A 52924-nucleotide genomic window follows, 5' to 3' on the forward strand; every position below is an offset into this window, starting at 1 on the left:
GGTCACCAAGATCCTCAAGTGATCTGACCCGCAGGACTCGCTGAGCCGCTCCCCGGAGCGACCAGCACGAGGGGCTCGGCGCCCGTCCGGTGCCGAGCCCCTCACCATGCCGGCCGCAGCCGATTGCCATTTGGCTGTGCGCGTGGCAGACTACTGAGGTTGCCTGTTACGGGCGCGTTCATTCATGTGACGAACAGTGTGTTGATCCGCGAGCACTCGCGAGGCAGCTCTCTGTGCGTGACAGATCGAGCGCCTCGCGGAGCCCCGCTCCTCGCAGGCGAGCAGACGTTGTGATCGGACACACGGCGGGCCCCACGGGCTCGCGAGCGGTCCCTCACATATCCAACGGCCCAGCACCGTCATGGTGCATGCGCCGGAGCAGGTCGCACATTGCGACACGCCCGAGCGCGGGGGTCGGACAATTAGCGGTTCGAGAGAGAGAGTCAGACGACGCCATGGCGGGACAGAAGATCCGCATCCGGCTCAAGTCCTACGACCACGAGGTCATCGACAGTTCGGCGCGCCAGATCGTCGACAAGGTGACGAGCGCTGGTGCGACGGTCGTGGGCCCGGTGCCGCTGCCGACGGAGAAGAACGTCTTCGTCGTCATCAGGTCGCCTCACAAGTACAAGGACAGCCGCGAGCACTTCGAGATGCGCACGCACAAGCGCCTCATCGACATCATCGATCCCACGCCGAAGGCCGTCGACGCGCTCATGCGCCTCGACCTGCCTGCGGACGTGAACATCGAGATCAAGCTCTGAGCGGGGAGGAGAACACAGAATGTCTACCCCGAACCAGAACGACAGGCCCGTGACTGCGGCGCTCGGCACCAAGCTGGGCATGACGCAGGTCTGGGACGAGTCCGGTCGTGTCGTGCCGGTGACCGTGGTCGCCGTCGGCACCAACGTGATCACCCAGGTCCGCACGACTGACGTCGACGGCTACACGGCGGTCCAGCTGGCCTACGGCCAGATCGACCCCCGCAAGGTCACGCTGCCGCTCAAGGGCCACTTCGAGAAGGCCGGCGTCACGCCGCGTCGTCACGTCGCCGAGGTCCGCACGTCGAACGCCGCCGACTTCACGCTCGGCCAGGAGATCACCGCTGCGGTGTTCGAGGCCGGCGCGATGGTCGACGTCTCCGGGACGACCAAGGGCAAGGGCACCGCTGGTGTCATGAAGCGCCACGGTTTCCACGGCGTCGGCGCCTCGCACGGTGCGCACCGCAACCACCGCAAGCCCGGCTCGATCGGTGGGGCCTCGACCCCGTCGCGCGTGTTCAAGGGCATGAAGATGGCCGGCCGCATGGGTCACGACCGCAAGACCGTCCAGAACCTGACCGTTCACGCGGTCGACGCCGAGAAGGGCCTGCTGCTCGTCAAGGGCGCGGTTCCCGGTCCCAAGGGCGGCGTCGTCCTCGTGCGTAGCGCCGTGAAGGAGGCGTGAGCCAACCATGGCCGAGACGCTGACTGTTGACGTCATCGACACCACGGGGAAGAAGGCCGGCACTGCCGAGCTTCCCGCCGAGGTGTTCGACGTCCAGACGAACATTCCACTCATCCACCAGGTCGTCGTCGCGCAGCTCGCTGCCGCCCGCCAGGGCACCCACGACACCAAGAGCCGCGGCGAGGTCCGCGGTGGTGGACGCAAGCCCTGGAAGCAGAAGGGCACCGGTCGTGCCCGTCAGGGCTCCACGCGCGCTCCCCACTTCGCTGGTGGTGGCGTGGTGCACGGCCCGACCCCGCGCGACTACTCGCAGCGCACCCCCAAGAAGATGAAGGCGGCCGCCCTGCGCGGAGCCCTCTCCGACCGGGCGCGCGCTGGCCGCGTGCACGTGGTGACCGGCTTCGGTGTCGACGGCAAGCCGTCGACGAAGCAGGCCCTCACGTCGCTCGCGAACCTCGCACCGCGTCGCAAGGTCCTCGTCGTGCTCGAGCGTGGTGACGAGGTCACCGCCACGTCGCTGCGCAACGCCGCCGAGGTCCACCTGCTGGTCGCCGACCAGCTGAACACCTACGACGTGCTGATCTCCGACGACGTGGTCTTCACCCAGGGCGCCCTCGAGGCGTTCCTCGCCGGTCCCGCCAAGGGCGCGTCGGCGAAGGCTGTCGCCTCGTCCGCCGAGGTCACTGAGGAGGACGCGAAGTGAGCCAGCTGCAGAAGAACCCGCGCGACATCATCTTCGCGCCGGTCGTCTCCGAGAAGAGCTACGGCCTGCTCGACCAGGGAAAGTACACCTTCCTCGTCGACCCCCGGGCCAACAAGACCGAGATCAAGCTCGCGATCGAGAAGATCTTCGACGTGAAGGTCGACTCGGTCAACACGCTCAACCGCCCGGGCAAGTCCCGGCGCACGAAGTTCGGGATTGGTAAGCGCAAGGACACCAAGCGTGCGATCGTCTCCCTCCGCGAGGGTTCGATCGACGTCTTCGGCGGCCCGGTCGGCTGACGCCGGCGTTAAGCAGATTGAGGACAGATCCCCATGGGAATCCGTAAGTACAAGCCGACGACACCGGGTCGCCGCGGCGCCAGCGTCGCCGACTTCGTCGAGATCACGCGCTCGGTGCCGGAGAAGTCGCTGGTCCGCCCGCTGACGAAGACCGGCGGTCGTAACAACACCGGGCGCATCACCACCCGTCACAAGGGTGGTGGCCACAAGCGTGCCTACCGCGTCATCGACTTCCGTCGCCACGACAAGGACGGCGTGCCCGCCAAGGTCGCGCACATCGAGTACGACCCCAACCGCACGGCGCGCATCGCGCTCCTGCACTACGCGGACGGCGAGAAGCGCTACATCATCGCGCCGAACAAGCTGAAGCAGGGCGACCGCATCGAGGCAGGCGCCGGGGCTGACATCAAGCCCGGCAACAACCTGCCGCTGCGCAACATCCCCACCGGTACCGTCATCCACGCGATCGAGCTCCGCCCCGGCGGCGGCGCGAAGATCGCGCGCTCGGCCGGTGTGTCGGTGCAGCTCGTCGCCAAGGACGGTCCCTACGCCCAGCTGCGTATGCCGTCCGGCGAGATCCGCAACGTGGACGCCCGCTGCCGTGCCACGGTCGGCGAGGTCGGCAACGCCGAGCAGTCCAACATCAACTGGGGCAAGGCCGGCCGCATGCGCTGGAAGGGCAAGCGCCCGACCGTCCGTGGTGTGGTCATGAACCCGATCGACCACCCGCACGGTGGTGGTGAGGGCAAGACCTCCGGTGGACGTCACCCGGTGAGCCCGTGGGGCAAGCCCGAGGGCCGCACCCGCCGTCCCAACAAGCCGAGCGACCAGCTGATCGTCCGGCGCCGTCGTACTGGCAAGAAGCGCTGATAAGGAGCCTGACAGATGCCACGCAGCCTGAAGAAGGGCCCCTTCGTCGACGGACACCTCCAGAAGAAGGTGGACGTCCAGAACGAGAAGGGGACCAAGAACGTCATCAAGACCTGGTCCCGTCGGTCGGTCATCACCCCCGACTTCCTCGGTCACACTTTCGCCGTGCACGACGGCCGCAAGCACACTCCGGTGTTCGTCACCGAGTCGATGGTCGGCCACAAGCTCGGAGAATTTGCTCCTACGCGGACTTTCCGCGGGCACGTGAAGGACGACAAGAAGGGTAGAAGGCGATGAGCGAGACTGCTCAGAAGCGGCCGAACCCGCGGCGGGCTCACCTCCTCGGTGACGCCCCCGGAGACCTGGCCGTCGCGCGCTTCGTGCGCGCCACGCCGCAGAAGGTCCGCCGAGTGGTGGACCTGGTCCGTGGCAAGAGCGTCGACGAGGCTCTGCTGATCCTGAAGTTCGCCCCGCAGGCGGCCTCCGAGATCGTCTACAAGCTCATCGACTCTGCTGCCGCGAACGCGGTCACGAACGGGAACCTCGTCCGCGAGAAGCTCGTCGTGACCCAGCTGTTCGTCGACGAGGGTCCGACGCTCAAGCGGTTCCGCCCTCGTGCGCAGGGCCGGGCCAGCCAGATCCTCAAGCGGACGAGCCACATCACCGTCGTGGTCGAGCCGCGCGAAGACACGAAGGGAAGGGCCCGATAGTGGGACAGAAGGTTCACCCGCTTGGGTACCGCCTCGGCATCACCACCGACCACCGGTCGCGTTGGTTCGCCGACAGCACCAAGCCTGGTCAGCGCTACCGCGACTACGTGGGCGAGGACGTCAAGATCCGCAAGCTGATGTCGACGGGCCTCGAGCGCGCCGGCATCTCCAAGGTCGAGATCGAGCGCACCCGTGACCGCGTCCGCGTGGACATCCACACGGCGCGCCCGGGCATCGTCATCGGTCGCCGCGGCGCCGAGGCCGACCGCATCCGCGGCGAGCTCGAGAAGCTCACGGGCAAGCAGGTGCAGCTCAACATCCTCGAGGTCAAGAACGCTGAGATCGACGCTCAGCTCGTGGCCCAGGGGATCGCCGAGCAGCTCGCGAGCCGTGTCTCGTTCCGCCGCGCCATGCGCAAGGGCATGCAGTCCGCGCAGCGCGCCGGCGCCAAGGGCATCCGTGTCCAGTGCTCCGGTCGTCTGGGCGGTGCCGAGATGAGCCGTAGCGAGTTCTACCGCGAGGGTCGTGTGCCGCTGCACACGCTGCGCGCGAACATCGACTACGGGTTCTTCGAGGCCCGCACGACGTTCGGTCGCATCGGTGTCAAGGTCTGGATCTACAAGGGCGACATGACGGAGAAGGAGTTTGCTCGCGAGCAGGCCACCCAGGCTCCGCGTCGTGGCCCGCGCTCCGACCGCTCGGACCGTCCCGCCCGTGGCGGCGCCGGCGCTGGACGTCGTAACGACCGTCCGACCGAGTCGCCCGCCACGCCGGAGCAGTCCGCTCCTGCAGCGCCGGCCGCTCCCGCGGTCGCCGAGCCCGGAACGGAGGCCTGAGCAATGTTGATCCCGCGCAGGCTCAAGCACCGCAAGCAGCACCACCCCGGGCGCTCCGGCGCCGCCACGGGTGGCACCTCGATCGCGTTCGGTGAGTACGGCATCCAGGCTCTCGAGCCCGCCTACGTCACCAACCGTCAGATCGAGTCCGCGCGTATCGCGATGACGCGTCACATCAAGCGTGGTGGAAAGGTGTGGATCAACATCTACCCCGACCGCCCGCTGACCAAGAAGCCCGCCGAGACCCGCATGGGTTCCGGTAAGGGTTCCCCCGAGTGGTGGATCGCCAACGTCAAGCCCGGCCGGATCGTCTTCGAGCTGGCCGGTGTCGACGAGGCCCTGGCCCGTGAGGCCATGCGTCGTGCGATGCACAAGCTCCCGATGAAGTGCCGTTTCGTGGTGCGCGAGGGTGGTGCGAACTGATGGCTATCGGAACCAAGGACCTTGCCGTCACCGAGCTGGACGGTTACGACAACGACCGCCTGGCTGCTGAGCTGGACAAGGCCAAGCAGGAGCTCTTCAACCTGCGTTTCCAGGCGGCGACCGGCCAGCTCGAGAGCCACGGCCGTCTCAAGGCCGTGCGCCGCGACATCGCTCGGATCTACACGATCCTGCGTGAGCGCGAGCTCGGTATCCGTACTGCCCCGAGCGCGAGTGAGTGAGGCTTCCAATGAGCGAGAACGTGAGCGCGCAGGCAGCTGCCGCAGAGGCTGGGGACGTGCGTAACAACCGCAAGGTTCGTCGCGGATACGTCGTCAGTGACAAGATGGACAAGACCGTCGTGGTCGAGGTCGAGGACCGCGTCAAGCACCCGCTGTACGGCAAGGTCATCCGCCGCACCAGCAAGGTCAAGGCCCATGACGAGCAGAACAGCGCCGGCATCGGCGACCTGGTCGTCATCATGGAGACCCGCCCGCTGTCCGCTACCAAGCGGTGGCGTCTGGTGGAGATCGTGGAGAAGGCCAAGTAGTACCTCTTCGTAGGGGAGCGGGTCCGTCGGCCTCGCCCACGGGCCCGCAACCCCCCGAAGTTCCGTAGCTATCCGTTCGGCAAGGCTCGCGCGTGCGAGAACCGGCTCGACGACAGGAGTTCAGTAAATGATCCAGCAGGAGTCGCGACTTCGCGTCGCCGACAACACGGGCGCCAAGGAAATCTTGTGCATCCGCGTTCTCGGTGGCTCGGGCCGTCGCTACGCCGGAATCGGCGACACCATCGTCGCTACCGTCAAGGATGCGATCCCTGGCGGGAACGTCAAGAAGGGCGACGTCGTCAAGGCTGTCATCGTCCGTACCGTCAAGGAGCGGCGACGCCCGGACGGTTCCTACATCAAGTTCGACGAGAACGCGGCCGTGATCCTCAAGAACGACGGCGAGCCCCGTGGCACGCGCATCTTCGGCCCGGTGGGCCGAGAGCTGCGTGACAAGCGCTTCATGAAGATCATCTCGCTGGCTCCGGAGGTGATCTGACATGGCGAAGATCAAGAAGGGTGACCTGGTCATCCGTATCTCGGGTCCGCGCGACGAGCGCGGCAAGACGGGCCGCGTGCTCGAGGTCCTCAAGGACTCGAACCGCGTCATCGTCGAGGGCCTGAACCGGGTCACCAAGCACACCAAGGCCGGTCAGTCGGCTCGTGGCACGCGCACCGGTGGGGTCGAGGTCGTCGAGGCCCCGATCCACATCAGCAACGTGCAGCTGTACGACAAGGACGCGAAGCGCGGCAAGCGCATCGGCGCCCGCGTCGAGCAGGTCGAGCGTGACGGCCGCACCCGCAACGTGCGCGTGCGCGTGACGCGTGGCCACGGCGAGCCCGAGAAGGACATCTGATGAGCACCGAGACCGCTACCCAGCCCCGGCTCAAGAGCCGTTTCGCCGCCGAGATCCTCCCGGGCATGCTCGAGGAGTTCGGCTACGCGAACGTCAACGAGGCCCCGCGTCTGACCAAGATCGTGGTCAACATGGGTGTCGGCGACGCCGCGAAGGACTCGAAGCTGATCGAGGGCGCCATCCGCGACCTCACGGCGATCACCGGCCAGAAGCCGCAGGTCACCAAGGCCCGCAAGTCCATTGCGCAGTTCAAGCTGCGTGAGGGCATGCCGATCGGCGCTCACGTGACGCTGCGCGGCGACCGCATGTGGGAGTTCGCGGACCGTCTGCTGTCGGTCGCGCTGCCCCGCATCCGTGACTTCCGCGGCCTCTCGGCCAAGCAGTTCGACGGTCACGGCAACTACACCTTCGGTCTCAACGAGCAGTCGATGTTCTACGAGATCGACCCGGACAAGATCGACCGGGTGCGCGGTATGGACATCACCGTCGTGACGACCGCGAAGACCGACGACGAGGGCCGTTCGCTGCTGCGTCGCCTCGGCTTCCCCTTCAAGGAGAACTGACATGGCTAAGAAGGCCCTGATCAACAAGGCGGCCGCCAAGCCCAAGTTCGCGGTGCGCGCCTACACCCGGTGCCAGAAGTGCGGTCGCCCGCACTCGGTCTACCGCAAGTTCGGCCTCTGCCGCATCTGCGTCCGTGAGATGGCCCACCGTGGTGAGCTTCCCGGCGTCACCAAGAGCAGCTGGTAACAACTACGTCGCAGGTCCGTTCGTCCCCGCGACGGACGGATACCCCGGCGAGGAAGGGCTGAAGCCCAGATGACCATGACCGACCCCATTGCAGACATGCTTACGCGTCTGCGCAACGCGAACTCAGCGCACCACGACACGGTCTCCATGCCGTTCTCGAAGCTGAAGTCGCACATCGCTGAGATCCTGCAGGCCGAGGGCTACATCACCGGCTGGTCTGTCGAGGACGCGACGGTGGGCCAGACGCTCACCATCGAGCTCAAGTACGGCCAGAACCGCGAGCGTGCCCTTGCTGGCATCAAGCGCGTGTCGAAGCCCGGACTGCGCGTGTACGCGAAGTCCACCAACCTGCCCAAGGTCCTGGGCGGACTCGGCGTGGCGATCCTGTCCACGTCGTCGGGCCTCCTGACGTCTCAGGCGGCTGCAAAGAAGGGCGTGGGTGGGGAAGTCCTCGCCTACGTCTGGTAATCGGAAACGGAGAGGAGAACACAATGTCGCGTATTGGCAAGCTTCCCGTCCCGGTTCCCGCAGGCGTGGACGTCACCATCAGCGGTGCACTCGTGACCGTCAAGGGGCCCAAGGGCTCCCTCGAGCACACGGTGCCCGCCCCCATCCAGGTCGCTCGTGACGAGGACGGGGCCCTCGCGGTCACGCGCCCCGACGACGAGCGCGCCTCCCGTGCGCTGCACGGACTCACCCGCACGCTCCTCGCGAACATCGTCACCGGTGTGACCGAGGGCTACGAGAAGAAGCTCGAGATCGTCGGCACCGGTTACCGCGTCGCCGCGAAGGGCTCCGACCTGGAGTTCGCGCTCGGCTTCAGCCACCCCGTGGTCGTCACGCCGCCCGCCGGCATCTCGTTCGCCGTCGAGTCGCCCACCAAGTTCTCGGTGAGCGGCATCGACAAGCAGCAGGTCGGCGAGGTCGCCGCGAACATCCGCAAGATTCGCAAGCCCGAGCCGTACAAGGGCAAGGGCGTGCGCTACGCGGGCGAGAACGTCCGCCGCAAGGCCGGAAAGGCTGGTAAGTGACCATGGCTGTCAAGATTCTGGGCAAGGGCAAGGCAGTTGCCCGCCAGCGCCGTCACCTGCGTCTGCGCAAGAAGGTCACCGGCACCGCCGTGCGTCCCCGCCTCGTCGTGACCCGCTCCGCGCGGCACATGACGGCGCAGGTCGTGGACGACACCGTCGGCCGCACGCTGGTCTCGGCGTCGACCCTCGAGGCCGACCTCCGCGCGATGGACGGCGACAAGAGCACGAAGGCCCGCAAGGTCGGCGAGCTCGTCGCCGAGCGCGCCAAGGCTGCCGGCGTCGACACCGTCGTGTTCGACCGCGGCGGCAACAAGTACCACGGCCGGGTGGCAGCAGTCGCCGACGGGGCCCGCGAAGGCGGGTTGACCCTGTGACGATGCGAGCTACCTCCGCACGGAAGCAAAGGACGAACTGATGGCTGCAGGGCAGCGCAGCAGCACCGGCGCCCCCACGGGCGGCGCCACGAACGAGCAGAACGACCGTCAGGGCGGACGTCAGGGCGGCCGCGACGGTCGTCGCGACAACCGCCGGGACGCAGCCGAGAAGAGCGCGTTCCTGGAGCGCGTCGTCACGATCAACCGTGTGTCGAAGGTCGTCAAGGGCGGTCGGCGCTTCAGCTTCACCGCGCTCGTCGTCGTCGGCGACGGTGACGGCACGGTGGGCGTCGGCTACGGCAAGGCCAAGGAAGTTCCCGCGGCCATCGCCAAGGGTGTCGAGGAGGCCAAGAAGAACTTCTTCAAGGTTCCGCGCATCCAGGGCACCGTCCCGCACCCCATCCAGGGTGAGGCAGCAGCCGGCGTGGTCTTCCTGCGTCCCGCGGTTCCCGGTACCGGTGTCATCGCCGGTGGTCCGGTCCGCGCGGTCCTCGAGTGCGCCGGCATCCACGACGTCCTCTCGAAGTCGCTTGGGTCCTCCAACGCGATCAACATCGTGCACGCGACCGTGGCCGCGCTGCGCGGGCTGGAGCAGCCTGAGGCTGTCGCCGCCCGTCGTGGCCTGCCGCTCGAGCACGTCGCCCCGGCGGCGCTGCTGCGTGCACAGGCCGCCGGTAAGGCGCAGGCAGCTGAGGTAGGTGCGTGATGGCTCGTCTCAAGGTGACCCAGACCAAGTCCGCCATCGGCGGCAAGCAGAATCAGCGCGACACGCTGCGGACCCTGGGCCTCAAGCGGATCGGTGACACCGCCGTGAAGGAGGACCGTCCCGAGATCCGCGGCATGGTCGCAACGGTGGCGCACCTCGTCGCCGTCGAGGAGGTCGAGTGATCATGGCTGAGAAGAAGAACGTCGACGAGACCGTCGACGCACCCGCGAAGAAGGCGCCGGCCAAGAAGGCCGCCGCGAGCAAGGCGACCAGCACGGCCGCCGAGGCCAAGGCTCCGAAGAAGGCCGCTCCCAAGAAGAGCGCCGCCAAGGAGACCGCGACCGAGGCGTCCGCTACGAAGCCTGCCGCCAAGGCGACGACGTCGTCGGGCACGTCCCGCACGCCGTCGAGCAAGCCCGCGCAGCAGACCGAGGGTGCCGGCGGCATCCTCAAGGTGCACCACCTGCGTCCGGCTCCCGGCGCCAAGACCGCCAAGACCCGCGTGGGTCGTGGTGAGGCGTCGAAGGGCAAGACGGCAGGCCGCGGTACCAAGGGCACCAAGGCTCGCAACCAGGTCTCGGCCGGGTTCGAGGGTGGCCAGATGCCGCTGCACATGCGTCTGCCGAAGCTTCGCGGCTTCAAGAACCCGTTCCGCACCGAGTACCAGGTCGTCAACCTGGACAAGCTCTCGGCGCTCTACCCCGACGGTGGCACGGTCACGATCGACGACCTCGTCACCAAGGGCGCGGTCCGCAAGGGCCAGCTCGTCAAGGTCCTCGGGACCGGCGAGCTGAACGTCAAGCTCGACGTCACCGTCGACGCGATCTCCGGCTCGGCCAAGGACAAGATCCAGGCCGCTGGCGGGACCGTCTCCGACAGCTGACGCACACAGACGAGGCCGGGTGCATCACGCCCCGGCCTCGTCTGCGTATACCCACCCGCTGGGTCGCCCGACGACCGGACGCCAGCAGCCAGACAAAATCGCGCTAGAGTGCGCAGGGCGATCGCCTTGATCGCTCGCCGTACGGTCGCGCAGACGCGACGACGACACACCCGCCTCCGCGCGGGCAGGAGGAACAGGTGCTTGGCGCATTCGGACGGGCATTCCGCACACCTGACCTGCGGAAGAAGTTGCTCTTCACCATCGCCATCATGGTCATCTTCCGGATCGGGTCGTTCATCCCGGCTCCCGGGGTCGACTACCGGGCGATCCAGGACTACACGCTTCCCGACAACGACATCCTCGGGCTGATCAACCTCTTCAGCGGTGGAGCACTGCTCCAGCTGTCGATCTTCGCGCTCGGCATCATGCCGTACATCACGGCGAGCATCATCGTGCAGCTGCTGCGCGTGGTCATCCCGCGCTTCGAGGCCCTCCACAAGGAGGGCCAGTCCGGCACCGCGAAACTGACCCAGTACACCCGGTACCTGACCATCGGCCTGGGCCTGCTGCAGGCGACGACGATCGTGACGCTCGCGCGCACCGGACAGCTCCTGCCCGGGCTCGACCCGATCGTGAACGACTCGCCGTGGACCGCCTTCCTCATCATCCTCACGATGACCGCGGGTACCTCCGTGATCATGTGGCTGGGCGAGATGATCACCGAGCGCGGCGTCGGCAACGGCATGTCGCTCCTGATCTTCACCTCGATCGCGGCGTCGTTCCCGACCGCCCTCGGGTCGATCCTCGGCTCGAACGACGGGCTGCAGAAGTTCATCATCGTGATGCTGATGATCGTGGTCGTGATCGGGCTGATCGTGTTCGTCGAGCAGTCGCAGCGTCGGATCCCGGTCCAGTACGCCAAGCGGATGGTCGGTCGGAAGATGTACGGCGGCACGAGCACCTACATCCCGATCAAGATCAACATCGCGGGCGTGATCCCGGTGATCTTCGCGTCGTCGATCCTCGCGATCCCGACGATGGCCGCCGGCTTCGGCGAGGCCACCGACGGCTGGGTGCAGTGGGTCCAGCGGAACCTCGCCGACCCGGGCGCACCGCTGTACATCGTGTTCTTCCTCGTGATGATCATCTTCTTCGCGTTCTTCTACACCGCCATCACGTTCAACCCGGACGAGGTCGCGGACAACATGAAGAAGTACGGCGGGTTCGTGCCCGGCATCCGCGCGGGCCGGCCGACAGCCGAGTACCTCGACTACGTGATCACCCGCATCACGTCGGCGGGTGCGATCTACCTCGCCCTCGTGGCGCTGATCCCGACGCTGCTGTTCGTCGTGCTCGGGATCTCGACCAACATCCCGTTCGGCGGGACGTCGATCATCATCATCGTGGGCGTCGGCCTCGAGACCGTGAAGCAGATCGACTCCCAGCTCCAGCAGCGGCACTACGAAGGATTCCTCAAGTGAGCGCACGTCTCGTCCTCCTCGGTCCTCCCGGAGCAGGGAAGGGCACCCAGGCCGCTCGGCTCTCCGAAGCGCTCGGGGTGCCGGCGATCTCCACCGGTGACCTCTTCCGCGCGAACATCAAGGGCCGCACCGAGCTCGGTGTGCTCGTGCAGGAGTACACCGCCAAGGGCGAGCTCGTCCCCGACTCGGTGACGAACGCGATGGTGCGGGACCGGCTGGCGCAGGACGACGTCCGCGACGGCTTCCTGCTCGACGGCTACCCGCGGAACGTCGCGCAGGTGCTCGAGCTCGACACGATCCTCGCCGACCTCGGTCTCTCGCTCGACGGCGCCGTCGAGATCACGGCGGACTCCGAGGTCGTCGTCGAACGGCTCCTCGGCCGTGCTGCGCTCGAAGGGCGCGAGGACGACACCGAGGACGTCATCCGGCACCGCCTGGATGTCTACGCCGCCCAGACCGCGCCGGTGAGCGGCGTCTACGCCGAGCGCGGCGCGCTCGTGCAGGTGGACGGCATCGGTGAGGTCGACGCGGTGACCGAGCGCCTGACCGCGGCCATCGCCACGCTGCGGCGCTGAGCCGGGCAGACCGATGTTCCGCAGGGACAGGATCGAGCTCAAGTCGATCGAGGAGATGCTCCTCATGCGACGGGCGGGTCTCGTCGTCGCCGACGCGCTCGACGCGGTCCGCGCCGCGATGGTCCCCGGCATCTCGACCGTCGCGCTCGACGGGATCGCGGCCGAGGTGATCGCCCGCGCGGGCGCAGCGCCGTCGTTCCTCGGCTACCAGGGATATCCCGCGTCGATCTGCGTGAGCGTCAACGACGAGGTCGTGCACGGCATCCCCGGGGCCCGGACGGTCGCGGCCGGTGACGTCGTGTCGGTGGACTGCGGTGCGATCGTCGACGGCTGGCACGCGGACGCTGCGATGACGGTGGTGCTCCCCGACGCCGACCCCGCCGACGTCGCCCTCTGCGAGATCACCGAGTCGGCGATGTGGGACGGCATCGCGGCGCTCCAGAGCGCCGAGCGGCTCCACGCGGTCGGCGCAGCGATCGAGGCCAGCGTCGCGGAGTCCGGGACGCACCCCGAGGCCGAGCGCCCGTACGGGATCGTCCGCGAGTACGTGGGGCACGGCATCGGCTCGGCCATGCACCAGGCGCCGGACGTCCCGAACTACCGACCCCGCGACCGCGGCCCCCGGGTGCGCCCGGGCATGTGCGTCGCCATCGAGCCCATGATCACCCGCGGCGAGCCCTACACGCAGGTCTGCGAGGACGACTGGACGGTCGTCACGGACGACGGCGCCCGTGCGGCTCACTGGGAGCACACGGTCGCGATACACGAGGGTGGGCTCTGGGTGCTGACGGCACGTGACGGCGGTCACGATCGGCTCGCTGAGCGGGGCGTCAGCGTCGCGCCGCTCGCCGTCGACTAGTGCAGTCGGGTCCGGCACGGCACGCTGAACGGGGCGCTCCGACGCTCGCGCGACGACCCCATCGTCGTCCACAAGGGGAGATGGGGGTTTTCACCCCTTTCTCAGAAGCGTAGTGTGAAGAACAGACCATCGGGCTGCTCAGCGGGGGCACGGAGCCGACCCGATGGACATACGAACGTCTCGGGGGAGCGTTGCTAGATGAGTACACCACCGACGCCGCACGGCGGCCGTCAGACGGGCCGAGCCCGTGCGCGACATCCACGCGGCATGCCGCGATCCGCTGGCGATCGCCTGGGCGATTCGCGGCTGCTGCAGCGGTTGGCCCGGCCCCGGCCGCTGACCATCCTGCGCGCGCCGTCGGGGTTCGGTAAGTCCTCGATCGCCGCGCAGTGGCTGCGTGCGACGGTCGCGGACACCGCGGACGTCGTGTGGCTCGGGGCCGACGTCGGCGGGTGGGGTGCCGACGACCCGGCCGAGGTCTTCTGGGGCGCTCTCGCCTCGCGCCTCGACGAGCTCGAGCCGTCCGAGGGCGACGGCGGCTGGGGGAGCGCGCGGGAGGCGGTCGCGGACCTGCTCTCTCGTCGCACGAGCCCCGTGTTCGTGGTGCTCGACCGCTACTCGCAGATGGTCCCGGGGCGCTCCGAGGTCGACCGCGCCCTGACGGAGCTCCTGCACACGTGCGAGCACTTCTACCTCGTGGTGTGCACCCGGGAGGTGTCCTCCCTCGAGGTGGTCGGTGCGGCGATCGTCGACTCCCTCGTGCTGCGGCCGGCCGACCTCGCCCTGACGCCGGACGACGTCGTCGCCCTCGCCGCGCGGCACGACCTCGCGCTGACGGCCACCGAGGCACAGGCGATCTGTGCCCACACCGGGGGGTGGCCCGCGCTCGTGCGGGTCATCCTCGTCAGCTCGGCCGCGGAGCGCCAGGAGGGCGACCGCGCCACGATTCGCTTCGACGCGGGCACGTGGTTCCTGCGCACCGCCTGGCAGGAGTTCGAGATCGCCGGCCTGCAGGAGTTCGTCCTGGACACGTCGGTGTTCCCGTCGCTGACCGAGGCGCTCCTGGACGAGCTCATGCCCGACCGCGACTGCGCCGCGTACCTCGACGCGCTGCTCGCCGCCGGTCTCATGCAGATCGAGCACTCGGGCGGCGAGCAGGTCTACCGGCACCTGCCCGCGGTGCGCCTCGAAGCGGCCACGAGGCTGCGCGAGCAGGACCCTGACCGCTACCAGGAGCTCTGCCTCCTCGCCGCGCGGCGCCACGAGGCTGTCGGAGACCACGGCGGCGCGCTCGCGCAGCTCGTGACCGCCGGTCTGTGGCCCGAGGTGCTGGAGATCGTCGAGCGACGGTGGACCGCGCTCGTGACGCACGAGGCGCACACGCTCGAGCGCGTCCTGCCCGCGGTGCCCGACGTCGTCGTCGCGCAGAGCGCGTACCTCGTCGCTGCGCGCGACTACGTGCTCGACGCCGCGCAGGAGCCGGCGCGGCCCTGGCACCACGAGCATCCTCTCGGCGGGGTCCTGGGCCCGATGCTCGGCCTCATCACCGCGGGGACGGACGTCTCCGAGATCCAGGGGCGCCCGCGCGGCTACGACGCGTTCACCGAGACCGTGCGCCGCGCGCTGCCCGGGGTGCTGTGCGAGTGGGGGGTGTCCCGTGTCCTCGCGGTCGACCTCCCCGGCGCGCTGCGTTCCTTCCGGGACGCCCACCAGGTCGCCGAGCTCGCGCAGATGCCGGCGATGTCGCGGCGGGCCGCCCTCGGTGCGGCGATGGTCCTGTGCCTCGTGGGTGACGTGCGCGACGCCCACGCCTGGTTCGAGCGCTACGAGTCCGCGGCTGCCCGAGACCACGAGGTGGTGCCGCCCCTGCTCGTGGGGGTCGCCGATGCCGTCCGTGAGGTGCTGGGGCTCTCGCGGCTCGAGCCGTTCCAGGCGAACGTGATACTCGACCTGCCGCTCGACCGGTCGCTCGGTGGCCTCTGGGCGGTCGGCCTCCTGGCGAAGACGCAGGTCGCGCTCGTGACGGGTCGGGTGGCCGGGCTGCTGGACGAGCTCGACGCGGCAGCGCGCCACCTGGCGCACGACTCCGACAGCCAGCTTCTCGGCACGCTCGTGGCGTGCGCGCGAGTGGACCTCATGCTCTCGCTGGGGCAGCACCTGCGCGCACGCGCCGTCGTGGAGCGCCTGTCGCCCACGCTGCAGTCGGTCGAGGTTGCTCGCGCGCGCTCGGCATGGGCGACGGGCAACCACGCGGCCGCGATCGAGGTCTGCCAGCGGCTGCTGCGCGGCGACGTGCCGACCGCACGCGTGCGGATCTCGCTGCTGGCCGTCCAGGCTGCCTCCGAGCACGCCCGGGGCCGGCGCGCCGAGGCGGCGCGCGCCATGCAGATGATGATCCACGAGGTGGACGCCGCGGAGATGTACGCGAGCCTGCTCTATGTGCCGCGTGCCGTGCTGCTCGACCTCGAGGGAGACGTACCCGGGCTCGGTCCCGCGATCGCGCGGATCGCGCGGCTCAACCTCGAGCACGACATGTTCCCCGCGCCGTCGGCGCAGACGGAACTGAGCGAGCGCGAGCGGGAGGTGCTCGCGGCGCTCGCGCGGACGGGGTCCGTGAACGGGGTCGCCACGGCGCTCTTCGTGACGACGAACACGGTCAAGACGCACCTGCGGAGCATCTACCGCAAGCTCGGCACCCACTCCGCGCGGGAGACCGTGCAGCGTGCGGTCGAGTTCGGCCTGATCGACGAGGTCGTCTCGGCGCGCCTGTCGATGTGACCGGGGTCGCCGCACTGGCGTTTACGTGGGGAGCGTGCATGGCGTACAGTGGTGCGTTGGTATGTGTCAGCGCATGCCACTCTCGCCTCCAGGGACTCTTCTCCATCGCGCTCCGCAGCGGCTCCGGCCGATCGGCACGTCGTGGGCGTCCCCGGTGCGCGGTGCACGGTAGTCAACCAGGAGTTAGCGGAGGATATGGCGAAGAAGGACGGCGTCATCGAGATCGAGGGCAGTGTTGTCGAAGCGCTGCCCAACGCGATGTTTCGAGTCGAGCTGGCGAACGGGCACAAGGTGCTCGCTCACATCTCGGGGAAGATGCGTCAGCACTACATCCGGATCCTCCCTGAGGACCGGGTGGTCGTCGAGCTCAGCCCGTACGACCTGACGCGCGGCCGTATCGTCTACCGCTACAAGTAACCGACCCAACCAACTGCCGTCGTCACCTGTCCCGCGCCGCGGGACGGGTTCCGCACGGCGGCGAAGGAACCACGATGAAGGTCAAGCCGAGCGTCAAGAAGATCTGCGACAAGTGCAAGGTGATCCGCCGGCACGGACGTGTCCAGGTCATCTGCGAGAACCTGCGTCACAAGCAGCGCCAGGGCTGAGCCCCGACGCCTGCATGTAGGTCAGCAGATCCGGTCCGCCAGGGCCACCCAGCGCACCATCGCCCACGAGCCGAGGCTCGAGGGACACCCCCGGTTCGGAGGCCGGGGCTCGCACACCGCGAGACGATGATGCGGAAGACCTCCGAAGCATCACAGGAGCCACCAGACACATGGCACGTCTAGTCGGCGTCGACCTCCCCCGCGAAAAGCGGGTCGAGATCGCGCTCACCTACATCTTCGGCGTCGGTCGTACCCGCGCCAAGCAGGCTGTCGCCGCCACCGGCGTCAACCCCGACACCCGCGTGAAGGACCTCGGCGAGACCGAGCTCGTCGCGCTCCGTGACTTCCTCGAGGGCAACTTCAAGATCGAGGGTGACCTCCGCCGTGAGGTGGCCGCCGACATCCGTCGGAAGGTCGAGATCGGCGCTTATGAGGGCCTGCGTCACCGCCGCGGCCTCCCCGTGCGCGGTCAGCGCACGAAGACCAACGCGCGTACCCGCAAGGGCCCCAAGCGCACTGTGGCCGGCAAGAAGAAGGCCCGCTAACAAGCAGCAGTCCGTGCCGGTCCCCGACCGCTCGCACGGTCCGATCACCTCAGACCAGGAGAGACCACAGCTATGCCTCCCAAGACTCGCGCCGCCGCGCGCAAGCCTCGCCGCAAAGAGAAGAAGAACATTGCGGTGGGCCAGGCTCACATCAAGAGCACCTTCAACAACACCATCGTGTCGATCACGGACCCGACCGGCGCCGTGATCTCCTCGGCCTCCTCGGGCCAGGTCGGCTTCAAGGGCTCGCGCAAGTCGACGCCGTTCGCCGCGCAGCTCGCTGCCGAGGCCGCGGCCCGCCGCGCCCAGGAGCACGGCATGAAGAAGGTCGACGTCTTCGTCAAGGGTCCCGGCTCCGGCCGTGAGACCGCGATCCGCTCGCTCCAGGCCGCTGGCCTCGAGGTCGGCTCGATCCAGGACGTGACGCCTCAGGCTCACAACGGCTGCCGCCCCCCGAAGCGCCGCCGCGTCTGACCAGCACACCCGGCGGGCCAGCGATGGCCCGCCGGGTCCTGCTCGTCTCCGGACGAGACAGACCCTTTCATCATCGGACGCCGAGCGGAGATGCCAGATCCGCAGGCCCGCTTTTCACTGTGATGCGTCATATGGCGGACGCGCACCGAAAGGACACCACCAGTGCTGATCGCACAGCGCCCCACCCTGACCGAAGAGGTCATCTCGGAGAACCGTTCGCGGTTCACCATCGAGCCGCTCGAGCCCGGCTTCGGCTACACGCTCGGCAACTCGCTCCGCCGCACCCTGCTGTCCTCGATCCCGGGCGCAGCCGTCACGTCGATCCGGATCGACGGCGTCCTGCACGAGTTCACCACCGTGCCGGGTGTCAAGGAAGACGTCACCGAGATCATCCTGAACATCAAGAACCTCGTCGTCTCCTCGGAGAACGACGAGCCCGTCGTGATGTACCTGCGCAAGCAGGGCTCGGGTGTCGTGACGGCCGCGGACATCGTGCCGCCGGCTGGCGTCGAGGTGCACAACGCGGACCTCCACATCGCGACGCTGACGGAGAAGGGCAAGCTCGAGATCGAGCTCACCGTCGAGCGCGGTCGTGGCTACGTCTCGGCCAACCAGAACAAGTCGTACGACGCCGAGATCGGCCGCATCCCCGTCGACTCGATCTACTCGCCGGTCCTGAAGGTCACGTACAAGGTCGAGGCCACGCGTGTCGAGCAGCGCACCGACTTCGACAAGCTGATCGTCGACGTCGAGGCGAAGCCGGCGATCACGCCGCGCGACGCTCTCGCCTCGGCCGGCAAGACCCTCGTCGAGCTGTTCGGCCTGGCGCGCGAGCTCAACGTCGAGGCCGAGGGCATCGAGATCGGCCCGTCGCCGACCGACGCTGCGCTCGCCGCCGACCTCGCGCTCCCTATCGAGGACCTGCAGCTGACGATCCGGTCGTACAACTGCCTCAAGCGCGAGGGCATCCACTCGGTCGGCGAGCTCGTCGGCCGCAGCGAGGCCGACCTCCTGGACATCCGTAACTTCGGTTCGAAGTCCATCACCGAGGTGAAGGAGAAGCTGGTCGGTCTGGGCCTCTCGCTCAAGGACTCCCCGCTCGACTTCGACCCGAGCACGGTGGACTACACCGACGGTGACGACGCCGACTTCGTCGACTACGAGAACTGACTCTCGGGGGCGCCAGCCCCACCCCATCTTCTGAGGAGCAACAAGACATGCCTACCCCCACCAAGGGTCCCCGGCTCGGCGGCAGCCCGGCGCACGAGCGCCTGATCCTGGCCAACCTGGCTGCCAGCCTGTTCGAGCACGGGCGTATCACGACGACGGAGACCCGCGCCAAGCGCCTGCGTCCCTTCGCCGAGCGTCTGATCACCTTCGCGAAGCGTGGCGACCTCGCCGCGCGTCGTCGGGTCCTGCGCACGATCACCGACAAGGGCGTCGTGCACGTCCTGTTCACGGAGATCGCGCCGACCATGGCGGAGCGCAACGGTGGCTACACGCGGATCATCAAGGTCGCGAACCGCAAGGGCGACAACGCCCCCATGGCCGTGATCGAGCTCGTGACGGAGCCGGTCAGCCCCAAGCAGGCCGTCGTCCGCGAGGCTGAGAAGGCCGCCAAGAAGTCGGCTCCGGCGAAGGTCGAGTCGGCCGAGTCCGCCGAGTCGGCTGAGTCCGCCCCGTCGGCTGAGTCAGCCCCGTCCGCCGACTCCGCTCCGTCCGCGAAGTCCGCTCCGTCGGCGCCGTCGGCCGAGGAGACCGCTGAGGACACCAAGGCCTGAGCTTCGCTCTCGCCTGTCGAAGGCCCGCACACCCAGCGTGTGCGGGCCTTCTGCGCGCCCGGCGAGCCGATGGCCGGGCACGCGGCCGGGCCGGCACCGGGCCGGCGCTCACGCCAGCAGATGCCAGGCGCGCGCGCCACCGACCAGGGCTGCGGAGTTGGGTACGACGACCACCTCCTGCCCGAGGCGCTCGACGACCGGAGCCGTGAGGCGGCGTGCGTTTCCCCCGCCGAGGTAGAGCCGGTCCCAGCAGAACACGGGCGCGAGGCCTTCGACGGCGCGCAGCACCCGGCGGGACCACAAGCCGTCGCCGAGCCGCCGGCGCTCAGGCTCGCCCAGGTACTGGTCGTAGGTCGTGCCGCGCCGCACCGGGGCGTGCGACAGCTCGAGGTGAGGCGCCAACCGTCCCCCGTCGAAGTGGGCGGAGCCGAGACCGGTCCCGAGCGTCAGCACCAGCTCCAGGCCGGTGCCAGCGATCACGCCGGCGCCATGAAGCTCCGCGTCGTTGACGACCAGCACGGGCATGTCGAGCGCCCGCTGCAGCGCTGCGCGCAGGTCGAAGCCCGCCCAAGCCTGGGCGAGCGCGGGGTCCACGCGGGAGCGCGGGCCGCTCCGGGTGACGTAGTGGGGCGTGCGCACGACGACGCCGTGGCGCACCATCCCAGGCAGGCCGACACTCGCGCGCGTGGTCGCAGGGAGGTCGCGGGCGAGCTCGGTGATCGCCTCGATCAGCCGCTCGGGTGGGAGCGGGTACGGCGTGGGGACGCGCACCGGCGGCGCGTGCGAGGTACCCGCGGCGTCGAGCACCCCGGCCTTGATGCCGGTGCCGCCGCAGTCCACGCTCAAGGTGAGGTCGGTGCCCATCCCGCCACGGTAGTGCGCGATGATGGTGCGCGTGATCCGTGTGCGCCTCGACCTGTCCTACCGCGGGACCGAGTTCGCGGGCTGGGCGCGCCAGCCCGCGCTCCGCACCGTGCAGGGTGTGGTGGAGGATGCGATCGAGCGCGTGACCCGCGCGGGTCGGCTTCCCGTCACGGTCGCCGGGCGTACGGACGCCGGGGTCCACGCGCGCGGGCAGGTGGTGCACGTGGACCTGCCGCCCGAGGCCTGGCAGGCGCTGCCGGGCCGGTCGGCGCGTGCTCCCGAGGAGGCGCTCGTGTGGCGCCTGGCGGGCACCCTCCCGACCGACGTCGTCGTGCACCGGGCGCGGCTGGCGCCGCCCGGCTTCGATGCGCGGTTCAGCGCGCTGCGCCGCCGGTACACGTACCGGGTGGCTGACCATCCCGCGGCCCGCGACCCGCTCCGACGTGACGCGGTGCTGTGGACGCGCACGCGCCTCGACGTCGCCGCCATGAGCGCGGCCGTGGCACCGCTGCTCGGGTTGCGGGACTTCGCCGCGTTCTGCCGTCCCCGGGAGGGGGCGACGACCATCCGGGAGCTGCAGGAGCTCTCCTGGACGCGCCCGGACAGCGGGGCAGACGCAGGACTCGTCGTCGCGTCGGTGCAGGCCGACGCGTTCTGCCACAACATGGTGCGGGCACTAGTCGGGGCGTCGCTGGCCGTGGGGGAGGGGCGCCAGGACGTCCGGTGGCCCGAGCGGCTGCTCCTGGCACGGGTGCGCCAGCCGGGTGTCCACGTCGTCGCGGCGCACGGCCTCGTGCTGGAGGAGGTCGTCTACCCCGCGGACGACGAGCTCGCGGCCCGGGCCGAGGCTGTCCGGGCGCGTCGGATGGACGAGGAGGCTCACTGACCCGCTTGCGCGCTCGGCCCGCCTCCGTGGTCCCCGGACCGCGACAGGTCAGCGGTCGTCGTCGTCCTCGATCAGGTCCGCCTGCTGCTCGTCGGCGTCGCGGTCGGTGAGGCCCGGGACGTCGTCCTCGTCGACGATGTGCACCGCGGCCTCCTCGGCCGAGGCAGCGCCGCCGTCGATCCCCACGTCTCGGACGAAGATGTCGTTCTCACGCCCCTGCTCCGCACCGGCATCGCCCGTGAGCCGCCCCGCGCGGTCCAGCTCGCGGGCACCCTTCTCGGGAGCCTCCCAGATCTCGGGCTCCTCCTGGGCGAGGCGACGGTCGAAGGGCTCGCCGGCGCTCTGCTCCCAGTCCGTCTCGCCGTAGTGGTTGGGGCGGTCCCGCTCGGGCGGGGTGTATCCCTCGTCGAGGGTGTCGTCCACCCCGCGGTCGTCGAGGGTCTCCTGCGCCTCGAGCTGGTTGGAGTCGCCCTCGGCGAACGTCCCGGGGCCGGTCGGGTGCGGTGGGGTGATCTCGCTGCTCATGTCCCCACACTGGCACGAGCCTGCGGGCTCCGCCACGGGACGCTGCGCTCGTAGGATGGCACCATGGCGACGTACAAGATCGTGCTGTTCTACGGCCTGGCGCCGCTGCCCGACCCGGTCGCCGTCCAGCTCTGGCAGCGCAGCCTCGCGCAGCAGCACCAGCTCACCGGGCGCGTGATCGTCTCGCCCCAGGGCATCAACGCGACCCTCGGCGGGACGGTCGAGGCGCTCAAGCAGTACGTCAAGGTCACGCGCCAGCACCCAGCCTTCGCGGACATCGACGTGAAGTGGTCCCAGGGGACCGGGGCTGATTTCCCGCGGCTGAGCGTGAAGGTCCGCCCCGAGCTGGTCAGCTTCGGTGTGCCGGACGAGGTCGAGGTGACCGCCGAGGGCGTCGTGGGCGGGGGGCGTCGCCTGTCGCCGACGGACCTGCACGCCCTGGTCGCCGAGCGTGGAGACGACGTCGTTATGTTCGACGGGCGCAACGCGTTCGAGGCGGAGATCGGTCGGTTCCGCGGCGCGGTGGTCCCCGACGTGCGCACCACGCGCGAGTTCGTCGCGGAGCTGGACTCGGGGCGGTACGACCATCTGCGGGGGCGGCCCGTCGTCACCTACTGCACCGGCGGGATCCGCTGCGAGTTCCTGTCGGCGCTGATGACCCGCCGCGGCTTCGGGGAGGTCTACCAGCTCGACGGCGGGATCGTCCGCTACGGCGAGGAGTTCGGGTCCGCGGGTCTGTGGGAGGGCTCGCTCTACGTGTTCGACCAGCGCATGCACGTCGAGTTCGACGGCACCGCGACGTCCCTCGGCACGTGCGAGGAGTGCCGCCAGGCGACTGCCGAGTACCGCAACTGCGCCGACGCCGCGTGCACGACGCTGCGGCTGGTGTGCGGCGGCTGCGCCCCCACGGTCGCGGAGCAGCGCTGCTCCGCGTGCGTCGCGGCGCGTCCGGGAGCGTCCGATCGTCGCCGTCCCGTCGCGGTCCCAGCCGCCGACGCCGACCACGACAGCGGGGCCGTCCGGGCGGCCGGGCACTGATGTGACGTACGGCCTTTTGACCTCAGGGTGCCCGGGCGGCTATCGTTGGCAGTCGTTGTGCTTCCCCTCGTGACCGGTGCGCCCACTCGCTAGGTCTTAGTGAAGCCCTCACCGACCTCACCGGACGCGGACTCCCGTGTGCCGGAGATGACACACGAAACGAAACGAAGGCTACGACCGTGCGTACGTACACCCCGAAGCCCGGTGACCTCCAGCACACCTGGTACGTCATCGACGCGACTGACGTCGTCCTGGGCCGTCTGGCCACCCACGTGGCTACCCTGCTGCGTGGCAAGCACAAGGCGACCTTTGCGCCGCACGTTGACGGCGGCGACTTCGTCATCGTCATCAACGCCGAGAAGGTTGCGCTGACCGGGAACAAGCGCGAGCAGAAGATCGCCTACAACCACTCGGGCTTCCCGGGTGGTCTGCGCGCCGTCTCCTACTCCGACCTCCTGGAGAAGAACCCCGAGCGCGCCGTCGAGAAGGCCGTGCGGGGCATGCTCCCCAAGACGACCCTCGGCCGCAACCAGCTGGCCAAGCTGAAGATCTACCGTGGCGCGGAGCACCCGCACGCCGCCCAGCAGCCCCAGCCGTTCGAGATCACCCAGGTTGCGCAGTAGGCCCCGCCTGCTGACGCTCACATCGCCTTAACACAGGACGCGAGGACACCACCAGTGGCCGAGACCACCGTCGACACCGACACGCTGGACGAAGAGACCCCCAGCACCTACACCTCTGAGTCTGCTGCCCCCACGGGCCGCGGCCAGTCGATCACCGCCCCGGCTCAGGCCCTCGGGCGCCGCAAGGAGGCGATCGCCCGCGTGCGGCTCGTCCCCGGCACCGGACAGTGGAAGATCAACGGGCGCACGCTCGAGGAGTACTTCCCGAACAAGGTCCACCAGCAGGTCGCCAACTCCCCGCTGAAGCTCGTGGACGTCGAGGGTCGCTTCGACGTCGTCGCGCGCATCAACGGCGGCGGGATCTCCGGGCAGGCCGGCGCGCTGCGCCTCGGCATCGCTCGCGCCCTCAACGAGATCGACGCCGAGCACAACCGCCCGGCGCTCAAGAAGGCCGGCTTCCTGACCCGCGACGCCCGCGTCGTGGAACGCAAGAAGGCCGGGCTCAAGAAGGCCCGCAAGGCGCCCCAGTACTCCAAGCGCTGATCCAGCGCTGCACCGAAGGGCCCGACGGTTCGCCGTCGGGCCCTTCTGCGTTCCGGCCCGCGACGTGCGGGCGCACCGGCGAAGCGGCAGGGCGCGCAGTACGATGCTCCGGGCGCCGCCGCGGCGCCCCAGGAAGGAACACATGGGACGCCTCTTCGGCACCGACGGCGTGCGAGGGCTCGCCAACCGCGACGTCACGGCAGAGCTCGCGCTCGACCTCGGGGTCGCCGCCGCCCACGTGCTGGGATCCTCCGGCGAGTTCGAAGGACACCGCCCACGCGCCGTCGTCGGACGCGACCCGCGCGCCTCGGGTGAGTTCCTGTCCGCCGCCGTCGCCGCAGGCCTCGCCAGCGCCGGCGTGGACGTGGTGAACGTGGGCGTGCTGCCGACGCCCGGTATCGCCTACCTCACGGGGACGACCGGGGTCGACCTCGGCGTGGTCCTCTCCGCGTCCCACAACGCCATGCCAGACAACGGGATCAAGTTCTTCGCGCGCGGCGGCGTCAAGCTCGACGACCACGTCGAGGACGCCATCGAGGCCCGCCTCCGTGAGGACTGGGAACGTCCGGTCGGCGCCGCTGTCGGCCGCATCTCCACCGACAGCGGGCGCGCGGGTGAGCAGTACGTCGAGCACCTGGTCGCGAGCGTCGGCGGCACCGGCGACGCGACACCGCTCGCCGGCCTGCGGATCGCGGTGGACTGTGCCAACGGGGCGGCGAGCGAGGTCGGGCCCGCGGCGCTGCGCGCGGCGGGGGCCGACGTGGTGGTGATCAACGCGTCCCCCGACGGCCGGAACATCAACGAGAAGTGCGGCTCGACGCACCCCGAGCAGCTCCAGGCCGTCGTCGTCGCCTCGGAGTCCGACTTCGGCGTCGCGTTCGACGGAGACGCCGACCGCTGCCTGGCCGTCGACCACACGGGCACCCTCGTCGACGGCGACGCGATTATGGGCATCCTCGCCCTGACGCTGCGCGACCAGGGCCGCCTCGCGAGCGACACGCTCGTCGTCACGGTGATGAGCAACCTGGGTCTGATCCTCGCGATGCGCGAGTCCGGGATCGCGACCGTCCAGACGGGCGTCGGGGACCGCTACGTCCTCGAGGCGATGCGCGCCGAGGGGTACAGCCTCGGTGGCGAGCAGTCCGGCCACATCATCCTCTCGGAGTACGCGACCACGGGGGACGGCGTGCTCACGGCGCTCAAGCTGGCCGCGCGGGTCGCAGAGACGGGTCGACGTCTGGCAGACCTCGGCTCCGTGATCACGAGGCTGCCGCAGACGCTGCTGAACGTGCCGGGCGTCGACAAGGCGCGTGCCTCGACCGATCCCACGCTGCTCGAGGCGGTCGCGACCGCCGAGGCCGAGCTGGGGGAGACCGGGCGGGTGCTCCTGCGGTCGTCGGGCACGGAGCCGCTCGTGCGCGTGATGGTCGAGGCGGCGACGCAGGACCAGGCTGACCGCACCGCTGCGCGGCTCGCCGACGTCGTGCGGACCTCGCTCGCGCTGTGAGGCCGGACGCCTGGCACGGCCCCGTCGACGCTGACGCACGCGCGGCAGTCGCTCGGCTGCTCGCCGGCGCACAGCACGGCGTCGTCGCCATCGTCGAGGCCGGTCACCCGGTGCTCCGGCGCCCGGCTGAGCCCTACACGGGTCAGGTGGGCGACCTCCTCCCGGCGCTCCTGGACGTGATGCGGGCGACCATGCGCGCGGCTCCGGGCGTCGGTCTGGCTGCGCCCCAGATCGGCCTGCCGCTCGCGATCGCGGTGCTCGAGGACCCCGGCTTGCCCGCCGGGATGGAGGCCGCAGCGGACGAGCGCGAGCGGACGGTACTGCCGCCACGCGTGCTCGTGAACCCGTCGTACGAGCGGGTCGGGCACGAGGACCGGGCGTTCTACGAGGGCTGCCTCAGCGTGCCCGGCTACCAGGGAGTCGTGCGCCGGCCCCGCGCCGTCCGGCTCCGCGGCCAGGACGAGCAGGGGCGCGAGCTCGACGAGGTGCTGACCGGTTGGCCGGCGCGCATCGTGCAGCACGAGACCGACCACCTCGCTGGCGTCCTGTACGTCGACTCGGTCGAGACGCGGTCGCTCAGCACCAACGAGATGTACGCGCGAGCCTGGGCGGGCGAGGCCACGCCACGGGCAGCCGCCGGAGCGCTCGGCTTCCGGCTCGACAGCTGAACCGAGGTCGGCCAGGACTGTCCAGCCTCCGGCCCGGCCCGTAGGCTGGTGCAGGCGTGCCGCAGGGCCGGCGCGTCGATCCCGAGCAGACGAGGTGCCGTGGGCGAGCTCATCACTGACGTGAGCCAGAACATCGAGACGTGGATCCTGGCGCTGGCGGCGTCACCGTGGATCTACGTCGCCCTGCTGTGCCTGGCGACGATCGACGGCTTCTTCCCGCCGGTGCCCAGCGAGTCCGTCGTGATCACGCTCGCCGTCGCTGCCTCGACCACGGGCTCGCCGCACATGGCCGGCGTCTTCGTCGTGGCTGCGGTGGGCGCGTGGACGGGGGACCAGATCGCCTACGCCATCGGACGAGCGGTCGGCACCGACCGGGTACCGTTCCTGCGCGGACCGCGCGGCCAGCGAGCGGTGGCGTGGGCGCGGCAGGCGCTCTCGGCCCGGGGTGCGTCGTTCATCCTCGCGGCGCGGTACGTGCCGATCGGGCGGGTCGCGGTGAACTTCAGCGCGGGCGCGCTGGGCTACCGCCGTCATAGCTTCATGGCCATCAGTGGGGTCGCAGGTCTCACCTGGGCCGCGTACTCGGTGGCGATCGGTCTCGCGGCGGCGAGCTGGCTCGGCCACCGCCCGCTGCTGGCGATGGCCATCGGGATCGTGATCGGCATCGCCTCAGGCTTCGTCCTCGACCAGGTGCTGGGGCGGCTCGCGCTGCGGCGCGGCGGGCCGACCCGCACCGGCGAGCAGCCGGAGGTCGAGGGGATCCTCACGGACGACGCCGGGAGCGATCGCGAGCGCGTCGCCTAGAGCTTGCGCAGCCGCACGCGCTCGATCGCGTGGTTGGCGCCCTTGGCGAGAACGAGCGTGGCGCGCGAGCGCGTCGGGATGATGTTCTGGTCCAGGTTCGGGGCGTTGATCGAGTCCCAGATCTGCTCCGCCTTCGCGACGGCCTCCGCGTCGGTCAGCGTGGCGTACCGGCTGAAGTACGACGCCGGGCGCGAGAACGACGTCTCCCGCAGCGACAGGAACCGGTCGATGTACCACTGCTTGACGTCACGGGTGCGCGCGTCGACGTAGATGGAGAAGTCGAAGAAGTCGCTCACCGCCAGGCTCGAGTTGTCCATCGTGGGGCGGGCGGGCTGCAGGACGTTCAGGCCCTCGACGATCAGCACGTCGGGCTGGCGCACCACGACCTCCTGCCCGGGGACGATGTCGTAGGTGACGTGGGAGTAGACGGGCGCGCGAACCTCCGGACGACCGGCCTTGACCTTGGTGAGGAAGCGCACCAGGGCGCGCCGGTCGAACGACTCCGGAAAGCCTTTGCGGTCCATCAGACCGCGGCGCTCGAGCTCAGCGTTGGGGTACAGGAACCCGTCCGTCGTGACGAGGTCGACCTTGGGGGTCTCGGGCCAGCGGGCCATGAGCTCGCGCAGCACGCGCGCGGTCGTGGACTTGCCCACGGCGACGGACCCCGCCACGCCGATGACGTACGGCGTGCTGCCGGTGTCCTCGTGCAGGAACGTGGACGTCGCGGCGTGCAGACCGCGTGTCGCGCGGACGTAGAGGTTCAGCAGGCGCGAGATCGGATGGTAGATCGCCTCGACCTCGGCAAGGTCGATCGGGTCGCCCAGCCCGCGCAGGCGCTCGAGGTCGGTCGCGGTGAGGGGGAGCGGCGTCGACTCCGACAGCGCGCTCCAGGAGGTGCGGCCCATCTCGACATAGACCGAGGGCGGCACCGGCGCTGGGTGGCGGTTCACGAGGGTGATTGTCCACGACGCACGGCCCTGCGCGGAAACCACGGCCTTCCGGGCCGTGGGTAGACTCGCCCTCATGTGCGGAATCGTCGGTCATGTCACCTCAGCTGCTGCGTCCTCCCGAACCCTCGACGTGCTCATGGAGGGACTCGGCCGGCTCGAGTACCGCGGGTACGACTCGGCGGGCGTCGCGCTCGTCACACCGGGTGCGGCCACGGTCGCTGCGGCGAAGCGCGCCGGCAAGCTGACGAACCTGCGGCAGGCTCTCGTGGAGCATCCGATGCACGACGCAGTCGCCGGCATCGGCCACACGCGGTGGGCGACCCACGGCGCGCCCAACGACACCAACGCCCACCCCCACCTGGCAGCAGGCGGCCAGCTCGCGCTGATCCACAACGGGATCGTCGAGAACTTCGCGCCGCTCAAGGCGGAGCTCGTCGCGGCCGGCGTCACGTTCCTCTCGGAGACCGACACCGAGGTCGCCGCCCACCTCGTCGCGCGGGCCTACGCGACCTCCGGCGACCTCGCCGAGGCCATGCGCATGGTGTCGCGGCGGCTGCACGGCACCTTCACGCTGCTCGCGGTGCACGCGGACCAGCCCGACGTCGTCGTCGGTGCTCGCCACGACTCCCCGCTCGTCGTCGGCCTGGGTGAGGGCGAGAACTTCCTCGGCTCCGACGTCGCGGCTTTCATCGCGTTCACCAAGGAGGCGCTCGAGCTCGGGCAGGACCAGGTCGTGACGATCACGCCGGACTCGGTGACGGTGACGGACTTCGACGGCAACCCTGCCGAGGGGCGCCGGTACACGGTCGACTGGGACGCGGCAGCCGCGGAGAAGGGCGGCTTCGCGTCGTTCATGGACAAGGAGATCCACGACCAGCCGCAGGCGGTCGGGGACACGCTGCTGGCCCGCACCGACGAGCGCGGCCAGATCGTCCTGGACGACCTGCGCATCGACGAGTCCGTGCTGCGCAGCGTGGACAAGATCATCGTCGTCGCGTGCGGCACCGCCGCCTACGCGGGCCACGTCGCCAAGTACGCGATCGAGCACTGGTGCCGCATCCCCGTCGAGGTGGAGCTCGCGCACGAGTTCCGCTACCGCGACCCGATCATCGACGCCCAGACCCTCGTGGTCGCGATCTCGCAGTCGGGCGAGACGATGGACACGCTCATGGCGGTGCGGCACGCCCGGGAGCAGGGTGCGAAGGTCATCGCGATCGTGAACACCCATGGCTCGACCATCCCGCGCGAGTCCGACGCCGTGCTCTACACGCACGCCGGACCCGAGGTCGCCGTCGCCTCCACCAAGGCGTTCCTGTCCCAGATCACCGCCGCGTACATCCTCGGTCTCTACCTCGCCCAGCTCCGGGGCAACAAGTACCCGGACGAGGTCGCCGAGGTCTTCGACGAGTTGCGCCTGATGCCCGCGCGCATCCAGGAGATCCTCGACGGCGCCGAGCACGTGCGCGAGGTCGCACGCTCGATGTCCGAGGCCTCGTCGGTCCTGTTCCTGGGTCGGCACGTCGGCTTCCCGGTCGCGCTCGAGGGCGCGCTCAAGCTCAAGGAGCTCGCGTACATCCACGCGGAGGGGTTCGCCGCGGGTGAGCTCAAGCACGGCCCGATCGCGCTGATCGACGAGGGCCAGCCGGTCATCGTCATCGTGCCGTCGCCGCGCGGGCGTGACTCGCTGCACTCGAAGGTGGTCTCGAACATCCAGGAGATCCGGGCACGTGGGGCGCGCACGATCGTGGTGGCCGAGGCCGGGGACGACGACGTGCTGCCGTACGCGGACGAGGTCTTCTGGGTCCCGCAGTCGCCCGTGCTCCTCGCGCCGCTGCTGACGACCGTCCCGCTGCAGATCTTCGCCTGCGAGCTCGCGACCTCCAAGGGTCTCGACGTCGACCAGCCGCGCAACCTGGCCAAGTCCGTCACGGTCGAGTGACCCGGCCGGCGTGAGCATCGTCGGCATCGGGGTCGACGTCGTCGACGTCGCGCGCCTGGGACAGCGCCTGGCCCGCGTGCCGCGCCTGGCCGAGAAGCTCTTCACGCCGGCCGAGCGGCTCCTGCCGCTGCGCTCGCTCGCGGGCCGCTTCGCGGCGAAGGAGGCGGTGGGCAAGGCCCTCGGCAACCCGGGTGACCTGTCGTGGCACGACGTCGAGGTGACCCGCCGCGACGGTGCGGCACCGGTCCTGGTGGTCCGTGGCGCGGCCGCCGAGCGCGGCGCGGAGCTCGGCGTCCGCGCCTGGCACCTCAGCCTCTCCCACGACGCCGGTATCGCGACGGCGTTCGTGGTCCTCGAGACGAGCTGATCGCCCCCGCGCACGCCTCCCACGACCGAGCGCCCCGAAGCTGCCGGGCTCGGCCACTGAGATCGGAGAAGTCAGGGCGCTCGACCGCAGAGTCGGGGCACTCGACGAGGCGGGGTGGGGAGTGGGTCAGGCCGTAAGGTTCGGGACCACCTCGCGCTCGAACAGCTCGAGGGGCGAGCGGTCCCACGCGACGCCGGGGAAGTACGTGATGGCGTAGGTCATGCCCAGCCGCTCGAGCTCGGTGAGCTTCTCGACAATCTGCTCGGGCGTCCCGACCAGGGGCTGGTCCCGCAGGTCCGCCGCCATGGCGTCGGCGCGCTCGGGGAGCGCCGCCCGGTAGCGGTCGGCGAGCCAGGCGAGCTGGTCCTCGACGCCCTGCTCGGTCTCGGCGATCACGACGTTGTAGTTGGCCGAGCGCGTGATCTCGTCCATGTCGCGGCCGAGGTCGCGGCAGTGCTCCGCGAGGACCGCGGACTTGTGCGCGAAGCCCTCGGGCGAGCCGTCGAAGTTCGTGTAGTCGGCGTAGCGGGCAGCGATCCGGAGCGTCTTCTTCTCACCGCCGCCGGCGATCCACAGCGGGATGCCGCCGTCCTGCACGGGCTGCGGGTAGCAGAGCGCGCCGTCGACCTGGTAATGCTTGCCGTCGAGCGTCGCCGAGCCCTCTGACCACATCTGGCGCATGATCTGCACACCCTCGTCCAGCATCTCGATCCGCTCGCCCGCCCGCGGGAAGCCGTAGCCGTACGCGCGCCACTCGTGCTCGTACCAGCCGGCGCCGATGCCCATGAGGGCGCGGCCGCCGCTGATCACGTCGACCGTCGCGGCGACCTTCGCGAGGTACGCGGGGTTGCGGTAGGCCATGCACGTGCACATCTGCCCGAGGGCGACCCGTGACGTCGACGCCGCGAACGCGGCCATCAGCGCCCACGCCTCGTGCGTGGCCTCGGTCGTGGGCTCCGGCACGGTGTGGAAGTGGTCGTACACCCAGATCGACGAGAAGGTCGATCCGGCGTCGGCGTGCGTGGCGAGCGAGGACATGACGTCCCACTGCTCGGTGACCGGGATGCCGACGAGGTCGTGGCGCCAGCCCTGAGGGATGAAGAGTCCGAGTTCCATCTGACCAGCGTAGGACCTCGGGGGTGCTGGTGCCCCTGCCCGCGGACGGTGAGTGAGGCATCATGGCGTGCATGATCGAAGCCGTCGGTGTGCACCGCGTCCGGGCAGCCGAGGAGCCGCTGCTCGCGGCCGGCGTGCCCCTCATGGAACGCGCGGCGGCGGCGATCGCCGCCCGCGCCGCGCAGGTCCTGCGCGGCCGGCAGGGTGCCGTGCGCGGTGCTGTCGTCGTCGTCCTGGTGGGCCCCGGCAACAACGGTGGTGACGGTCTGCACGCCGCGGCGCGCCTCGCCCGCCGCGGCGCCCGCGTGACGGTCGTGCAGCTGGGGGACCGGGTGCACGAGGGTGGCTTGGCCGCGGCGGACGCGGCCGGTGTCGCGGTGCGGCGGGCCGGTGCCGGCCCGGAAGCGCTCGGCCTTCCCGGTGCGGCGCGCCTCGCGCTCGACGCCGACCTGCTCGTGGACGCGCTCCTCGGCATCGGTGCGACGGGCGCGCTGCGGGGCGACGCCGCGCGGCTCGTCCGCCAGCTGCTCGCCGCGGACCACCGGCCGTTCGTCCTCGCCGTCGACGTCCCGAGCGGGATCGGGGTCGGGGACGGGACCGTGCCCGGGCCGGTGCTCCCGGCCGACCTCACGCTGGCCTGCGGTGCGCTCGCGCCCGGGCTGCTGCTGCCGCCGGCCGCAGGGCACGCGCCGCACGTGGAGCTCGTCGACCTGGACCTCGACGTGCCTGCCGCGCAGCCGGGCGACGTGGGCGGGCCGGCGGAGGGTCTCGACGCCGTCCACCGGCTCCAGGACGCCGACGTGCCGGGTGCGTGGCCGGTCCCACGCCCGTCGGACGACAAGTACCGGCGGGGAGTCGTCGGCGTGGTCGCGGGGACGGCGACATACCCGGGGGCGGCCGTGCTGACCGTCGGGGCGGCGGTGCGCTCGGGGGCGGGGATGGTCCGGTACGTCGGGCCGGCCGAGCCTGCCGCGGCGGTGCTCGCCGCGCACCCGGAGGTCGTGCCCGGGAGCGGACGGGTACAGGCGTGGGTCCTGGGACCGGGCGTCGACCCCGAGGACGGCGAGCAGGCCCGTCACGTCCAGGAGGCCCTCGGGGAAGCAGGTCTGGGGTCGCGCGGCTACTTCGCGCCCACCGGAGTGTGGGGGCCGACGGCGGACGCCGGGATCCGCCCCGTGGTGGTGGATGCCGGCGCCCTCGCCGCGCTCCCGGAGCGCTGTGCGCCGTGGGTGGTGCTCACGCCGCACGCGGGCGAGCTGGCCCGGTTGCTCGGCGAGCGCGGCGAGACCCTCGTGCGCGAGGACATCGAGGCCGAGCCGTACCGCTGGGCACGGCGGGCCTGCGACCTGACGGGAGCGACGGTGCTGCTCAAGGGCGCGACGACGGTCGTCGTCGGCCCGGGCGGCACCTTCAGCCAGGCCGAGGCCCCAGCGTGGCTGGCGACCGCCGGCGCAGGCGACGTCCTCGCCGGGCTGCTGGGCACCCTGCTCGCCGCGCGCGCGGAGGAGGCCGTGCAGCACCCGGGGCTCGTCGTGCGGCTCGCGGCGCTCGCGGCGCTCGTGCACGGCCGGGCGGCCACGACGGCGAACCCCGGCGGGCCCGTGAGCGCCTCGATGCTCGTCGAGGCTCTGCCGCGTACGATCGCGAGACTGATCACGAGGGAGGAACGATGAGTGAGGTGCTCGTCGCGTGCTCGCACGGGACCGACGACGCGCGAGGGCGCTCCGCGGTGGCCACGATCGTGGCGGACGTGGCCCGGCTCGCGCCGGAGATCGACGTCCGCGAGGCGTTCGTCGACGTCCAGTCCCCGTCGCTGGTCGAGGTCGCCGCCGCGACGACGCCCGCCGAGGACGTGGTGATCGTCCCGCTGCTGCTGTCCGCCGGCTTCCACACCTACGTCGACATCGCCGAGGCCGCCGAGTCCTCCGGGGCCGCGGCCGCCGGCACGCTCGGCCCTGATCCGCGCCTCGTGGACATCGTCGTGGAGCGTCTGCACGAGGCCGGCGCGCGCCCCGACGACGTCATCGTGCTCGCGGCCGCGGGATCGAGCGACGCGCGCGCGATCACGGCTGTCGAGTCGATGCTCACGGCGGTGCGCGAGCGGTGGGGGACAGACGTGACGGTCGCCTACGGCGGGGTCGAGCCCCGGGTGCCCGACGTCGTCGCCCAGCTGCGTGCGGGAGCGCCGGACGGGGCGCGTGTCGTCCTCGCCTCCTACCTCCTGGCCCCGGGATTCTTCCTGGACCGGCTGCACGAGGCCGGAGCGGACGTCGTCACCGCACCGCTCGCGCCCGACCCGCGGCTCGCCGAGATCGTCCTCGACCGCTACCGGGCGGCCCGGGACGCCGCGGGTGCCCGCACGTCATGACCGCGCCGGGTGAGACAATCACCGGCGTGACGGATCCGTACTACCCGGCCCAGGCGGTCGTCGACCTCGCGGCGATCCGTAGCAACATCGCCCGGCTCGTCGACACGGCAGCCGGCGCGGCGGTGATGGCGGTCGTGAAGGCGGACGGCTACGGCCACGGCCTCGTCCCGAGCGCGCGAGCAGCGCTCGCGGGCGGAGCGACGTGGCTCGGGGTCGCCCAGCCGGCGGAGGCCCTCGCGCTGCGCGCCGCCGGCGTCGACGCGCGGCTCCTGACGTGGCTCACCGCGCCCGACGCCCCGCTGGCAGACCTGGTCGCGGCCGGGGTCGACGTGTCGGTCGCGTCCTTGCCGGTGCTCGACGCGGTCGTCCGGGCTGCTGGAGAGCGCGGACGCCCGGCGCGCGTGCACCTCGAGGTCGAGACCGGCCTCGGTCGCAACGGCATGTCCTACGACGAGCTCCCTTGGGCGCTCGCGCGGATCGCCGCGCAGGTGCGCGAGGGCGCGCTGGAGCTCGAAGGGCTGTGGTCGCACCTGGCCTGCGCGGACGACCCCGCCCATCCGTCGGTCCGCGCGCAGCGGGACGCGTTCGACGAGGCCGTCCGGCTCGCGGAGCGCGCGGGCTGCCCGCCGCGGCTGCGGCACCTGGCCAACTCTGCCGCCACGCTCACCGAGCCCCGACTGCACTACGACCTGGTGCGCCCTGGCCTGGCCGTGTTCGGGCTGTCGCCGGTCCCCGCGATCGCCTCGGCGGCGGAGCTCGGCCTGCGCCCGGCGATGCGGCTCGAGGCACGCCTCGCCACGGTCAAGACGCTGCCCGCGGGGCACGGCGTCTCCTACGGCCACGCGTACGCGACGGCGCAGCGCACGAAGGTCGGGATCGTCCCGCTCGGATACGCCGACGGCGTGCCGCGCCACGCCTCGGGCGGCGACGCGGGCCCGGGGGGCCCCGTCCGCGTCGGTGAGGGCGCGCGCGCACGGACCCTGCGGATCGCGGGCCGGGTGTGCATGGACCAGGTCGTCGTCGACCTCGGCCCCGACGCCCTCGAGCAGGCTGGGGACACCGTGGTGCTGTTCGGCGACGGGCACGACGGCGGGCCGACGGCGCAGGACTGGGCCGACGCAGCAGGAACCATCAGCTACGAGATCACGACGCGCCTGGGCAGCCGGGTACCGCGTCGCTACCTGGGGGAGGACGCATGAGCACGCCCGACGGCGCACGGACCTGGACGTTCGAGCTGGCGGACGCGGCGGCCACGCAGTCGTTCGGCCGCGCGCTCGCGGGTCTGCTGCGGGCAGGCGACCTCGTGGTCCTCACCGGCGACCTCGGTGCGGGCAAGACGACGCTCACGCAGGGCATCGGCACCGGGCTGCAGGTGCGCGGCCAGGTCGCGTCGCCGACGTTCGTGATCGCACGCGTGCATCCGTCGCTCGTCGGCGGTCCCGCGCTCGTGCACGTCGACGCCTACCGGCTCGGTTCGCTCGACGACGTGGACGCGCTCGACCTCGACACCTCACTCGACGAGTCGGTCACCGTGGTGGAGTGGGGCAGCGGTCTCGTGGAGTCCCTCGCCGAGGACCGGCTCGAGCTCGTGCTCGAGCGCCCGCGCGGTGAGGTGGCCGAGGACGAGGACGCTGCCGCGGGAGTGCGGCACGTGACGATCACCACGATCGGCCCCCGGTGGGCCCACGTGGATGTGGCGGCCCACGTAGGCTGACCCGTATGCCTGTTCTCGCACTCGACACCTCTGGTGCCGTCGCCGCCGCGATCGTCGCGGACGACGGTGCCGCGCTGGCGCAGGCCGCCGTCACGGAGCCCCGGCGTCAGGCCGAGGAGCTCGGCCCGATGATCGCGGACCTGCTCGCGCGCGCAGGCCTCGGCCCGCGCGACCTGTCGCGGGTCGTCGTGGGCACCGGGCCCGCCCCTTTCACCGGCCTGCGCGTCGGCCTGGTGACCGCGCGGACGTTCGCGCTCGCCGCGGGCCTCCCGGTCGCGGGTGTGTGCAGCCTCGACGTCCTGGCTCAGGAGGCCGCCGCTCCCACGGGCACGCGGGTCCTCGTCGCGACCGACGCACGGCGCAGGGAGATCTACTGGCGCAGCTACGTCGTCGACGCCGAGGGCCGTGCGATCCCCGACGGTGAGCCGTCGGTCGGTACCGCGGCGGCGGTCGCGGCGGAGCTCGACCTCGCCGGGACGGTCGTCGTCGGCGCCGGGGGCGTCCTCTACCGGGAGGAGCTGACGGCGGCGGGCGCTCTGGTCCGCGACGCTCCGGTGACGCCGGACCCGGTCGTGCTCGCCCGCCTCGCGGCGCGCGCGCTCGCGGACGGTGCCGAGCTCCCCGTCCAGCCGCTCTACCTCCGGCGCCCGGACGCGCAGGTGCCCAACGCCCGGAAGCGGGCGACCGCATGAGCGAGCTCGACCCGGACCTCGAGATGACGCTCGACCTGTCGCTGCACCGCCAGCTGGTCGCCGAGGACGCCCCGGCCACGGAGCCTGAGCCGCGGCCCGCGGTGCGGCTGCGGCCGCTCGCGTGGGCGGACGTCACCCGCGTCGCTGCGCTCGAGACCGCGCTGTTCGGACCGAGCGCCTGGACCATGGGGATGCTGACCGAGGAGCTGCGCGGCAACGGGCGCTGGTACGTCGCGGCCGAGCCTGCGGTCGAGGGCGCGCCCCAGCCGCTGGTGGGGTACGCGGGGCTGTGGTTCGACGGGGACAACGCCCACGTCATGACGATCGGGGTGGACCCGGCCGTACAGCGCCAGGGGGTCGGCGCGATCATGCTCCGTGCACTCGTGGAGCGCGCCCGGGAGATCGGTGCGCTGAGCATGGTGCTCGAGGTCGCCGTCGACAACGACGCCGCGATCGCGATGTACGAGCGCGCGGGATTCGTCCGGATCGGGCTGCGCAAGCGGTACTACCAGCCCGAGGACGTGGACGCGCACACGATGCAGCTCGTGCTGCAGCCGGGACCCGCTGAGGGCGCGACAGCCTGATCCGCAGTGACCCACGGGCGACGGAGCCCGCGACGAGAGGAGCCATCGGATGAGCCCCACCCGCAGCACGGTCCTGGTCAGCGCGAGCGAGCTGCAGGGCATGCTGGACTCCGGCAAGCCGGTGCACCTGCTGGACGTGCGCTGGGCGCTCGGACGCGACGACGGGCACGAGCGGTTCCTCGCGGCGCACCTGCCCGGCGCCGTGTACGTGGACCTCGACACGGAGCTGGCGTCCGCCCCGTCCGCGGAGCGCGGACGGCACCCCCTGCCGGACGTCGCGGCGCTCGAGCGTGACGCCCGCCGGTGGGGCGTGCGCGCCGGCAGCGAGGTCGTCGTCTACGACGACGCAGGTGGCCGGAGCGCTGCACGGGCCTGGTGGCTGCTGCGGTGGGCGGGCGTGGACGTGCGTCTGCTCGACGGGGGGCTCGACGCGTGGGCCGCCGGCGGCGGGCAGCTCGTAGGCGGGGAGACGGAAGTCCCGCCCGGGGACGTCAGCCTCGTCGGCGGCCAGCTCCCGGTGGTGGAGGCAGACGGCGTCGCCACGCTCGCCGGGCGCGACGACGCCGTCGTGCTCGACGCGCGTGCGCGCGAACGGTTCCGTGGAGAGATCGAGCCGGTCGACCCCCGTGCCGGCCACGTCCCCGGCGCCGTGAGCGCCCCCACCGACGAGAACCTGTCCGACGCCGGCCTGTTTCTCGCCGATGAGGCCCTGCGGCGCCGCTTCGAGGCCCTCGGCGTCGACGTCGAGTCGCACCAGCCCGGGGTGGCGGGTCCCGACCAGCCGGTCGCCGTCTACTGCGGGTCAGGGGTGACGGCGAGCCACGAGGTCCTGGCGCTGGCCGCGGTCGGTGTCACCGCGGCGCTCTACCCCGGGTCCTGGTCCCAGTGGTCCCACGACCCGGAGCGCCCGGCGGCGACCGGGGACTGACCGGCAGGCTTCAGAGCGTGCGCGAGACCTCGGTGGGGCTGAGGCGTGCGGCGCGGGGACGGGTGGCGCCCTCGGCGGCCGGCAGGCCGACGTTGAGCACGAGGAACGACCGCCAGCCGGTGCCCGCGAGCAGGTCGGCGTCGATCCCCGCGGCGTCCATGCCGCCCATGGGCCCCACGTGCAGCCCGGCGGAGCGAAGCCCGACGACGAGGTAGCCCGCCTGGAGGTGGGCGTTGTCCCGGGCCATCGCGACCCGGGTGGCCTCCTGCTCGGCCAGGGACGCGGCGACCGCGCTCGCGTGGGGCGCGAGCACGCCCATGGTCTCGTGGAACGCCGGGTCGGACGCGAGGACCACCGTGAGCGGCGCGGCCAGCACGCGCTCGCGGTTGCCCTCGGCCATGTGCGCGGCGAGGCGCTCGCGGCCAGCCCCGCGCCGGACGACGACGTAGCGCAGCGGGGAGGTGTTCATCGCGGTCGGGCCCCAGCGGGTGAGGTCGTACGCGGCGTGCACCAGCTCCTCGGGGACGTCGTCGGGCGCGAACGCGTTGACGGTGCGCGCCTCGCGGAACAGGAGGTCGGCGACGTCGGCGGTGACGGCGAGGGTCGGAGTCTCGGTGCTGGTGGTCATGGTCGGTGAACGCCCCGGCGGGTCGGGGGGATTCCGCGCGGCAGTGTGAGCCGCGTCATGCCCGGACGGCCGACTCACGGCGGGTGGTCCGCGCGCACTACCCTGGGCGGCATGAGCGAACCCCTGGTCCTGGGCATCGAGACGTCGTGCGACGAGACGGGCGTCGCGCTGGTCCGCGGCCGCGAGCTCCTGGTCGACCAGGTCGCTTCTTCGATGGAGGAGCACGCGCGGTTCGGCGGCATCATCCCCGAGGTCGCCTCGCGCGCCCACCTGGAGGCGATGGTCCCGACGATCCAGAGCGCGCTCGCACAGGCGGACGTCGACCTGAGCGAGGTCGACGCGATCGCGGTGACCGCCGGGCCCGGGCTCGTCGGCCCCCTGACGATCGGCGCCTCGGCCGCCAAGGCGCTCGCCGTCGGCCTCGGCAAGCCGCTGTACGGCGTCAACCACGTGATCGGTCACGCCGCCGTCGACGAGCTCGTGCACGGCGCCTTCCCCGAGCGCGCGCTCGCCCTCGTGGTCTCGGGCGGGCACTCCTCACTGCTTCTGGTCGACGACATCGCCTCGGACGTCACCGAGCTCGGCCAGACGCTCGACGACGCCGCGGGCGAGGCGTTCGACAAGGTCGGTCGGCTCCTCGGGCTGCCGTACCCCGGCGGCCCGCACATCGATCGGCTCGCCCGGGAGGGGGACCCGGAGGCCATCCGGTTCCCGCGCGCCCTGACGCTGCCCAAGGACCAGGCCGAGCACGCCTACGACTTTTCGTTCTCGGGGCTCAAGACGGCCGTCGCCCGGTGGGTCGAGGCGCGCCAGGACGCCGGCCAGGACATCCCGCTGCACGACGTCGCGGCCTCCTTCGCGGCGGCGGTCGCCGACGTCCTGACGGTCAAGACGATCCGGGCGTGCGAACGGCACGACGTCGACACCCTCGTCATCGGTGGCGGCTTCTCCGCCAACTCCCAGCTGCGGGAGATGGCTGCCGCCCGCTGCGCCGAGGCCGGCATCACGCTACGCATCCCGCCGATTCGCTACTGCACCGACAACGGCGCCATGATCGCCGCGCTGGGCTCGGCGGTCGTCCGGTCTGGTGCGCCAGCGTCGGACCTGCGGTTCGGGGTCGACTCATCCATGCCCCTCACGCTCGTGCACCTGTGACGCGGACCTGGCGGCTCGCGCTGCTCACGGTCGCGGCCGTCGCCCTGCTGGCGGTCGCCGCCGCGGTGGCGGTGACGGTCGTCGACCGGGCAGGCTCGGGCCCGACGGAGGTCGATGCCGCCACCGTGGCTCCGGTGCCGTTCGACCACCTCCCCGTGGTCGTCCGGCGCGCCGCAGGGGAGGCGGGGGGCTGCCCCGCGCACGCGTACCGGGCTCCGACCGAGCCCGAGGGAGGCGGCGAGAGCACGATGTTCCGGCTCGGCGACGAGTCCTTCCTGCTGGTGGTCTGCCTCGGGCCGGCAGATCAGCACCCGCCTCTGGCGCGGTGGGGCGAGGGGGCGGACGCGTCGGAGCTGACCGTGATCGACCTGGGCTACGAGCAGCGCGCGGGCCTGGGGCTCGTCGTGCGACAGGAGACCACGACGGGGAGCGGCGGGCGGTTGCTCACCGACTGGATCTTCGAGCGCGAAGGTTGGCTCTTCGCCGTCGGGCACCTGCGCGCTGACGCCGCGAGCGGCACGGACCTGGAAGCGCTCCTGTCGAGCTGGACGTGGGGCTGACGCCCGACCGGGTGGCCGGCTAGAGGGGTCGCCCAGCGCGCATCTCGGCGACGAGCGCAGCCACGACCGCGGGCAGGTCGCCAGCGTTGCGCCGCGCGACGGCCCGCTGGCGCTGATAACTCGCGCCTTTGTGCAGGATCGTCCGGACGCCGTCGAGCTCCGCGAGGCAGCCGAGCCGGGCCGCCGTCGGCTCGAGCTCGGTGAGCAGGCGGGCGATCGAGTCGCGCACGAGCTCCTCGTTGCCCTCGCGGTCGAGGATGATGATCGCGTCCATGCCGTACCGGGCCGAGCGCCACTTGTTCTCCTGCGCGAACCACGGCGGGATCGTCGGCAGCTCCTTGCCCTCGTCGAGCATGGTCGACAGGTGTTCCACCAGGCAGTGGTTGAGCGCGGCAAAGGCGAGCACCTCGGTGATGTTGGACGCGCCGTCGCAGATCCGCGTCTCGAGCGTCCCGAAGCGCGGGGAGGGACGCAGGTCCCAGCGCACCTCGTCGAACTGGTCGATCACGCCCGTGTGCATCATGTCCGCGACGTATCCCTCCAGCTGCTCCCAGGTCTCGAACTGGAAGCCCAGCCCCGCCGTCGGGAGCTGCTGGAACATCAGCGCGCGGTTCGACGCGTAACCGGTGTCTTTGCCGCCCCAGAACGGGCTCGACGCGGACAGCGCCTGCAGCTGGCCGTAGTAGCAGAGCAGGGCCCTCTGGATGGGCAGGACCTTCGCCACGTCCTCGATGCCGACGTGCACGTGCACGCCGTAGATCAGCATCTGCCGTCCCCACCACTGGGTCCGGTCGATCAGCGTCGCGTACCGCTCCTTGTCCGTCACCCGCTGGTTGCTCCACCGGCCGAACGGGTGGGTGCCCGCGCACATCAGCTCGGCGCGCAGCGGGTCGAGGATCTCCTGGATCTCCGCGATGCTGCGCTCGAGGTCGTCGCCGGCCTCCCGCACCGTGCGGGACACACCCGAGACGATCTCGACGGTGTTCAGCAGCAGCTCCTGGCGGATGTGCGGGTGCTGGCCTCCGTCCGCCGGCGCGACGGCGTCGATGACGGTCTGGGCGACTTGGCGCAGGTCGCCCGAGTCCTTGTCCACGATCGCGAGCTCCCACTCGATGCCGATCGTGGACCGCTCGGAGGCGGCGAAGGGAAGATGCATGTCACCCGTCCTGGTGGTCAGCGGCCAAGGGCTCGACGACGATCACCGACTGTGCGCCGGCAACCCTGGTGCACACGATGGTGCGTTCTGACGATCCCCGCAGGTCGAGCTGCTTGCGCAGCTGCTCGGGGACGATCGCGGTGCCCCGCTTCTTGATGGTCAGGCGTCCGACGTCGCGCTCGCGGAGGTAGGTGCGCAGGCGCTTGAGGCCGAACGGCATGACGTCGAGCACCCGGTAGCCGCGCGCGAGCGCATAGCCGGGGCGCGGGTGCGCGGTGGTCACGTACGCGATCGTGGGGTCCAGCAGGTGGCCGTCGAGCTCGCGCGCGACGGTGGCGACGCGCCCCGAGCGGATCACCGCGCCGTCGGGCTCGTACAGGTAGTCCTGCAGCGGACCGGCGTCGGCGAGGTCGGGCCCGGTGACCGGAGGGACGGCGTGACCGCGGACGCCCTCGGGCGTGGTGACCAGCACGAGCGCAGAACGCCCGGGGCCGTCCGGGGCGAGGGGGCCGAACCACAGGCCGGCCTCGACGACGTCTCCGTCGAGCGAGACCCACTGGGCCTCGGCGTCCGCGGGCAGCCCGTCGTGGGCGATGCCGGGGCCGACCTTGATGCCCAGGGCGGGCACGGCGTCGCGCAGCGCCCAGACGGCGTCCAGCGGCGGCTCGTACGCGCGGGGGTCGAACACACGCTTGCCGCTCGAGGTCCGTCGGGCGGGGTCCGCGTAGACGCCGTCGACGCCCTCGGCGGTCAGGTCGAGTGCCAGGCCGTCACCGAGCCGCACCTCAGCCTCCGGGAAGTGGCGGAGGTTCACGGTGGCGATCGCTGCGGTGAGCTCGTCGATCTCGGTGGCCAGGACGCGCAGGCCGGAGGCCGCGAAGGCCATGGAGTCGGCCCCGATCCCGCACGTGAGGTCGGCGATCTTCTGGGTGCCTGCGGCGCGGAAACGGCCGGCGTGCTGGGCGCCCACGGAGAGCCGGGTGGCCTGCTCGAGGCCCGCGGGCGTGAACAGCATCCCGTCGGCGAACTCGCCGAACTTCTCCCGGCCGCGCGTCCGCAGCCGGGACTGCGTCAGGACGGCGGCGACGAGGTCGGGGTCCACGCCCTTGTCGCGCAGGGAGCCGGACATCGCCATCGCCAGCTTCTCCTCGTAGGGCGGCATCGCGTTCAGCAGGCCCCAGCCCTCCGGCTGCAGGAGCTTGGTCAGCGCGGCGTCATCCATGCGCCGATCCTGCCACGGGCACAGGTAGCGTGCGCCCGGCGGGCCGTGGGGCGAGGCGTCCGCTCCCACCGCATTGGCACTCACCTTGACCGAGTGCTAACCACGTCCTAGATTTGGCCTCGGAACACCTCGCCAGAGGTGAGAGCGGACCAGGTCCCGGTCGGCACCCGCGACGACGCCCGGGGCGCCTGAGCCGCTCAGCCCATCCACCCGTAGGTTTCAACGCGAAGGGGGAGGTCCGCTGTGTCGGTCCCCATCAAGCCGCTCGAAGACCGGATCGTCGTCAAGACGCTCGACGCTGAGCTGACCACGCCTTCTGGCCTGGTCATCCCGGACACCGCCAAGGAGAAGCCGCAGGAGGGCGAGGTCCTCGCTGTCGGCCCCGGTCGCATCGACGACAACGGCAACCGTGTCCCGCTCGACGTCGCCGTGGGTGACAAGGTCATCTACAGCAAGTACGGCGGCACCGAGGTCAAGTACGCCGGCGAGGAGTACCTCGTGCTCTCGGCGCGCGACGTGCTGGCGGTCGTCGTCGGCTGACGACGTCCCGCAAGCCTGGACGGGCCCCGCACCCTCGTGGTGCGGGGCCCGTCTGCGTCTGCGCGCTCTTCGCGGCCGCGGCGCCGCTCGCTCGTTGGTCCCAGCCCGGGCGTGAAGAAGCCCCGCAACCCGAGGGCTGCGGGGCTTCTGGTACTCATCGCTCCGGCGGCGGCGATGCCGGTGATCACCTCACCGGGCTGACACGCCGACGCCGTGCGATGGGATCGGGGGTCAACTCACTGCGGCGACGCGCTGCTGGTCGGCGAGGATCGCTGCGCGCTCCTCCTCGCTCAGCCCGCCCCACACGCCGTAGGGCTCGCGCACCTTGAGCGACTGCTCGCGGCACTGCATCAGCACGGGGCACGAGGCGCAGATCGCCTTGGCGGCCTCGGCGCGCTTGCGGCGCGCGCTGCCGCGCTCCCCCTCCGGGTGGAAGAACAGGGTGTCGTCGTAGTCGCGGCAGGACCCCTGGTACTGCCACTCCCAGAGGTCCATGACGGGGCCGGGGAGACGGGAGAGCTCAGTCATGGTGACCTCCTGAAGAAGTGGTTCGCGATGTCGTCGTGCGGGAGGACCGAGGCCCTTCCGCTGCGCTGCCTGAACCGTACAACCGTTTCAGAAGTTGTTCAAGTCTCGATCTGAAGCGATTCAGCGCCGCCTCCGAATCGTTTCAGAAGTGGGTCGGCGGTCGGGGGGCTTCGCGCCAATCGCGCCAGGTCCCGACGTGCAGGGCGCCCTGGCGCGTTCTAGTGGCGTTCCGGTCAAGATGCTGGGCAGAATCGAGTCATGCCGACCTCGGAACCTGGACGCCCTGACGACAGCCCGACCGACAAGCCGGTCGAGCTCTCGGCGGCGCGGGCCAAGCCGGGGGTGGCCGTCGCGGTGGTCGCCCGTCGCCTCGGCGTCGCTCCTGCCACGCTGCGGACCTGGGACCGGCGCTACGGGCTGGGCCCCTCCGAGCGGTCCGCAGGCTCGCACCGCCGGTACACCCGCGACGACGTCCTGCGCCTGATGGTGATGCGCCGGCTCACGCTCGAGGGTGTCGCTCCGGGCGACGCCGCCCGTGCCGCGCTCGAGGCCGACCTCGACGTCGAGCGCGCTCGCCGCGCCAGCGCGGTCTCGGCCCAGCAGGAGGCCCAGTCCAAGGAGCAGGCTCGCCCCGTGATGCCGCCCGAGGATCCGTCGCGTCCGAAGGTCGTGCACTTCCAGCGCCCGGGCACCGGGTCGACGACCGCCACGGCGGTCTCCCCGTCCGACGTGGTGGACGCGGCGCTCAAGCACGACGGCGGCGCGACCGCCAGCCTGCTGCGCCTGGGCCCCGAGAGCGACGTCCTGCGCTGGTGGACGCACCTGGTGTCCCCGGCGCTCGACAAGCTGGGAGAGCGCACCGTCCTCGCCAAGCCCGGCGAGGCGCCGGCCATGGTGCTCACGAGCGCCGCCATGCGCGTCATCCGCGAGCACCAGGAGGCGCGCAGCGGTGGGACCGCGCACCCGAGCCAGATGCGCCGGATCGTGCTGATCTTCACGGCACCGGGCGAGCCCTACCCGCTCCCCGCGCACACGATGGCGGCGGCCCTGAACAGCCGTGGTGTCGTCGCGCGCATCGTCACCGGTCCGGCGAACGCGCACCGCGCGCAGGAGGTCGTCACGATGGTCCGGCCGGCGGCGGTCGTGCTCGTGACCGGCATCGCCCAGCCGGAGCTCGGGATCATCGGCTCGCTGCACGAGGCCAACCCCGACTTGCCGATCTTCGTCGGGCTCAGCAACGACGAGGCCGCCTCTGACCTGCCGCTGTCCGCGAACGTGCAGCGGGTGCGGAGCTTCTCGGGACTGTTCTACGAGGTGCACGCGATCGCGTCGCGCGAGGACTGAGACCGGCTCGGGACCGGTCGCGGGAGCGCCGTACGATGGGCAGGTGACTGAGACGACCCCCGCCCGCGATCCCTTCGGCTTCACCGGTCTGACCTACGACGACGTGCTGCTGCTCCCCAACGAGACGGACGTGATCCCGAGCGAGGTGGACACGACCGCGCAGCTCACCCGGGAGATCTCGGTCGCCGTGCCGCTGGTCTCCGCCGCGATGGACACCGTCACCGAGGCGCGGATGGCGATCGCCATGGCTCGCCAGGGCGGCATCGGCATCCTGCACCGCAACCTGTCGATCGAGGCCCAGGCCACGCAGGTCGACATGGTCAAGCGGTCCGAGTCCGGGATGATCACCGACCCCGTCACGGTCGCGCCGGACGTGACCCTCGCCGAGCTCGACGCGCTGTGCGGGCAGTACCGGGTGTCAGGGCTGCCGGTCACGGACCCGGACGGCATCCTCGTCGGCATCATCACCAACCGCGACCTGCGGTTCGTCGCGCCGAGCGACTTCGCCCGCCGGACCGTTCGCGAGGTCATGACGCCCATGCCGCTCGTCACGGGGCCCGTGGGCATCAGCAGGGAGGACGCCGCGGCCCTCCTGGGGAAGAACAAGATCGAGAAGCTCCCCCTGGTGGACGAGGCCGGGCGCTTGCGCGGCCTCATCACCGTCAAGGACTTCGTCAAGACCGAGCAGTACCCGGACGCGACCAAGGACGACGAGGGCCGCCTCCGCGTCGGTGCGGCGATCGGGTTCTTCGGGGACGCGATGGACCGAGCCGGAGCGCTCGCCGACGCCGGGGTGGACGTGCTCGTCGCGGACACCGCGAACGGGCACGCGCGGTTGCTGCTCGAGATGATCACGCGGCTGAAGAAGGACCCGTTCTTCGCGGGCGTGCAGATCATCGGCGGCAACGTCGCGACGCGCGCGGGCGCGCAGGCGCTCGTCGACGCGGGCGCGGACGGCGTCAAGGTCGGCGTCGGGCCGGGTTCCATCTGCACGACGCGCGTCGTCGCCGGGGTGGGCGTGCCCCAGGTGACGGCGATCTACGAGGCCTCCCTGGCGTGCCGTCCCGCCGGGGTCCCCGTGATCGGCGACGGCGGGCTGCAGTACTCCGGCGACATCGCCAAGGCGCTCGTCGCCGGAGCGAGCACCGTCATGCTCGGCTCGCTGCTCGCGGGCTGCGACGAGAGCCCGGGGGACCTGGTCTTCGTCAACGGCAAGCAGTACAAGCTGTACCGGGGCATGGGTTCGATCGGTGCGATGGCCTCGCGCGGCAAGAAGGCTTCCTACTCCAAGGACCGGTACTTCCAGGCGGACGTCACGAACGACGAGAAGATCGTCCCCGAGGGCATCGAGGGGCAGGTGCCCTACCGCGGCCCGCTCGGTGCGGTCGCCCACCAGCTGGTCGGTGGCCTGCACCAGTCGATGTTCTACGTCGGTGCGCACACGATCCCGCAGCTCCAGGAGCGCGGCCAGTTCGTGCGGATCACCCCGGCCGGTCTGAAGGAGTCGCACCCGCACGACATCCAGATGACCGTCGAGGCGCCCAACTACACCGGTCGCTGACCTCGCCCGTGGCCCGTCGCCGCCGTCCGGCTCCGCTGCCGGTGCGCGACGGGCTCAACCCGACGCGCCTGGCGCTCCCGCACGGGGTCGCCCATGCCACGCTCGTCGACCACCTGGTGGCGCGGTTCCCGGACGACGCCGCACGGCTGCGCCGGGTCGTGGCGGCGGGGGAGGTGGTGGACGAGCTCGGGCGCCCCTACACGTTGGCGTCGGCGTACCCGGCGGGCGGCCTCGCCTACCTGTACCGCGAGCCGCCCCGCGAGGAGCGGGTCCCGTTCGAGGTCACGGTGCTGCACCGGGACGACGACGTCGTCGTGGTCGACAAGCCGCACTTCCTCGCCTCGACGCCCCGAGGGGCGTGGGTGGCCGAGACCGTGCTGGTGCGGCTGCGCCGCGAGCTCGACCTGCCCGAGCTCTCGCCCGCGCACCGGTTGGACCGGCTGACGGCCGGGGTGCTGCTGCTCACGACCCGACGCGAGCTGCGCGGACCGTACCAGCGGCTGTTCGCGGAGCGGCGCGTGCGGAAGGTGTACGAGGCCGTGGCGCCGTACCGCCCCGACCTCACGCTGCCGGTGGACGTCGCGAACCGGCTCGAGAAGCGGCACGGCACCCTGCAGGCGCAGGTCGTCGCGGGGGAGGTGAACGCGGTGACGCACGTGGAGATGGTCGAGCGGCTGGATGAGTCGCGCGCGCGGTACCGGCTCGAGCCTCGCACGGGACGCACCCATCAGCTGCGGGTGCACATGGCCGGGCTCGGCGCGCCGATCGAGGGCGACGACCTCTATCCCGACGTGCGTGCCGTGGCCCCCGACGACTACTCACGGCCCCTGCGCCTGCTGGCGCGTGAGCTCGCGATCCCGGACCCGGTGACGGGGGTCGTGCGCACGTTCGTGTCCCGGCGATCCCTCACCGGCCCCGAGGCCTGATCGTCGCTGGTGCGGCTTGCCGCTCCGGAGTCAGGGGGCGACGAGGACGAGGAAGAGGAAGCACACGAAGGCAGTCCTCTCTCCGGAGACGATCCGCGGGGGCAGGAGCTCGGGCGGTGCGAGCGGCGACGGGGCCGGCTCGTCCATGGCCGCAATGGTGAACCCGGCGGCCGTGTACGCCCGCGTGATCGCCGTCAGCGGGCGGTGCCACATCGTCAGCGTCGTGGTCTCGCCGTCGAGCTCGACCTCCTCCTGGTAGCGCCGGGTGGCGAAGTAGTCCTCCTGGGGACAGTTGAGCGTGCGCGCCATGGGGTGGTTGACCGAGACGATGAGTCGGCCGTCGGGGCGCAGCACCCTCCGGATCTCCTTCAGCGGTCCGTCCCAGTCCTCGAGGTAGTGCAGCATGAGCGGTAGTCGTCCGAAGCCATGGGGCTCCTCTCGTCGGGTGCTGCCGGGGTCCGCAGGCCCGTCGAGCGTGGTGACGCGTGGCCGGACGGGGAGCTCAGTCGAGCGCGGGCTGCAGCCGGCGCTCGGCCGTGAAGGCGTCGCCGGGCGCGGGCACGAGGATCCGCTGGTCGACCAGCCACTCCTCGCTCGCCCCGGGCCCGGTGAAGCCGTTGCGCTCGCGCCAGTCGTTGAAGCTGCGCGCCCAGGTGCGGTGGGCGTCGAGCTGGTAGGTGTGGAGCTCGTCGAGCGAGAGCTCGCCCAGCCGCGGGTACCGGGCGGCGATGGCCGCGAGGACGTCGAGCGTCGCGATGACGTCGACGTCCGCGGTGTGCAGCTCGCCGGCGTCGGTGATGCCGTAGACGCCGCAGAGGTCGACGAGCTTGCGCTTGCCCCGCCGGAACCTGTCCTCGCTGCGGTCGAGGACGAGCGGGTCGATGATGCCGACCGGCTCGCAGCCGAGCCGCTCGCCCAGGGTGGCGAGCCCGTGGCGGCGGAGCTCGGCCTCGAGGATGCACAGGTCGAAGGTCGCGTTGTACGCGACCACCGGGGTCCCGGCGGCGATGGCAGCGGCGAGCTCGCTCGCGATCTCCTCCAGGGCCTGCGCCGGGGCGACGCCGTGCTCGCGGGCGTGCTCGGTCGAGATGCCGTGGATCGCGGCGGCCTCGGCCGGGATCTCGACGCCGGGATCGATCAGCCAGGTCCGGACGCGGGTGCCGTCGGGGTCTCGGTGTACGAGCGCCGCCGTGACGATGCGGTCGTGGCCGACCTGCACCCCCGTCGTCTCGGTGTCGAAGCCCAGCAGTGGTCCGCGCGTCCAGCTCATGGTGCCCTCTCCTCGTCGTCGTGACGAGCGTGCCACGAGCGGGTGACACGGCCCGGGAGGACGTCACGGGCGTGGCGCGTGCGACTCCAGGAACGCGTAGACCTCGGAGGTGTCGACACCCGGGAACGCACCGACGGGCAGCGCGGCGAGCGTGCTGGCGTGAGGCCTGGCGGCGGGCCACGCCTGGCCGGACCAGCGGTCGGCCAGCGCGCCCGACGGCTCGCGGCAGCAGTTCACCTCGGGGCAGCGCGACACCGATCGCTCGGTGGTCTCCCGCCCGCGGAACCAGCGGACCTCCCCGAACGGGACGCCCACGCTCACGGAGAACGCGCCGTCGGCGCTCTCCTGCGTCCGTGACGTGCACCAGAAGGTGCCCGAGGACGTGTCCGTGTACTGGTAGTAGGGGCTGAGCTTGTCCTCGATCGCGAACACCGTCCGGGCGGTCCAGTGCCGGCACACGGGCTGGCCCTCGATCGCGCCGAGCGCGTCGGCCGGGAACCGCACGCCGTCGTTCTCGTACGCCTTGTGGATGACGCCGGACTCGTGGACCTTCATGAAGTGCACGGGGATGTCGAGGTGCTGGGTGGCGAGGTTCGTGAACCGGTGTGCGGCGGTCTCGTAGGTCACGGCGAACGCGTCGCGCAGGTCTTCGACCGAGATGCGCCGTGCCACCTTGGCCTCGCGCAGGTGAGTGACGGCGTCGCCCTCGGGGAGCAGGAGCGCCGCGGACAGGTAGTTCGCCTCGACGCGCTGGCGCAGGAAGTCCGCGAAGCCGCGCGGCTCGGCGTGGCCCAGCACGTGGCTCGACAGCGCCTGCAGGAGGGTCGAGCGGGGGTCGCTCGAGCCCCGGCGTCCTCCCGGCAGGTAGATGCGCATGTGCCGCAGGTCCAGCACCGACCGGGTGGAGTGGGGCAGGTCCCGGACGTAGTGGAGCGTGAAGCCGAGGTGGCCGGCGAGGTCGGCCGCGAGCCGCTGCGAGAGCGGGCCGCCCGGGTGCCCGACGGCGTCGAGCAGGGCCTGTGCCTGGGCCTCGAGCTCGGGGAAGTGGTTGTCCTGTGCTCGCATGGTCGCCCGCAGCTCGGCGTTCGCGCGCCGCGCCTCCTCGGGGGTTGCGGCGCGCTCGGTGTGCAGCCGGGTGATCTCGCGGTGCAGCGCGACCAAGGTCTCGAGCGCGTCCGTCGGGAGGGTCGCGGCGAGGCGGACCGAGGGGATGCCGAGCGCCGCCAGGCTCGGGCCGCGCTGGACCCGCTCGAGCTCGATCTCGAGCGCAGCCCTGCGTGAGGGCGCGTCGGTCCGCAGCAGCTCCGACGTCGTCGTGCCCAGTGCCGTGGCGATCTGCTGCAGCTGGGAGAACTTGGGCTCGCGCTTGCCGTTCTCGATCACGGAGACCTGCGAGGGAGCACGGTCGATCGCCCGGGCGAGCTCGTCGATCGTCATCCCGCGGGTGCGCCGCAGGTGCCGCACCCGCCGCCCGATCGTGAGGGCGTCGGGCTGGGCAGCGACGTCGTCGACGACGTCCGGGGAGGCGGGGGCGGGGGGCGTGCTCGTGCGTCGTTGCACCGGGGTCGAGGCCATGCGTCACTGTGACACGCGCCACTTCTTGCGATCAACAGAAGATCGCAGAAATTTCTGCTCCGGATCCCGGGGTGCGGGGGTTGTGCAGGGCGCAACGTGGAGGTCAGGCAGCAACGACGCCGCTCGACACACACCCTGGAGGACACCGTGAGCACCATCACCGAGACGCCTGGCAGCACCACCGAGGACCGCGGGACCGCACGTCCCGGGGACCAGCGCCAGACGGCGGCCGAGCTCGCCCAGCAGTGGGCGAACGACCCCCGCTGGGAGGGCATCCGTCGCGACTACACCGCCGAGGACGTGGTCGCCCTGCGCGGCTCGGTCCGGGAGGACCCCACCCTGGCCCGTCGCGGCGCCGAGAAGCTCTGGGACCTCATCCACAGCGAGGAGTGGGTGCCCGCCCTCGGCGCCCTGACCGGCAACCAGGCCGTGCAGCAGGTGCGCGCCGGCCTCAAGGCCATCTACCTGTCCGGCTGGCAGGTCGCCGCCGACGCCAACCTCTCGGGCCAGACGTACCCCGATCAGTCGCTGTACCCCGCGAACTCGGTGCCCGCCGTCGTGCGTCGCATCAACAACGCGCTGCTGCGTGCGGACCAGATCGAGACCGCCGAGCACGGCCAGCCGCAGCGGGACTGGGTCGCCCCGATCGTCGCCGACGCCGAGGCCGGGTTCGGTGGCCCGCTCAACGCCTACGAGCTGATGATGTCGATGATCCAGTCCGGCGCCGCCGGGGTGCACTGGGAGGACCAGCTGGCCTCGGAGAAGAAGTGCGGCCACCTCGGCGGCAAGGTGCTCGTGCCGACCGCCCAGCACATCCGCACCCTCAACGCCGCGCGCCTCGCCGCGGACGTCTCGGGGGCCTCGACCCTGGTCATCGCCCGGACCGACTCGCTCGCCGCCGACCTCATCACCTCGGACGCCGACCCGCGCGACCACGAGTTCCTCACCGGGGACCGCACCGTCGAGGGCTTCTACCGGACCCGGCCCGGGGAGGAGGCCACGATCGCCCGCGGCCTCGCGTACGCCCCCTACGCGGACATGATCTGGGTCGAGAGCGGGGAGCCGGACCTCGGGCTCGCGCGCCGGTTCGCCGAGCGTATCCACGCCGAGCACCCGGGCAAGAAGCTCGCCTACAACTGCTCGCCGTCGTTCAACTGGAAGAAGCACCTCGACGACGCCCAGATCGCGACGTTCCAGCGGGAGCTCGCCAGCTACGGCTACGCCTTCCAGTTCATCACCCTCGCCGGGTTCCACTCGCTGAACCACTCGATGTACAACCTCGCCCGCGGCTACAGCGCGAGCGGCATGACCGCGTACGTCGAGCTGCAGGAGGCCGAGTTCGCCTCCGAGGCCGACGGCTACACCGCCACGCGCCACCAGCGCGAGGTCGGCACCGGCTACTTCGACCGGGTCGCCACCGCCCTCAACCCGACCAGCGCCACCCTCGCGCTCGCGGGTTCGACGGAGACCGCGCAGTTCCACTGAGCCTCGCCCCCAGCGCACCCACCGAACGGAGAGCACGATGACCACCTCAGCCCTCACCACGCCTCGCCCGTCGACCACGCGGCCCGCGCCCGGCACGATGCAGATCGTCGGACCCATGGGCGACCGCTACGCGGAGATCCTCACGCCCGCCGCGCTCGAGTTCCTCGGCCAGCTGCACGAGCGCTTCGTCGGCCGGCGGCACGAGATCCTCGTCGAGCGCCAGCGCTCGCGGCAGATGATCGAGGACGGGATCGATCCCGACTTCCTCGCCGAGACCGCGCACGTCCGCGAGGACGCGTCGTGGCGCGTGGCGGGGGCGGCCCCCGGGCTGTCCCGTCGGCACGTCGAGATCACCGGGCCCACGGACCCGAAGATGGCGATCAACGCGCTCAACTCGGGCGCCGACGTCTGGCTGGCCGACCAGGAGGACGCGACGAGCCCGACCTGGGAGAACGTCGTCGGCGGCCAGCTCGCGCTGCGCGACGCGATCCGCGGGCGGCTCGCGTTCACCTCGCCCGAGGGCAAGACCTACGCCCTCGCGCACACGGACCTTCGGGCCATGCCGACGATCGTCATGCGGCCGCGCGGCTGGCACCTGATCGAGAAGCACCTGCGCTTCGTCGACCGCGCCGGTCAGACTACGTCGGCGTCGGCGAGCCTGGTGGACTTCGGGCTGTACTTCTTCCACAACGCGGACGAGCTGATCACGCGCGGCCGCGGCCCGTACTTCTACCTGCCCAAGCTCGAGGGGCGGCGCGAGGCGCGCCTGTGGGACGACATCTTCACCTTTGCGCAGGAGCGGCTCGGCATCCCGCACGGCACCGTCCGCGCCACCGTGCTGATCGAGACGCTGCCCGCGGCGTTCGAGATGGAGGAGATCCTCTACGAGCTGCGCGACCACTGCGCGGGCTTGAACGCGGGCCGGTGGGACTACCTGTTCTCGATCATCAAGAGCTTCCGCTGCCGCGGCGAGTACTTCGTGCTCCCTGACCGCAGCCGCGTCTCGATGACCGTGCCGTTCATGCGGGCGTACACGGAGCTGCTCGTCGCGACGTGCCACAAGCGCGGGGCGCACGCGATCGGCGGGATGTCCGCGTTCATCCCGGACCGCCGCAACCCGGAGGTGACCGCGAAGGCCGAGGAGCAGGTGCGGGCGGACAAGCGGCGTGAGGCGACCGACGGGTTCGACGGCACCTGGGTCGCGCACCCCGACCTGATCCCGTTCGCCCGGGAGGAGTTCGAGGCGGTGCTGGGGGAGCGCGACAACCAGCTCGACCGCCTGCGCGACGACGTGCACGTCGAGGCCGCCGACCTCCTCGACATCCGCT

General features: G+C 71.3%; 67 protein-coding genes (2 of these 67 only partly in view). 56 read left to right on the forward strand and 11 right to left on the reverse strand.

Translation table 11 applies throughout. The annotated features are described in order from the left end of the window. The 32 genes from tuf to rplQ form a co-directional block, all read left to right on the forward strand. A protein-coding gene (tuf, locus tag BMZ30_RS02045; protein ID WP_093374598.1) for an elongation factor Tu crosses the window boundary here: on the forward strand, positions 1–22 show its 3' end. The gene continues 1169 nt to the left of window position 1, outside the view; the window shows 22 of its 1191 coding nt (coding positions 1170–1191); its start codon lies off the left edge, out of view; the stop codon is at positions 20–22. Between the two features lie 433 nt (positions 23–455). After that, positions 456–764, forward strand: a complete 309-nt coding sequence (rpsJ, locus tag BMZ30_RS02050) for a 30S ribosomal protein S10 (protein ID WP_093374600.1) — start codon at positions 456–458, stop codon at positions 762–764. Between the two features lie 19 nt (positions 765–783). After that, the gene (gene rplC, locus BMZ30_RS02055; RefSeq protein WP_093374602.1) at positions 784–1446 is read left to right on the forward strand and encodes a 50S ribosomal protein L3; all 663 of its coding nucleotides are present in this window, start codon (positions 784–786) and stop codon (positions 1444–1446) included. A 7-nt stretch (positions 1447–1453) separates the two neighbouring features. Then, a complete protein-coding gene (gene rplD, locus BMZ30_RS02060; RefSeq protein ID WP_093374604.1) occupies positions 1454–2149 on the forward strand; it encodes a 50S ribosomal protein L4 in 696 nt (231 codons plus the stop codon). After that, positions 2146–2448: a 50S ribosomal protein L23 gene (gene rplW / locus BMZ30_RS02065; RefSeq protein WP_093374606.1), complete on the forward strand. Its 303-nt coding sequence runs from the start codon at positions 2146–2148 to the stop codon at positions 2446–2448. Before rplD ends, rplW begins: the two co-directional genes overlap by 4 nt. Before the next feature lie 33 nt (positions 2449–2481). Continuing rightward, positions 2482–3318 (forward strand): 50S ribosomal protein L2, encoded by an 837-nt coding sequence (gene rplB / locus BMZ30_RS02070; RefSeq protein ID WP_093374607.1) that lies wholly within the window; start codon positions 2482–2484, stop codon positions 3316–3318. 15 nt (positions 3319–3333) lie between these two features. After that, on the forward strand, positions 3334–3615 hold the full coding sequence (rpsS, locus tag BMZ30_RS02075) for a 30S ribosomal protein S19 (protein ID WP_012867940.1): 282 nt from the start codon (positions 3334–3336) through the stop codon (positions 3613–3615). Continuing rightward, a complete protein-coding gene (gene rplV, locus BMZ30_RS02080; protein ID WP_093374609.1) occupies positions 3612–4028 on the forward strand; it encodes a 50S ribosomal protein L22 in 417 nt (138 codons plus the stop codon). Before rpsS ends, rplV begins: the two co-directional genes overlap by 4 nt. Next, positions 4028–4864, forward strand: a complete 837-nt coding sequence (gene rpsC, locus BMZ30_RS02085; protein WP_093374611.1) for a 30S ribosomal protein S3 — start codon at positions 4028–4030, stop codon at positions 4862–4864. The genes rplV and rpsC overlap by 1 nt, the downstream gene beginning before the upstream one ends. Before the next feature lie 3 nt (positions 4865–4867). Continuing rightward, the gene (gene rplP, locus BMZ30_RS02090) at positions 4868–5287 is read left to right on the forward strand and encodes a 50S ribosomal protein L16 (RefSeq protein WP_093374613.1); all 420 of its coding nucleotides are present in this window, start codon (positions 4868–4870) and stop codon (positions 5285–5287) included. Further along, positions 5287–5526: a 50S ribosomal protein L29 gene (gene rpmC, locus BMZ30_RS02095; RefSeq protein WP_093374615.1), complete on the forward strand. Its 240-nt coding sequence runs from the start codon at positions 5287–5289 to the stop codon at positions 5524–5526. Before rplP ends, rpmC begins: the two co-directional genes overlap by 1 nt. A gap of 8 nt (positions 5527–5534) precedes the next feature. Beyond that, complete coding sequence (gene rpsQ, locus BMZ30_RS02100; protein ID WP_093374616.1) at positions 5535–5834, forward strand: 30S ribosomal protein S17; 300 nt, start codon at positions 5535–5537, stop codon at positions 5832–5834. Positions 5835–5961: 127 nt separating this feature from the next. Continuing rightward, positions 5962–6330, forward strand: coding sequence for a 50S ribosomal protein L14 (rplN, locus tag BMZ30_RS02105; RefSeq protein ID WP_093374618.1), 369 nt, complete (start codon positions 5962–5964; stop codon positions 6328–6330). A gap of 1 nt (position 6331) precedes the next feature. Further along, complete coding sequence (gene rplX / locus BMZ30_RS02110; protein ID WP_093374620.1) at positions 6332–6688, forward strand: 50S ribosomal protein L24; 357 nt, start codon at positions 6332–6334, stop codon at positions 6686–6688. Then, positions 6688–7251: a 50S ribosomal protein L5 gene (gene rplE / locus BMZ30_RS02115; RefSeq protein WP_093374622.1), complete on the forward strand. Its 564-nt coding sequence runs from the start codon at positions 6688–6690 to the stop codon at positions 7249–7251. The genes rplX and rplE overlap by 1 nt, the downstream gene beginning before the upstream one ends. Before the next feature lies 1 nt (position 7252). Next, positions 7253–7438, forward strand: a complete 186-nt coding sequence (locus BMZ30_RS02120; protein WP_021480434.1) for a type Z 30S ribosomal protein S14 — start codon at positions 7253–7255, stop codon at positions 7436–7438. A 69-nt stretch (positions 7439–7507) separates the two neighbouring features. Next, on the forward strand, positions 7508–7906 hold the full coding sequence (gene rpsH, locus BMZ30_RS02125) for a 30S ribosomal protein S8 (protein ID WP_093374624.1): 399 nt from the start codon (positions 7508–7510) through the stop codon (positions 7904–7906). 23 nt (positions 7907–7929) lie between these two features. Beyond that, the gene (gene rplF / locus BMZ30_RS02130) at positions 7930–8469 is read left to right on the forward strand and encodes a 50S ribosomal protein L6 (RefSeq protein WP_093374626.1); all 540 of its coding nucleotides are present in this window, start codon (positions 7930–7932) and stop codon (positions 8467–8469) included. Positions 8470–8471: 2 nt separating this feature from the next. Next, a complete protein-coding gene (rplR, locus tag BMZ30_RS02135; protein WP_093374628.1) occupies positions 8472–8843 on the forward strand; it encodes a 50S ribosomal protein L18 in 372 nt (123 codons plus the stop codon). Between the two features lie 40 nt (positions 8844–8883). Then, a complete protein-coding gene (rpsE, locus tag BMZ30_RS02140) occupies positions 8884–9549 on the forward strand; it encodes a 30S ribosomal protein S5 (RefSeq protein WP_093374630.1) in 666 nt (221 codons plus the stop codon). Continuing rightward, the gene (gene rpmD, locus BMZ30_RS02145; protein ID WP_030151924.1) at positions 9549–9731 is read left to right on the forward strand and encodes a 50S ribosomal protein L30; all 183 of its coding nucleotides are present in this window, start codon (positions 9549–9551) and stop codon (positions 9729–9731) included. Before rpsE ends, rpmD begins: the two co-directional genes overlap by 1 nt. A 2-nt stretch (positions 9732–9733) precedes the next feature. After that, positions 9734–10432 carry a 50S ribosomal protein L15 gene (rplO, locus tag BMZ30_RS02150; RefSeq protein ID WP_093375653.1) on the forward strand — a complete coding sequence of 233 codons (699 nt, stop codon included), beginning with the start codon at positions 9734–9736 and terminating at the stop codon, positions 10430–10432. Between the two features lie 197 nt (positions 10433–10629). Next, entirely contained in the window at positions 10630–11913 is a 1284-nt protein-coding gene (gene secY, locus BMZ30_RS02155) for a preprotein translocase subunit SecY (protein ID WP_093374632.1), read from the forward strand. Further along, positions 11910–12488 carry an adenylate kinase gene (locus BMZ30_RS02160; RefSeq protein WP_093374634.1) on the forward strand — a complete coding sequence of 193 codons (579 nt, stop codon included), beginning with the start codon at positions 11910–11912 and terminating at the stop codon, positions 12486–12488. The genes secY and BMZ30_RS02160 overlap by 4 nt, the downstream gene beginning before the upstream one ends. A gap of 13 nt (positions 12489–12501) precedes the next feature. Further along, positions 12502–13347 (forward strand): type I methionyl aminopeptidase, encoded by an 846-nt coding sequence (gene map, locus BMZ30_RS02165; protein WP_093374636.1) that lies wholly within the window; start codon positions 12502–12504, stop codon positions 13345–13347. Between the two features lie 267 nt (positions 13348–13614). After that, positions 13615–16125, forward strand: coding sequence for a helix-turn-helix transcriptional regulator (locus BMZ30_RS02170; protein ID WP_177191250.1), 2511 nt, complete (start codon positions 13615–13617; stop codon positions 16123–16125). Between the two features lie 195 nt (positions 16126–16320). After that, positions 16321–16542, forward strand: a complete 222-nt coding sequence (infA, locus tag BMZ30_RS02175; RefSeq protein ID WP_019146749.1) for a translation initiation factor IF-1 — start codon at positions 16321–16323, stop codon at positions 16540–16542. 74 nt (positions 16543–16616) lie between these two features. Next, positions 16617–16730, forward strand: a complete 114-nt coding sequence (gene rpmJ, locus BMZ30_RS02180) for a 50S ribosomal protein L36 (protein WP_013117849.1) — start codon at positions 16617–16619, stop codon at positions 16728–16730. Between the two features lie 170 nt (positions 16731–16900). Further along, positions 16901–17275 carry a 30S ribosomal protein S13 gene (gene rpsM / locus BMZ30_RS02185; RefSeq protein WP_093374640.1) on the forward strand — a complete coding sequence of 125 codons (375 nt, stop codon included), beginning with the start codon at positions 16901–16903 and terminating at the stop codon, positions 17273–17275. Positions 17276–17347: 72 nt separating this feature from the next. Beyond that, the gene (gene rpsK / locus BMZ30_RS02190) at positions 17348–17749 is read left to right on the forward strand and encodes a 30S ribosomal protein S11 (RefSeq protein ID WP_093374642.1); all 402 of its coding nucleotides are present in this window, start codon (positions 17348–17350) and stop codon (positions 17747–17749) included. A 162-nt stretch (positions 17750–17911) separates the two neighbouring features. Next, on the forward strand, positions 17912–18919 hold the full coding sequence (locus BMZ30_RS02195) for a DNA-directed RNA polymerase subunit alpha (RefSeq protein ID WP_093374644.1): 1008 nt from the start codon (positions 17912–17914) through the stop codon (positions 18917–18919). Positions 18920–18966: 47 nt separating this feature from the next. Further along, on the forward strand, positions 18967–19530 hold the full coding sequence (gene rplQ / locus BMZ30_RS02200) for a 50S ribosomal protein L17 (RefSeq protein ID WP_093374645.1): 564 nt from the start codon (positions 18967–18969) through the stop codon (positions 19528–19530). Positions 19531–19638: 108 nt separating this feature from the next. On the opposite strand, the gene BMZ30_RS02205 is transcribed toward rplQ, so the two are convergent. Next, positions 19639–20394, reverse strand: a complete 756-nt coding sequence (locus BMZ30_RS02205; RefSeq protein ID WP_093374647.1) for an ROK family protein — start codon at positions 20392–20394, stop codon at positions 19639–19641. A 22-nt stretch (positions 20395–20416) separates the two neighbouring features. Between BMZ30_RS02205 and truA the strand changes: the two genes are divergently transcribed. Then, entirely contained in the window at positions 20417–21280 is an 864-nt protein-coding gene (gene truA, locus BMZ30_RS02210) for a tRNA pseudouridine(38-40) synthase TruA (RefSeq protein WP_093375655.1), read from the forward strand. 48 nt (positions 21281–21328) lie between these two features. On the opposite strand, the gene BMZ30_RS02215 is transcribed toward truA, so the two are convergent. Next, the gene (locus tag BMZ30_RS02215; RefSeq protein ID WP_219810170.1) at positions 21329–21805 is read right to left on the reverse strand and encodes a DUF5709 domain-containing protein; all 477 of its coding nucleotides are present in this window, start codon (positions 21803–21805) and stop codon (positions 21329–21331) included. 63 nt (positions 21806–21868) lie between these two features. Here BMZ30_RS02215 and trhO point away from each other — a divergent pair, with 63 nt between their 5' ends. From trhO to BMZ30_RS02245, 6 genes are all read left to right on the forward strand, one after another. Beyond that, positions 21869–22843: an oxygen-dependent tRNA uridine(34) hydroxylase TrhO gene (gene trhO, locus BMZ30_RS02220; protein ID WP_093374649.1), complete on the forward strand. Its 975-nt coding sequence runs from the start codon at positions 21869–21871 to the stop codon at positions 22841–22843. A 179-nt stretch (positions 22844–23022) separates the two neighbouring features. Next, complete coding sequence (rplM, locus tag BMZ30_RS02225) at positions 23023–23466, forward strand: 50S ribosomal protein L13 (RefSeq protein ID WP_093374650.1); 444 nt, start codon at positions 23023–23025, stop codon at positions 23464–23466. A 54-nt stretch (positions 23467–23520) separates the two neighbouring features. After that, positions 23521–24009: a 30S ribosomal protein S9 gene (rpsI, locus tag BMZ30_RS02230; RefSeq protein WP_093374652.1), complete on the forward strand. Its 489-nt coding sequence runs from the start codon at positions 23521–23523 to the stop codon at positions 24007–24009. A 142-nt stretch (positions 24010–24151) separates the two neighbouring features. Continuing rightward, positions 24152–25516 (forward strand): phosphoglucosamine mutase, encoded by a 1365-nt coding sequence (gene glmM / locus BMZ30_RS02235; RefSeq protein WP_093374654.1) that lies wholly within the window; start codon positions 24152–24154, stop codon positions 25514–25516. Beyond that, positions 25513–26184 carry a peptide deformylase gene (gene def / locus BMZ30_RS02240; protein ID WP_093374656.1) on the forward strand — a complete coding sequence of 224 codons (672 nt, stop codon included), beginning with the start codon at positions 25513–25515 and terminating at the stop codon, positions 26182–26184. Before glmM ends, def begins: the two co-directional genes overlap by 4 nt. A gap of 99 nt (positions 26185–26283) precedes the next feature. Further along, positions 26284–26988: a DedA family protein gene (locus tag BMZ30_RS02245; protein WP_093374658.1), complete on the forward strand. Its 705-nt coding sequence runs from the start codon at positions 26284–26286 to the stop codon at positions 26986–26988. On the opposite strand, the gene coaA is transcribed toward BMZ30_RS02245, so the two are convergent. Then, complete coding sequence (coaA, locus tag BMZ30_RS02250) at positions 26985–27893, reverse strand: type I pantothenate kinase (protein WP_229828457.1); 909 nt, start codon at positions 27891–27893, stop codon at positions 26985–26987. The genes BMZ30_RS02245 and coaA overlap by 4 nt on opposite strands. Positions 27894–28011: 118 nt before the next feature. Here coaA and glmS point away from each other — a divergent pair, with 118 nt between their 5' ends. Together glmS and BMZ30_RS02260 are read left to right on the forward strand one after the other, a co-directional pair. After that, a complete protein-coding gene (glmS, locus tag BMZ30_RS02255; protein WP_093374662.1) occupies positions 28012–29877 on the forward strand; it encodes a glutamine--fructose-6-phosphate transaminase (isomerizing) in 1866 nt (621 codons plus the stop codon). A 10-nt stretch (positions 29878–29887) separates the two neighbouring features. Beyond that, on the forward strand, positions 29888–30244 hold the full coding sequence (locus BMZ30_RS02260; RefSeq protein WP_093374664.1) for a holo-ACP synthase: 357 nt from the start codon (positions 29888–29890) through the stop codon (positions 30242–30244). 126 nt (positions 30245–30370) lie between these two features. Here BMZ30_RS02260 and BMZ30_RS02265 read toward each other — a convergent pair whose 3' ends face one another. Beyond that, on the reverse strand, positions 30371–31360 hold the full coding sequence (locus tag BMZ30_RS02265) for an LLM class F420-dependent oxidoreductase (RefSeq protein WP_093374666.1): 990 nt from the start codon (positions 31358–31360) through the stop codon (positions 30371–30373). 71 nt (positions 31361–31431) lie between these two features. On the opposite strand from BMZ30_RS02265, the gene BMZ30_RS02270 reads away from it, so the two are divergent. From BMZ30_RS02270 to BMZ30_RS02300, 7 genes are read left to right on the forward strand one after another with little or no spacing between them, the layout of a single operon-like run. Continuing rightward, positions 31432–33033: a bifunctional ADP-dependent NAD(P)H-hydrate dehydratase/NAD(P)H-hydrate epimerase gene (locus BMZ30_RS02270; RefSeq protein ID WP_093375657.1), complete on the forward strand. Its 1602-nt coding sequence runs from the start codon at positions 31432–31434 to the stop codon at positions 33031–33033. Further along, positions 33030–33728: a sirohydrochlorin chelatase gene (locus BMZ30_RS02275; protein WP_093374668.1), complete on the forward strand. Its 699-nt coding sequence runs from the start codon at positions 33030–33032 to the stop codon at positions 33726–33728. Before BMZ30_RS02270 ends, BMZ30_RS02275 begins: the two co-directional genes overlap by 4 nt. Next, positions 33725–34927, forward strand: coding sequence for an alanine racemase (gene alr / locus BMZ30_RS02280; RefSeq protein ID WP_093374670.1), 1203 nt, complete (start codon positions 33725–33727; stop codon positions 34925–34927). Before BMZ30_RS02275 ends, alr begins: the two co-directional genes overlap by 4 nt. Continuing rightward, entirely contained in the window at positions 34924–35442 is a 519-nt protein-coding gene (gene tsaE / locus BMZ30_RS02285; protein WP_093374672.1) for a tRNA (adenosine(37)-N6)-threonylcarbamoyltransferase complex ATPase subunit type 1 TsaE, read from the forward strand. The genes alr and tsaE overlap by 4 nt, the downstream gene beginning before the upstream one ends. A 5-nt stretch (positions 35443–35447) precedes the next feature. Then, complete coding sequence (gene tsaB / locus BMZ30_RS02290) at positions 35448–36134, forward strand: tRNA (adenosine(37)-N6)-threonylcarbamoyltransferase complex dimerization subunit type 1 TsaB (protein WP_093374674.1); 687 nt, start codon at positions 35448–35450, stop codon at positions 36132–36134. Next, the gene (rimI, locus tag BMZ30_RS02295; protein ID WP_229828317.1) at positions 36131–36718 is read left to right on the forward strand and encodes a ribosomal protein S18-alanine N-acetyltransferase; all 588 of its coding nucleotides are present in this window, start codon (positions 36131–36133) and stop codon (positions 36716–36718) included. The genes tsaB and rimI overlap by 4 nt, the downstream gene beginning before the upstream one ends. A gap of 49 nt (positions 36719–36767) precedes the next feature. Further along, entirely contained in the window at positions 36768–37646 is an 879-nt protein-coding gene (locus tag BMZ30_RS02300; protein ID WP_093374676.1) for a sulfurtransferase, read from the forward strand. A 10-nt stretch (positions 37647–37656) separates the two neighbouring features. Here the strand turns inward: BMZ30_RS02300 and BMZ30_RS02305 are convergent, their stop codons facing one another. Further along, positions 37657–38274: a malonic semialdehyde reductase gene (locus BMZ30_RS02305; RefSeq protein ID WP_093374678.1), complete on the reverse strand. Its 618-nt coding sequence runs from the start codon at positions 38272–38274 to the stop codon at positions 37657–37659. Between the two features lie 111 nt (positions 38275–38385). On the opposite strand from BMZ30_RS02305, the gene tsaD reads away from it, so the two are divergent. Together tsaD and BMZ30_RS02315 are read left to right on the forward strand one after the other, a co-directional pair. Further along, entirely contained in the window at positions 38386–39429 is a 1044-nt protein-coding gene (gene tsaD, locus BMZ30_RS02310) for a tRNA (adenosine(37)-N6)-threonylcarbamoyltransferase complex transferase subunit TsaD (protein WP_093374680.1), read from the forward strand. Beyond that, positions 39426–39989, forward strand: coding sequence for a hypothetical protein (locus BMZ30_RS02315; RefSeq protein ID WP_093374682.1), 564 nt, complete (start codon positions 39426–39428; stop codon positions 39987–39989). The genes tsaD and BMZ30_RS02315 overlap by 4 nt, the downstream gene beginning before the upstream one ends. 19 nt (positions 39990–40008) lie before the next feature. Here BMZ30_RS02315 and BMZ30_RS02320 read toward each other — a convergent pair whose 3' ends face one another. Together BMZ30_RS02320 and BMZ30_RS02325 are read right to left on the reverse strand one after the other, a co-directional pair. Then, on the reverse strand, positions 40009–41145 hold the full coding sequence (locus tag BMZ30_RS02320) for a glutamate--cysteine ligase (RefSeq protein WP_093374684.1): 1137 nt from the start codon (positions 41143–41145) through the stop codon (positions 40009–40011). A gap of 1 nt (position 41146) precedes the next feature. Continuing rightward, positions 41147–42367 carry a class I SAM-dependent methyltransferase gene (locus BMZ30_RS02325; RefSeq protein ID WP_093374686.1) on the reverse strand — a complete coding sequence of 407 codons (1221 nt, stop codon included), beginning with the start codon at positions 42365–42367 and terminating at the stop codon, positions 41147–41149. A gap of 243 nt (positions 42368–42610) precedes the next feature. On the opposite strand from BMZ30_RS02325, the gene groES reads away from it, so the two are divergent. Further along, positions 42611–42907, forward strand: a complete 297-nt coding sequence (groES, locus tag BMZ30_RS02330; protein ID WP_093374688.1) for a co-chaperone GroES — start codon at positions 42611–42613, stop codon at positions 42905–42907. 231 nt (positions 42908–43138) lie between these two features. Here the strand turns inward: groES and BMZ30_RS02335 are convergent, their stop codons facing one another. Beyond that, positions 43139–43435: a WhiB family transcriptional regulator gene (locus BMZ30_RS02335; RefSeq protein WP_093374690.1), complete on the reverse strand. Its 297-nt coding sequence runs from the start codon at positions 43433–43435 to the stop codon at positions 43139–43141. Between the two features lie 258 nt (positions 43436–43693). On the opposite strand from BMZ30_RS02335, the gene BMZ30_RS02340 reads away from it, so the two are divergent. From BMZ30_RS02340 to BMZ30_RS02350, 3 genes are read left to right on the forward strand one after another with little or no spacing between them, the layout of a single operon-like run. Then, the gene (locus tag BMZ30_RS02340; RefSeq protein ID WP_093374692.1) at positions 43694–44779 is read left to right on the forward strand and encodes a MerR family transcriptional regulator; all 1086 of its coding nucleotides are present in this window, start codon (positions 43694–43696) and stop codon (positions 44777–44779) included. A gap of 43 nt (positions 44780–44822) precedes the next feature. Further along, entirely contained in the window at positions 44823–46340 is a 1518-nt protein-coding gene (gene guaB, locus BMZ30_RS02345; protein ID WP_093374694.1) for an IMP dehydrogenase, read from the forward strand. 8 nt (positions 46341–46348) lie between these two features. After that, on the forward strand, positions 46349–47266 hold the full coding sequence (locus BMZ30_RS02350; RefSeq protein WP_229828315.1) for a pseudouridine synthase: 918 nt from the start codon (positions 46349–46351) through the stop codon (positions 47264–47266). A gap of 30 nt (positions 47267–47296) precedes the next feature. Here BMZ30_RS02350 and BMZ30_RS02355 read toward each other — a convergent pair whose 3' ends face one another. The 3 genes from BMZ30_RS02355 to BMZ30_RS02365 all read right to left on the reverse strand — a co-directional run bounded on the left by BMZ30_RS02355 (position 47297) and on the right by BMZ30_RS02365 (position 50111). Continuing rightward, the gene (locus BMZ30_RS02355) at positions 47297–47671 is read right to left on the reverse strand and encodes a class I SAM-dependent methyltransferase (protein ID WP_093374696.1); all 375 of its coding nucleotides are present in this window, start codon (positions 47669–47671) and stop codon (positions 47297–47299) included. 97 nt (positions 47672–47768) lie between these two features. Beyond that, positions 47769–48536, reverse strand: a complete 768-nt coding sequence (locus BMZ30_RS02360; protein ID WP_093374698.1) for an exonuclease domain-containing protein — start codon at positions 48534–48536, stop codon at positions 47769–47771. A gap of 63 nt (positions 48537–48599) precedes the next feature. Continuing rightward, positions 48600–50111 carry a helix-turn-helix domain-containing protein gene (locus BMZ30_RS02365; protein WP_093374700.1) on the reverse strand — a complete coding sequence of 504 codons (1512 nt, stop codon included), beginning with the start codon at positions 50109–50111 and terminating at the stop codon, positions 48600–48602. Between the two features lie 147 nt (positions 50112–50258). Between BMZ30_RS02365 and aceA the strand changes: the two genes are divergently transcribed. Beyond that, the gene (aceA, locus tag BMZ30_RS02370) at positions 50259–51596 is read left to right on the forward strand and encodes an isocitrate lyase (protein WP_373296805.1); all 1338 of its coding nucleotides are present in this window, start codon (positions 50259–50261) and stop codon (positions 51594–51596) included. Between the two features lie 37 nt (positions 51597–51633). Continuing rightward, on the forward strand, positions 51634–52924 hold the 5' portion of the coding sequence (aceB, locus tag BMZ30_RS02375; protein WP_229828313.1) for a malate synthase A. Its footprint extends 407 nt past the window's final position; 1291 of the gene's 1698 nt are visible here — the first part of the coding sequence; its start codon is at positions 51634–51636; its stop codon lies beyond the right edge, outside the window.

The sequence above is a fragment of the Flavimobilis marinus genome, from assembly GCF_900113055.1.
Taxonomy (GTDB): domain Bacteria; phylum Actinomycetota; class Actinomycetes; order Actinomycetales; family Cellulomonadaceae; genus Flavimobilis; species Flavimobilis marinus.

Excerpts from the sequence above, each read along its gene's own strand:
- rpsJ (WP_093374600.1), top strand. The coding sequence starts at position 456 with ATGGCGGGACAGAAGATCCGCATCCGGCTCAAGTCCTACGACCACGAG.
- rplC (WP_093374602.1), top strand. The coding sequence starts at position 784 with ATGTCTACCCCGAACCAGAACGACAGGCCCGTGACTGCGGCGCTCGGC.
- rplD (WP_093374604.1), top strand. The coding sequence starts at position 1,454 with ATGGCCGAGACGCTGACTGTTGACGTCATCGACACCACGGGGAAGAAG.
- rplB (WP_093374607.1), top strand. The coding sequence starts at position 2,482 with ATGGGAATCCGTAAGTACAAGCCGACGACACCGGGTCGCCGCGGCGCC.
- rpsS (WP_012867940.1), top strand. The coding sequence starts at position 3,334 with ATGCCACGCAGCCTGAAGAAGGGCCCCTTCGTCGACGGACACCTCCAG.
- rplV (WP_093374609.1), top strand. The coding sequence starts at position 3,612 with ATGAGCGAGACTGCTCAGAAGCGGCCGAACCCGCGGCGGGCTCACCTC.
- rplP (WP_093374613.1), top strand. The coding sequence starts at position 4,868 with ATGTTGATCCCGCGCAGGCTCAAGCACCGCAAGCAGCACCACCCCGGG.
- rpmC (WP_093374615.1), top strand. The coding sequence starts at position 5,287 with ATGGCTATCGGAACCAAGGACCTTGCCGTCACCGAGCTGGACGGTTAC.
- rpsQ (WP_093374616.1), top strand. The coding sequence starts at position 5,535 with ATGAGCGAGAACGTGAGCGCGCAGGCAGCTGCCGCAGAGGCTGGGGAC.
- rplN (WP_093374618.1), top strand. The coding sequence starts at position 5,962 with ATGATCCAGCAGGAGTCGCGACTTCGCGTCGCCGACAACACGGGCGCC.
- rplX (WP_093374620.1), top strand. The coding sequence starts at position 6,332 with ATGGCGAAGATCAAGAAGGGTGACCTGGTCATCCGTATCTCGGGTCCG.
- rplE (WP_093374622.1), top strand. The coding sequence starts at position 6,688 with ATGAGCACCGAGACCGCTACCCAGCCCCGGCTCAAGAGCCGTTTCGCC.
- BMZ30_RS02120 (WP_021480434.1), top strand. The coding sequence starts at position 7,253 with ATGGCTAAGAAGGCCCTGATCAACAAGGCGGCCGCCAAGCCCAAGTTC.
- rpsH (WP_093374624.1), top strand. The coding sequence starts at position 7,508 with ATGACCATGACCGACCCCATTGCAGACATGCTTACGCGTCTGCGCAAC.
- rplF (WP_093374626.1), top strand. The coding sequence starts at position 7,930 with ATGTCGCGTATTGGCAAGCTTCCCGTCCCGGTTCCCGCAGGCGTGGAC.
- rplR (WP_093374628.1), top strand. The coding sequence starts at position 8,472 with ATGGCTGTCAAGATTCTGGGCAAGGGCAAGGCAGTTGCCCGCCAGCGC.
- rpsE (WP_093374630.1), top strand. The coding sequence starts at position 8,884 with ATGGCTGCAGGGCAGCGCAGCAGCACCGGCGCCCCCACGGGCGGCGCC.
- rpmD (WP_030151924.1), top strand. The coding sequence starts at position 9,549 with ATGGCTCGTCTCAAGGTGACCCAGACCAAGTCCGCCATCGGCGGCAAG.
- rplO (WP_093375653.1), top strand. The coding sequence starts at position 9,734 with ATGGCTGAGAAGAAGAACGTCGACGAGACCGTCGACGCACCCGCGAAG.
- map (WP_093374636.1), top strand. The coding sequence starts at position 12,502 with ATGTTCCGCAGGGACAGGATCGAGCTCAAGTCGATCGAGGAGATGCTC.
- BMZ30_RS02170 (WP_177191250.1), top strand. The coding sequence starts at position 13,615 with ATGCCGCGATCCGCTGGCGATCGCCTGGGCGATTCGCGGCTGCTGCAG.
- infA (WP_019146749.1), top strand. The coding sequence starts at position 16,321 with ATGGCGAAGAAGGACGGCGTCATCGAGATCGAGGGCAGTGTTGTCGAA.
- rpmJ (WP_013117849.1), top strand. The coding sequence starts at position 16,617 with ATGAAGGTCAAGCCGAGCGTCAAGAAGATCTGCGACAAGTGCAAGGTG.
- rpsM (WP_093374640.1), top strand. The coding sequence starts at position 16,901 with ATGGCACGTCTAGTCGGCGTCGACCTCCCCCGCGAAAAGCGGGTCGAG.
- rpsK (WP_093374642.1), top strand. The coding sequence starts at position 17,348 with ATGCCTCCCAAGACTCGCGCCGCCGCGCGCAAGCCTCGCCGCAAAGAG.
- rplQ (WP_093374645.1), top strand. The coding sequence starts at position 18,967 with ATGCCTACCCCCACCAAGGGTCCCCGGCTCGGCGGCAGCCCGGCGCAC.
- BMZ30_RS02205 (WP_093374647.1), bottom strand. The coding sequence starts at position 20,394 with ATGGGCACCGACCTCACCTTGAGCGTGGACTGCGGCGGCACCGGCATC.
- truA (WP_093375655.1), top strand. The coding sequence starts at position 20,417 with ATGGTGCGCGTGATCCGTGTGCGCCTCGACCTGTCCTACCGCGGGACC.
- BMZ30_RS02215 (WP_219810170.1), bottom strand. The coding sequence starts at position 21,805 with ATGAGCAGCGAGATCACCCCACCGCACCCGACCGGCCCCGGGACGTTC.
- trhO (WP_093374649.1), top strand. The coding sequence starts at position 21,869 with ATGGCGACGTACAAGATCGTGCTGTTCTACGGCCTGGCGCCGCTGCCC.
- glmM (WP_093374654.1), top strand. The coding sequence starts at position 24,152 with ATGGGACGCCTCTTCGGCACCGACGGCGTGCGAGGGCTCGCCAACCGC.
- coaA (WP_229828457.1), bottom strand. The coding sequence starts at position 27,893 with ATGGGCCGCACCTCCTGGAGCGCGCTGTCGGAGTCGACGCCGCTCCCC.
- glmS (WP_093374662.1), top strand. The coding sequence starts at position 28,012 with ATGTGCGGAATCGTCGGTCATGTCACCTCAGCTGCTGCGTCCTCCCGA.
- BMZ30_RS02265 (WP_093374666.1), bottom strand. The coding sequence starts at position 31,360 with ATGGAACTCGGACTCTTCATCCCTCAGGGCTGGCGCCACGACCTCGTC.
- BMZ30_RS02270 (WP_093375657.1), top strand. The coding sequence starts at position 31,432 with ATGATCGAAGCCGTCGGTGTGCACCGCGTCCGGGCAGCCGAGGAGCCG.
- BMZ30_RS02275 (WP_093374668.1), top strand. The coding sequence starts at position 33,030 with ATGAGTGAGGTGCTCGTCGCGTGCTCGCACGGGACCGACGACGCGCGA.
- alr (WP_093374670.1), top strand. The coding sequence starts at position 33,725 with ATGACCGCGCCGGGTGAGACAATCACCGGCGTGACGGATCCGTACTAC.
- tsaE (WP_093374672.1), top strand. The coding sequence starts at position 34,924 with ATGAGCACGCCCGACGGCGCACGGACCTGGACGTTCGAGCTGGCGGAC.
- tsaB (WP_093374674.1), top strand. The coding sequence starts at position 35,448 with ATGCCTGTTCTCGCACTCGACACCTCTGGTGCCGTCGCCGCCGCGATC.
- rimI (WP_229828317.1), top strand. The coding sequence starts at position 36,131 with ATGAGCGAGCTCGACCCGGACCTCGAGATGACGCTCGACCTGTCGCTG.
- BMZ30_RS02300 (WP_093374676.1), top strand. The coding sequence starts at position 36,768 with ATGAGCCCCACCCGCAGCACGGTCCTGGTCAGCGCGAGCGAGCTGCAG.
- BMZ30_RS02305 (WP_093374678.1), bottom strand. The coding sequence starts at position 38,274 with ATGACCACCAGCACCGAGACTCCGACCCTCGCCGTCACCGCCGACGTC.
- tsaD (WP_093374680.1), top strand. The coding sequence starts at position 38,386 with ATGAGCGAACCCCTGGTCCTGGGCATCGAGACGTCGTGCGACGAGACG.
- BMZ30_RS02320 (WP_093374684.1), bottom strand. The coding sequence starts at position 41,145 with ATGCATCTTCCCTTCGCCGCCTCCGAGCGGTCCACGATCGGCATCGAG.
- BMZ30_RS02325 (WP_093374686.1), bottom strand. The coding sequence starts at position 42,367 with ATGGATGACGCCGCGCTGACCAAGCTCCTGCAGCCGGAGGGCTGGGGC.
- BMZ30_RS02335 (WP_093374690.1), bottom strand. The coding sequence starts at position 43,435 with ATGACTGAGCTCTCCCGTCTCCCCGGCCCCGTCATGGACCTCTGGGAG.
- BMZ30_RS02340 (WP_093374692.1), top strand. The coding sequence starts at position 43,694 with ATGCCGACCTCGGAACCTGGACGCCCTGACGACAGCCCGACCGACAAG.
- BMZ30_RS02355 (WP_093374696.1), bottom strand. The coding sequence starts at position 47,671 with ATGCTGCACTACCTCGAGGACTGGGACGGACCGCTGAAGGAGATCCGG.
- BMZ30_RS02360 (WP_093374698.1), bottom strand. The coding sequence starts at position 48,536 with ATGAGCTGGACGCGCGGACCACTGCTGGGCTTCGACACCGAGACGACG.
- BMZ30_RS02365 (WP_093374700.1), bottom strand. The coding sequence starts at position 50,111 with ATGGCCTCGACCCCGGTGCAACGACGCACGAGCACGCCCCCCGCCCCC.